This is a genomic window from Parabacteroides provencensis, assembly GCF_900232875.1.
GTDB classification, from domain to species: Bacteria; Bacteroidota; Bacteroidia; order Bacteroidales; family Tannerellaceae; genus Parabacteroides; species Parabacteroides chinchillae.
The window spans coordinates 230,687-288,357 of record NZ_LT960492.1 but is presented as its reverse complement, the minus strand read 5'-3'; the positions used below and the strand labels follow the sequence as shown (position 1 = coordinate 288,357).

Below are 57,671 nucleotides of genomic sequence, written 5' to 3'. Positions count from 1 at the left end.
ACCTTATCTTCGCTAGAGACAGGTATATTAGGACTAGGAGCGGCAGTTGCAGTACTCTGTGGAGCAGGTGTTGCTTTCGATGTTACCGGTTCTACCGATTTTGCCGGTGCATTTTCTTTTCCGTTCTTTTTCCGTTCAACATACTCTTTGATATCTTTTTTGCTTAATCGTCCCAAATATCCACTACCGGGAACTTGGTCGAGTTCCTCTTTGGACAGATGAGCTTCTTTTGCAATTTGCAGAACAACGGGAGAGTACCAACGGTCATCTTCGTTCGTTATTTTTCCTGATGAAATGGTCACGTTTGTTGCTGTTGCCGGTTTATTTTGTCCGGATTCCGTTGAGTTAGTTTCTGTATTGTTTGCTTTCGGAGCTTCTTTTTCCTGAATAGGAGAACCCGAGTTGCTTTCTTCTCCTTCACCTTCCAGTTGAATTTTAGCAACAACAATGCCTACAGCAACAGTGTCGCCCTCATTAAAAAGGATTTCAGCCACTTTTCCTGCTACAGGCGAAGGAATTTCAGCACTTACTTTTGCTGTACTTACTTCAAAAAGGACATCGTCTTCCTGGACATTGTCGCCTACTTTAACAGACCAAGCTATGATGGTGCCTTCTGTTATGCTTTCACCCAGTTTGGGCATTTTTATTTCAAATAGAGCCATACGTTTACATGATTTATATAGTTGTTGGGTAGGATTCCGTATATTTTGCCTGAATCATCTTCCCGTATTTTAAAACAAACGAAAGAGGCAGAATGTTATGTTTTACATAGCTTAAGGGTTTATATTCCAGCTTGTTTTAGCATATTTTTCATCTCTTAAACGTTCAATATTTATCAGATCGTTTTTATTAAACGAATAGATAGTGCCAGTTTTACTATTTCCACCGAAATAGTTAATTGCCTTTTGTTTAAATTCTTTGATTGACCAATAAGAAGGAAGGAGGGTGGATAGGTTAGTGACTTCGCTTTTTACGGATGAAACGGAATATTTGTGTTGTTTACCGGTGTTGATCTGTTTTTCCGGAACATCCAATATCTTGTTCAATACATCCAGGTCGGATGAAAAGAGCAAAGTTGCGTGATGTATAATCCGTCCTTTTCTTATATATTGTGCACTACCTGATATTTTCAGGTTATTTACAGTTAAACCTTGTCTTACATCCGGAACTGCATTGATTCCGAATGTAGACAAAAAATCTATGATTTGACCGGTAAAAACCGTAAAATCAGGGCATGTGTTATTTTGAATGAAAGTAAGATTCAGGTTCCCCAGATCGTGGTAGACTGCACCTCCGCCGGAGAACCGTCTTGCTATTTTAATTCGTTGTTCATTTGCCAGAGCCATATTGATCTCCGACCATACATCCTGATGCTTTCCGATTATGACTGACGGTTCGTTCTGCCAAAGCATGAAGATATCATCAGCAGACGTAGAGAAAAGATATTCCTCTGCAGCCAGATTGAAATAAGGGTCTGTAGATGTATTGTAAATGCACAACATTATATATATAAACTTTCGTGAATGACTTCTCCTACGGTTGGATGAGGAAAAATACTTTTTTCAAACTCTTCGGTCGTATAACCTTTTTCGACCGCAATACCGGCAGTTACGATGATCTCGGATGCAGGATTTCCTACCAGATGGCATCCTATAATCCGGTCGATATCGTCAGTCAATAATTTGCATAAGCCCGCACCTCCTTCATTTTCTGCCATATACCGTCCGGAATAGGTCATTGGAATTTTGCGAACCCGGTAATTTTGCCCGGAAGCAATTAATTCTTCTTCAGTTTTTCCTACGCTGGCAACTTCCGGATTGGTATAAACAACAGCCGGAATAGCATTATAGCTCATCCGGTCTTCGATACCAAGTATATGATGAATGGCTACTTCCGCTTCCCTGTAGGCTGTATGTGCCAGCATCGAAAATCCGGTAATGTCTCCTGATGCATATACGTTGGGATGGGAGGTCTGCATGTATTCGTTTACTTTGACCCCTTTGGGGTAAAGTTCTACATTCAGGGTTTCTAAACCTAAACCGTCCGTAACGGCTTTACGTCCGACGCTTACCAATATCTTTTCGGCATCAATATCCGAAATTTGCCCGTCTTTTTCCACTGTTATTTTATCGGGAGATACTTCTGTTACTTTTGTGTTTAGAAAGAATTCGATTCCCTTTTTATTATATTCGGACCGGAGCATGGCGGAAGCTTCTTTATCCATATTACCTAAAATTTCCGGTAGCATTTCGATAACTTTTACTTTTACTCCCATACTATTAAAAAACGAAGCAAACTCCATGCCTATAACTCCACCACCGATGATGGCAAGAGATTGGGGCAATTCTTTTATATCGAGTGCTTCGCGGGAAGTCCAGTAATCAATATCCGAAAGACCTTTGATCGGAGGGATAACGGTTTCCGAACCTGTACAAAGCAATAGATTCTTTACTTTGTAATTGTTTTCTCCGCAATGAATCAGGATATTGTTTGATTCTTCTCCTGAAATATGAGCTTCTCCTTGCACGATAGTTACTCCGTTTCCGGTAAGTCGTGATTTGACACCTAATACCAGTTTCTTTACGGTTTTGTTTTTACGTCCGATGATTTTACCTAAATCAAAACCCGGATTGTTGTCTGCCAGGATTCCGTATTTAGCCGAACCTTTTATATGATCTAAAAGCTTAGCCGAATAGAGTAATGTTTTTGTCGGTATACATCCTTCATTCAGACAGACACCGCCTACTTCTTTTTTTTCAAAAAGGATTGTCTTTAATCCATTTTCGGAAGCTCTTTCCGCGGCTGTATAGCCGGCCGGTCCGCCTCCGATAATTGCTATATCAAATTCCATGATTTATTCTTATTTATTTATCGTCTGCCAGGGCAACCGAAATTACATATAGTCATAACTATGATTTTTTTGATTCATAGTTATGGTTTTGGAAAATTATCGTTATGATTTCGAAAAGTCATAGTAGCGACTATATATAGACTATTTGTATACTATAACTCTTTTATCTAAAGGACTGAATTGTTTTTCCGCAGGAGTTTCCGCCGGAATGCCGAAAGGCATTTCCGCCATCAGTTTCCAATCGGGATTAATATTCCATTCTTTTGCTACCGCCTCGTCAATAAGCGGGTTGTAATGCTGTAAAGATGCGCCTAAACCATTGTCTTCAAGTAAAGTCCAGATTGCAAATTGGTGCATTCCTGAAGTTTGATAAGACCAGATAGGAAAATTATCCTTGTAGGTAGGAAATGATTTTTGTAAATGCTCTACTACGGACATATCTTCATAAAACAAGATTGTTCCGTATCCTGATTCAAATGAATTGTTAATTTTGGATTCTGTTGCTTTAAAAGCTTCTTCGGGTAATAGCTTTTTCAAAATATCTTTCGTTATTTGCCATAGCTTTTTATGGTTTTCACCAAGTAAGAGTACCGTTCTTGTAGATTGGGAATTGAAAGCAGATGGTGTATGAGTAACTACAAATTCGATAATTTCTTTGATTTCACCGTCTGTTATTGAGGAACTGTTTTTTAGTCCGTAGTAGCTTCTACGGTTCTTAATTGCTTCTTTAAAATTTCGTACCATGGTTATATGTATTATGTTGTTTTTATGTTATCTGTAATAAAAACAAAGACCTTGCTTTATTTGTTTCGAAAATAAATATTAGTTTTTTTAGCTGTTTTCTATTAGCAAATAGAATAAATTTATATCTTTGCACCCCGTAACGTATAAGCGGTTACATAATTAATCTCGCAGTCTGTTCGTGATGCTAGTTCGGAAATGGAGGTTTGTCGTGCATTTAAGGAGTGAAAATTTGCATAGATTGATATTTATGCTTTACTTTGCGCCCTGATTGCGAAAGGAGTATTTTTGAATCATTACATGTAATATAAAAAGAGATGTCTAAAATTTGTCAAATTACCGGAAAGAAAGCAATGGTTGGCAACAACGTTTCACACTCTAAAAGAAGAACGAAACGTAAATTTGATGTGAACCTGTTTACTAAGAAGTTCTATTGGGTAGAACAAGATTGTTGGGTTAGCCTGAATATTTCAGCTGCAGGCTTGCGTACTATTAACAAGGTTGGTTTGGATGCAGCAATTAAAATGGCGGCAGAAAAAGGTTATTTAAACGCTTAATTTGGAGGAGTTGAAAAATGGCAAAGAAAGCAAAAGGTAACAGAGTTCAAGTTATTATGGAATGTACCGAACATAAGGAAAGTGGTATGCCGGGTACTTCAAGATATATTACCACAAAGAACAGAAAAAATACAACTCAGAGATTGGAATTGATGAAATACAACCCGATCCTGAAGAAAATGACATTACACAAAGAAATTAAGTAATAGGAGATTTTAAACGATGGCAAAAAAAGCAGTTGCAACATTTAAAAAAGGTGACGGCCGTACCTTTTCAAAGGTGATTAAAATGGTTAAGTCTCCAAAAACAGGTGCTTACATTTTTCAGGAAGAAATGATTCCGAATGAAGCAGTAAAAGATTATTTCGCTAAGTAATATAGGCGTAAAGCAGATGAAAAGAGCTTCTTCTCCGTTTAAAGGGAAGAGGCTCTTTTTTTATACCGAAACTTTTAAAAGTATAGAGTAGCTATGAATGAAATATTTTTTTAATTTTGTTCGGCTATACATGGATGTTATTTTTCTGTATAGTGATCATTTGTATATTTTGTTTAGACAATAATAATAACAGATAAATTTAAAAGCTATGAGATTTGATGTATCCAGCACTGCGCTATTATCCCGTTTACAGTCTATAAGTAAGGTTATCGCATCTAAGAATTCTCTACCTATCCTGGATAGTTTTCTATTCAATTTGGAAGGGAGTAAACTTACAATGACGGCTTCTGATGCAGAGACTCGTCTGGTAACTTCTGTTGAAGTGATGAATGCACAGGGTAATGGTCTTTTTGCCGTATCTGCCAAGATTTTGCTAGATCCATTAAAAGAACTGCCGGAGCAACCGCTTACATTTGATATAAATGATGAAAACCTGGAAATTTTTATTCATTTCCAGAATGGTAAGTATAATTTTATTGGTCAGAAAGGCGATACTTATCCATTGCAGAAACCTTTGAATGAAAATGCAATTTCTGTTTCTATGGATGCTCAAACGCTTTTGAATGGTATTGGACGTTCTTTATTTGCAACAGCAGACGATGAACTTCGTCCGGTGATGAACGGTGTTTATTTCGATATCCATACAGATGGTTTGACATTTGTTGCTTCGGACGGTCATAAATTGGTTCGTCTTCGTAACTTGTCGGTGAAATCACCGGAAAGGGCATCTTTTATATTGCCTAAAAAACCTGCAAATTTATTGAAAGGTTTGCTGTCTAAGGAAACGGAGGCTGTGACTATTAAGTTTGACGATAATAATGCTTATGTGAACTGTTCTAATTTTGAAATGGTTTGCCGTTTGATAGAAGGTCGTTATCCAAACTATAACAGCGTTATCCCGCAGGAAAATCCATTTAAAGTTACGATAGACCGCGTATCATTCCTGAATGCATTAAAACGTGTTTCTGTATTTTCAAATCCGGCAAGTAGTTTAGTAAAGCTACAATTAAAAGGAGGAGAAATGATTGTATCTGCACAAGATATTGATTTTTCGACTTCTGCAGAGGAAAAGATTGCTTGCCAGTTTGATGGGACAGACTTGAACATCGGTTTCAAAGCTACCTACTTGATAGAAATATTAAGTAATATCAATTCGGCAGAAGTCATATTGGAATTGGCTGATCCTTCACGTGCAGGCTTGATTGTTCCTTCAGAAAATGAAGAAGATGAAGACCTGCTGATGTTGCTTATGCCAATGATGTTGAATGATTAATAAAGATAGAATGCAATTAAATTTAAGAAACCCGTTAGTCTTCTTTGATTTGGAGACAACGGGTGTAAATATAGTAAAAGATCGTATAGTTGAAATTTCTTTTGTAAAAGTCTTTCCGAATGGGAAAGAGGAATCAAAAACACGCCGGGTAAATCCGGGAATGCCGATACCTGCCGAATCTACCGCTATTCATGGAATTACAGATGAGGATGTAAAAGATTGTCCTACATTTAAAGAAATAGCCAAATCGCTGGCTGCACAGATTGAGGGGTGCGATTTAGCCGGATATAATTCTAATCGTTTTGATATTCCTTTGCTGGCAGAAGAATTTTTGCGTGCAGGAGTTGATATTGATTTGAATAAGCGTAAGTTTATAGATGTGCAGACAATTTTCCATAAGATGGAACAGCGTACTTTGTCTGCTGCATATAAGTTTTATTGTAATAAAGATTTGGAGAATGCCCATACGGCAGAAGCAGATACTATAGCTACTTACGAAGTGCTGAAAGCCCAGTTGGACAGATATTCCGAATTGAAAAATGATATTAACTTTTTATCGGAATTTTCGTCCTTCAATAATAATGTAGACTTTGCTGGTCGTATGATTTATAATGATAAGGGGGAAGAAATAATTAATTTCGGTAAATATAAAGGCCGTCTGGTAGAAGATGTTCTGAAGACGGATCCCGGTTATTATACCTGGATCATGAATGGCGATTTTCCGTTAAACACAAAGAAAATGTTTACAGAAATTAAGTTGAGAGGCTTTAATTCAAAATAGAAAATGAATAATTTTGAGTTTTGTAATCCGGTGAAAGTCGTATTTGGTAAAGGTTCGATTTCACGTTTATCTACTTTAGTACCAGTAGGTAGTAAGGTGTTGATGATATATGGCGGAGGAAGTATTAAGAAAAATGGTATTTACAATCAGGTTGTTGAGGCATTGAAAAGCTTCAATGTAATCGAGTTTTCAGGTGTTGAGGCTAATCCTCATTATGAAACTTGTATGAAAGCCGTTGAACTGGTACGGAAGGAACAGATAACCTATCTCCTGGCTGTTGGCGGTGGTTCTGTTATTGATGCCACTAAATTTATTGCAGCGGCTACCTGCTATGAAGGAGAGCCGTGGGATATATTGTCAAAAGGCGGATTTATTAAGCAGGCCTTACCGTTGGGGGTGGTGCTTACCTTGTCTGCTACAGGATCGGAAATGAATGAAAGAGCTGTTATTTCACGTGTTTCCACACATGAAAAACTGAATTTTGCCAGCCCTGCCGTATTCCCTAAATTTGCAATATTAGATCCGGAGGTTACTTATTCGTTGCCGGAACGTCAGGTTGCAAATGGGGTTGTCGACTCTTTTATCCATGTGATAGAACAATATCTGACTTATCCGGTAAATGCGAAAGTACAAGATTATTTTGCCGAAGGTTTGATGAAAACAATCGTTGAAGAAGGCCGTAAAGTTTTACAGAACCCTCATGATTATGATATACGCGCCAATCTGATGTGGGCGGCAACGAATGCTCTGAACTGCTGGATCGGGCAAGGTGTTCCTCAGGATTGGTCTTCTCACCGTATGGGATATGCGTTGACTGCTCAGTTTGGGCTGGATCATGCGCAGACATTGGCTGTTATCCTTCCGGGAGTGATGGCTTATATGCACAAGGAGAAACAGGCAAAAATTATTCGCATGGGTGAAGTCGTGTTTGGTATTACGGGAGAGACTACCGATGAATTGGTACAAAAGTCGATTCAAGCTACCGAAGACTTTTTCCGGTATATGGGATTGAAAACTCGTTTGAGTGAATATGGTATTAAAGAATTTGATTTGGACGCATTGGTTGAACCTATGAAACAAAGAGGCTGGAAATTGGGCGAACATGGTAATATAGACTATAAAGTTGCCCGTGAAATTCTCATGATGCGTTTGTAATAAAAATAATTCCATTCGGAAGAAATTTGAATTTCTCTCGGATGGAATTACTTTTTCTTCCGAATGGAACTAAAAAAGGTTATATGGAAAATATACTGAAAGGTAAACATATTATACTGGGAATAACCGGAAGCATAGCTGCCTATAAAGCTGCCTGCATTATTAGAGGATTAGTGAAAAAAGGGGCAGAGGTGCAGGTAGTCATTACACCGGCGGGGAAAGAATTTATAACGCCAATCACCTTGTCTGCTTTAAGCAGGAAACCTGTGATTTGTGATTTCTTTTTCAATCGGGGTGGTTCGTGGCATAGCCATGTGGATTTGGGCTTGTGGGCCGATGTCATGTTGGTGGCTCCGGCAACGGCTTCTACAATTGGCAAAATGGCAAATGGCATTGCCGATAATATGTTAATTACTACTTACCTTTCCTGTAAAGCCCCTGTATTTGTTGCCCCGGCAATGGACTTGGATATGTTTGCTCACCCTACAACACAACAAAACCTGGATAGGTTACGTTCTTTTGGTAATTATATTATAGAGCCGGCCGAAGGTGAGTTGGCTAGTCATTTGGTGGGAAAAGGACGTATGGAAGAACCTGACCGAATAATAGAGGTTTTGGAAAGCTTTTTTGCCTCAAAAAACGAATTAGAAAAAAAAAAGATATTAATAACGGCAGGACCGACATATGAAAAGATAGATCCTGTACGTTTTATAGGTAACTATTCTTCCGGTAAAATGGGATTTGCCTTAGCGGAGGCATGTGCCCGGAAAGGAGCGGAAGTTGTTTTGATTGCGGGTCCGGTCTCTTTAAAGGTTAATCATCCTAATATAAAACGGATTGATGTGGAATCTGCCGGAGAAATGTATCAGGCGGCTATGTCCGAATTTCCTACATCTGATGCAGCTGTTTTGTGTGCTGCAGTGGCCGACTATCGTCCGGAGAATCAAGAACCGGAGAAAATAAAGCGTGAAACAAAAGGAGATATGATGCTTCATTTAGTGCCTAATAAAGATATTGCAGCTTCTTTGGGTGCTATAAAAAAAGGGAATCAGATATTAGTTGGGTTTGCTCTGGAAACGAAGGATGAAATTTTTCATGCAGAAAGTAAATTGCAGCGTAAAAACTTTGATTTTATCGTTCTGAATTCGCTCAGAGATCAAGGTGCCGGCTTCCGTTGCGATACAAATAAAATTGCCATTATAGATAGGCAGGGAGAGAAGATTGAGTATCCTTTAAAAAGCAAACAGGAGGTGGCAGCCGATATCATAAACAAGCTGGCAACATTATTAAAATGAAAATGATTAAGAAACTGTTATTTTTCTTCTTTTTATCGATGTTTTCTTGGGCAATGCAGGCACAGGAACTGAATGCCCGTGTAACTATCAATAGCGATAAAATTCAGGGATCTAATAAAGATGTGTTTACTACTTTACAAAAAGCACTGACCGAATTTATTAATAATAAGAAATGGACAGATGCTACGTTTGCCGTAAATGAACGGATTGATTGTAGTTTTACCATTGTGATGTCGGAGGCTTCCGATAACAGTTTTAAAGGTGAAATTCAAGTTCAGGCACGTCGTCCTGTATATAACTCGACATATACGACTACGTTGCTTAATTTCCGTGATAAACAGCTCGATTTTGAGTATACTCAGTTTGAACCGTTGGAATATACGGAGAATGTTGTAAACAGTAATTTGATTGCAACTATCGTATTTTATATTTATACGATTTTAGGACTGGACTTTGACAGTTTTTCTCCACAGGGAGGAACTGTTTTTTATCAGCAGGCACAGCAAATTGTAACTTTGGCTCAGGCGCAAGGTACATGGACAGGCTGGAAAGCATTTGACAGCAATCAGAACAGACATGCTATTTCTACTGCATTAACAGATAATACTTCTGGTATATTCCGGGATATGTGGTATACATATCATAGAAAAGGCCTTGATGAAATGGCTGCAAATCCGGATCGCGGACGTACCACAATAATTTCTGCTTTACCAGCATTGGAGCAAGTTCGGAGCGCACGCCCTACTTCTGTTTTATTGCAAATCTTTTCCGATGCAAAGCTCGATGAAGTCGTAAGTATTTATTCAAAGGCTACCACACAGGAAAAGCAAGAAGGATTGAAAATCCTTTCCAATATTTATCCTACCGAGACAACACGTTTGGAACCTCTCAAAAAATAAAAAACTATGTTGAAATCGTTATTTATCCAGAATTTTGTTTTAATAGATAGTCTTGATATTCAGTTTGACGGAGGTTTTTCAGTAATTACGGGTGAAACGGGTGCCGGAAAATCAATTATTCTGGGAGCCTTATCATTGGTGTTAGGGCAACGTGCGGATGGGAAAAGTATAAAAAATGGTGCCGATAAGTGCATAATTGAGGCTGTATTCGATATTTCGAAATATCAGCTGGAATCTTTTTTTCAGGAAAATGATCTTGAATATGATCATGAAAGTTGTATTTTGCGTCGGGAACTTTTTGCCTCAGGCAAATCCCGAGCATTTATAAATGATTCTCCTGTGGCTTTACCTGTAATGAAAGAATTGGGAGGCCGTTTAATCGACATACATTCGCAACACCAGAATCTGTTATTGGGTGATAATCGCTTTCAATTAAAAGTTGTCGATGTAATGGCTGAAAATGAGATTCTTTTGATTCTTTACCGGAAAGAATATAATCGTTTTCAATCCTTGAAAAAAGAATTAAAAGAATTGAAAGATAAAGCTGCTCAAACAAAACAGGAAGAAGATTATATTCGTTTTCAGTTGGAGCAATTATCCGAAGCCCGTTTGATTGTCGGCGAACAGGAAGATTTGGAACAAGAACAAGAAACACTTTCACATGCTGAGGAAATAAAAAGCTCTCTTTATAAGATTTCAGAACTATTAAATGGTGATGAAATGGGAGGACTTCAATATATAAAAGAAGCTCTTTCAACTGCGGATTCTTTAGAACAGTATTTTTCGAAAGCTAAAGATATATCCGAACGTTTGCGTTCTGCATATATTGATTTGAATGATTTAGCATCTGAAACTGATACGATGAGAGAAGATGTTGAATTTAACCCCGAACGTTTGGAATGGGTGAATGAGCGTTTAAATACAATTTATTCTCTGCAACAGAAACACCACGTTTCCACCGTGGAAGAACTATTGGATATTCAATCGAAATATGAAGCCCAATTAAAAGAAATAGACTCCTTTGAAGAACAAATAGAATCATTAAGTAAACAATCGGAGGTTTCGTATAAGGAATTACTTCAACAGGCCTCAGTACTTAGTAATCAAAGAAAAATTGCAGCAAAAGGTATGGCTGGCCAATTGGTTGATATGATTATACCGTTGGGGATGCCAAATACGCGTTTTCGTGTTGATGTGATGGCAAAGGAGGAGCCGGATAATGATGGAATGGATGATATCCGGTTTATGTTTTCAGCAAATAAGAGTGGAGATTTGCAGCCTGTAGCTCAAACTGCATCTGGTGGCGAGATTTCCCGTTTGATGTTATGCTTAAAGGCCATGATTGCCGGTTTTACAGCTTTGCCTACCATTATTTTTGACGAAGTAGATACAGGAGTGTCTGGTGATATTGCCGATAAGATGGGAGATATTATGCAAGACTTGGGAACGAAAATGCAAGTATTTGCCATAACCCATTTACCTCAGATCGCAGCAAAAGGCAAAGAGCATTACTTTGTATATAAAGAAGATACTTCCGATAGAACAATAACCCGTATTAAGCAGCTTACTAACGAAGAACGCATACTAGAAGTGGCTCGTATGCTGAGCGGTGCTTCTTTGACCGAGGCATCAATGGCTAATGCCAGGGAACTGTTACATTTAAAGACAAACTAATTTGCGAGAAAGATGATGTAATGAGTGGTAAATCTGAATCTCTATAAAACAATTAAAGCTTGTCTCCCGACAAGCCCTAACCAACTTTGTTAACCTTAAATCTAATACTATTATGAAAAAACCACATTGCAAATGTATGGCTTTCTATGTATTTGTCAAGATTATAACTGCTAAATAATATTTTTTGAATTATAAGAAATGCTAATTCTGCTTTTTACGTCTGTTATTTCTGTCTTTTTGTTAGCAAACTCACTGTAACAATAGTGATACATGATAATGGAAGACCAAACAAAATAGGATCGATAGCATACCAAGGATAGACATTAACCAATACATCTTGTCCGAATAAAGCCTTGCATAGGCCAATTGGAGCAGCTTCCGCTTTATGCAGGAATAGCATGGCAAATAAACTTGCTAATGCGCCAACCCATAAGCTGGCTAATGCTCCCTGGCGGGTTACACCTTTCCAGTATAAAGCACAAAAGTAGGAAGGCAGGAAAGTTGCTGCGCAGATTCCCATGAATAATGCAGTACCTCGGGCTATGATTCCGTCGCTTAATACATAGCATATTATATAACTTAATAAGATAGAGCATAATACACCGATTCGTACACCCATTGTTGAATTCGGGTTCTTGCTGCGTCCTAATTTCGGAAAAGCATCTGCTCCGAAAGCGGCTCCCATCGTATGGAATTGTGCACTTAATGTAGACATGCTGGCAGATAGGATACAGAGCATAAATACAGCGCCGAACCAATCCGGCATGGCCTTGTTAATAAACAACGGGATAATTTTATCCATATCTTTGATTGCTTCCGAAGCAACAACGCCTTCGGTTTTTAGAAAGAATAAATTTGATAAAGCACCGACATGATATATTGCTCCAACAGTGACAATTAAAAATATACAACCTATTATTACACCCCGGTTGAGCTGTTTTGTACTTTCCACCATCATAAAACGAACAACTAATTGAGGTTGGGCTAAACAGCCAATACCTACACCCAGTATCAAAGAGGTAACTAATGTATACCATTGCGGAGAACCGGTAACAGGCATAGCTGTCCACCCTTGATGACCCAGATCTTTGAACCGTTCAGGTACCATTGGGGCAATTTCCGTCAGCTTCTGGTTGGCCTCGATAAAGCCCATATCCATGATTCTATAGAACCAGAATAGGAGGAAAAGCATACAAGAAAACATGATAACTGCTTGTAACGCATCTGTATATAAAACACCTTTAATACCACCTGTAATAACGTATGCTGCAACAATCAACGTAAAGATAAGTAAAGCCAGGTGTAAGTCTATATTAAACATTTGTTCAATAAACACAGCACCTCCTTTCATAACAACAGCTGCGTATAAAGGCATTCCTATGAATATGACTGTGGCTATAAATATCCGGATAGCTTTGGAATTGTAATGCAATCCTAATAACTGAGGAAATGTGCGTGCGTTATGTTCTTCTCCTAGCTTGCGTGTTTTTCTGCCGAATAAAATAAATGCGATAACAACTCCCATAAACATATTAAGCAAGCAGAGCCATTGGATTCCCATACCAAATGTTGCAGCAACTCCTCCGAAGCCTACAATGGCCGATGCCGATATAAAAGTGGCTCCATAAGACAATGCCATGATAAACGGATTTATTTTTCGTCCTCCTAATAAATAATCACTGGCGTTTTTCGTGCTTTTATAACCAAGATATCCCAACCATGCAAGGACAAACATGTAAATAATAACGACAATACCCAGAGTAAGTGTGCTCATTCCTTTTCTTTTTTAGAGTTAGTACTTTCTTTATCATCTTTATTCCACGTGGTTATTCCGAACCAGATAGAATATAAAAGGCAGGCAAATGCCAGCAGGTATGCCAACCAGATACCAGGGTCGTCTATTCCAAACATTTGTTATTTGTTTTAATGGTGAGTAGATAAAATTTACCCCGGAGAAAATACTTCTTCCCGGGGTAAGAGATGATTATAATTTTATTAAGTCGTTTTCGCAGATATATTCCAGATTCTGCCGGCGAATAACCTCCCGTGCAGCATCCCGGTTGTTTGTGCGAATAATCATGATCGATTTATCTCTAATAGAAAAACAGTACATGTATTCAATGCTTAAACCGGCTTTTGTGAAATGAGTCAATACTTTGGCAAAGCTACCTGCACACGAATCGGTGACAATCGCCAATACTTCAGTCAGGTTGGCACTTACATTATTGCTTTTAAGTATCTTGAATGCTTTTTGCGGATCACTGACAATAATACGTAAGATGCCATACTCGGAAGTGTCGGCAACAGTGGCAGCTATAATACGTATATTCTCTTCTGCAAGTAAAGCCAGTATTTCACTTAGCTTTCCATACTTGTTTTCCAGAAAAATAGAAATTTGATTTACTGTCATGGCTGTATATTTTTAATCTTGTTATACAATTACACAAATTTACGTAAGTCTTTTACGCGAATAGCTTTGCCTCCTTCCTGAGAAGGTAAAGACCCTTTTGCTACGAGTTTGAGGTGCGGTGTAAGCAATAACTCGTCTTTCAGTTGACGCGTAATATCTTTAGCCAGGCTTTGCAGTACGCTGTAATCATCAGTAAACAGGTCGCTTAATTCTACTTCAATAAGCATTTCGTCATTATTACCGAATGTCTCTATCGTTATAAGATAGTTGCTGCCTAATTCTTTGAATTGCATTAATATTTTTTCGATCTGGATAGGGAAAATATTAACACCTTTCAGAATAATCATATCATCACTACGGCCTTTGAAGCGGGCTAAACGTTTATGTGTACGTCCACATGGGCATTTGCCCGGAAGTATACAGGTTAAGTCGCGTGTGCGATAGCGTATTAACGGCATTGCTTCACGGTTTATGGTAGTAAGAACCAACTCTCCAACTTCTCCTTCCGGAACAGGTTTGAGAGTAACAGGGTCTACAATTTCTACAATTACATAGTCTTCCCAGATATGAAGTCCGTTTTGTTCGGTACATTCGAATGCAACTCCCGGGCCATTCATTTCCGACATACCGAAACAGTTATATGCTTTTACGCCTAATAATTGTTCAATTCGCCGACGTTGTTCTTCCGAATGAGGCTCGGCTCCAATACATACGGTGTGCAGTTTTGTATCTTTACGCGGATCGATACCTATTTCATACATTACTTCAGCTAAACGGGTTGCATAACTAGGGATAATGTGTAGACAAGTAGTTCCGAAATCCTGAATAAATTTAATCTGGCGTTTTGTGTTTCCTGCAGCTGCGGGAACTGTTAATGTACCTAACTTCTCGGCTCCATACTGAAATCCTAATCCCCCGGTGAACATACCGTAGCCAGATGTGTTTTGGAATACATCCGTATCGCGTATTCCTACCATATACATGCAACGTGCCACTTGATTTGCCCATTGTTCCAGGTCTTTTGATGAATGTAGTACAACTGTAGGATTTCCGGTTGTTCCGCTGGACGAATGAATACGCACACAGTCTTTGATCGGTATTGCAGCCATACCGAAAGGATAATTGTTGCGTAAATCGTCTTTTGTCGTGAATGGAATTTTTTGCAAGTCTTCTAAAGAAAGGATGCTATTTGGTGTAATTCCGTTTTCTTCAAATACTTTTTGATAAAAAGAAGAATGTCCGGCTAATTCAATTGTTTTTTTTAATCGTTCCAACTGTATTTTTTCCAGGTCTTCACGATTTAAGGTTTCTATGTCTTTCTGCCAATACATCATGATTTTTTGTATTATTAGTGTGTTTAATTCATATAAATAGACTGCAAATGTATTGTTTATTTTGAATTTGTGTAGCATTTGTAGTTGTTTTTTGTTCGATATAGTGGTAAGAAAGGGCTATAAATGAATACAGGCATGAATCCTTTAGAACTCATGCCTGTACAAATATTCTTTTTAAATTTATTTCTTAAAAGTATTTTCCATTCTGGCAATGTCTTTTAAGTAGTCTTGCAGGTCTTGTTCATGCTCTTCTTCTTCTGCAAGGATGTGTTTTGCGATGTCGCAAGTTGTGTAATCCAATCCGTTGGTAAACTGGGCAATTTGTTGGTACCTGAGTATGGCACATCTTTCCGAAGCTACGTTCTGCTTTAATAGACTGACTGTGTCGAATTCTTTCGGTGCGTCATATTTGCATCTTGCCAATTCAAACCATTTTTGAGGATCAAGTACTGGAATACCATCCAGTTCAATAATGCGATCTGCTAATAATTGAGCATGCTTGCGTTCTTCTTCAGCATGTTCTTCAAATTCATCCTGGACGTCTTTGCGCATTGCACCTTCTGCTACTAATGCACCTACCCAATATTGATAGTATGCCAGCCATTCTTCGGCTAAAGCTGCGTTTAATTGAGATAAAAGATTTTCTACGTCCAGTTTTCCTCGTAAAATTGCGACTGTTTCTTTTGCCATAATTATAAAATTTTAGAATGAAACGTTATTGTTTTATATACTTCTAACAAATTGACAAATTCATTGTTTATAAATTATCTAATCTTTATTGTACTTACCATTAATTAAGATTGGCATTATTAGTCTTTGTATTGTAATAACCAAATCGGAATAATATTTGTTTTGGTGAAAATATAGTATATTTGCCGCTCAATTTAATAGAGTGATTTTGCATGATAAAGCCAAATGATACCAATTGGTACGTACTATATACTGCTGCCCGAGCTGAAAAACAAGTAAAAGAACGAATAGATGCTTTAGGTGTAGAATGTTGGCTTCCGCTTCATCGTACGCCGCGTGTGTGGTCTGATCGTGTGAAAATGGTCGATATCCCTTTATTCAGTTCCTATATTTTTGTTAGATGTACAGATCCTGTGTTACGTGATTTGATCCGTGTTTATGGTGTTTCACGTATTGTATATTATAATGGCAAGCCGGCTGTTGTACGGCAGGCAGAGATTGATGCTATCAAAGAATTTTTGGAAATGGCTTCCGAACATCCTCTTATTGCCGGTGATGAAGTGGAGATTTTATGTGGGGCTATGAAATCTGTTTCCGGTAAAGTAAAAAAGATAAAAAAGAGCCATGCTCTGTTGTTTCTGGAACAGTTGGGTGCTACCGTATGCGTGCGTCTTGAAGACGTGGCAAGAGTCAATCGTCTGAAATGATAATTAACTCTGCATAGTTGGAATTTCTTAAGTCTTCCCGATCATTTTAGGAAAACATCCCGATGATTTTACAAAATCATCGGGATGTTTTATAATGTGGAATATATATACTCCAGATTTACATGGTTTCGTACCAGATTGGCTAGCTTATCATACTGTTCTTCTTTGAATGCCGCATAATCAAAAGGCTTGTTTGCTTCTTCCTTATCAAATCCTTCAGCCATATTATCGAGAACTACCGGGTTATCAAGAATACCATGCATATAACTTCCCCAACAATGGTTGTTCAGGTAATAACCATCTTGCCGACCATCTTCCAATAAGACGACCGGGCTGTCAGGGGCATTGTTTAACAAGGTAGTACGTCCCATGTGGATCTCATAACCCCGGCATTGTGTAACTTTGCCGGATTTTTGGGGTAAGAAACTGAATGTGCTTTGTTTGGTTATTTTTTCTTTTTCAATGATTGTACATTGTGGCAAGAGTCCAAGACCTGGCACTGCAGGTATTTCTCCCTCTATACCTTCCGGATCTTCCAGACGGATGCCCATCATTTGATAGCCTCCGCAAATACCAATAACTTTTTTTCCTGCTTTATGCGCCCGGATGATTGCTTCTGCTATTCCGTTGGCACGTAAGTGCTGTAAATCTGCCAATGTGTTTTTTGAGCCCGGCAATAAAATTATATCCGCTTTCTCTATTTCTTCTACATTATTTGTATAGTAGGGATTGAAACGGGGGTCCATATCCAAGACGTCGAAATCGGTAAAGTTGGACATGCGTTTAAGCAGGATAATGGCTACGTTGATTTTTCCGTCACGGAATGTGTTTGTTTTCATATCTAACGCAACGGAATCTTCTTCTTCTATTTTTATATCACGAAACCAGGGAATAACGCCAACAACAGGTACACCGGTCAATTTTTCTATTATCTTTTTCCCTTCTTCAAAAAGAGATGCATCTCCACGGAATTTATTGATAATAATACCTTTTATCAATGCCTTTTCTTCTGTTTTTAACAAAGCTATAGTTCCATATACAGAACCAAAAATACCGCCTTTGTCAATGTCTGCTATCAGGTATGTGGAGGCACCTGCCTTTAATGCCATACGCATATTGGTAATATCCCTGTCGCGAAGATTGAGTTCGGATATGCTGCCAGCACCTTCTAAAACGATTGGATTATATTTGCTTTCCAGTCTTTTGAATGCTTCGAAGGCTTCTTTAAAGAGTTCTTCTTTCTGGTTCTGTATTCCGAAATAATCTTTGGCAGACATATTGCCGACAGGTTTTCCGTTCAATACGACTTGGGAACTTTTATCGTTTGTCGGTTTTAGTAACACCGGGTTCATATCTGTGTGTGGGGCAATACCACATGCCTCGGCTTGTACTACCTGGGCACGTCCCATTTCTCCACCTTCAGAAGTAGAATAGGAGTTAAGAGACATATTTTGTGCCTTAAAAGGGGCCGGATTGTAACCGTCTTGTTTGAATATACGGCAGAAAGCTGCATTAATTACACTCTTGCCAGCGTCGGAGCAAGTCCCTACAAACATGATGGGTTTCAGATGTTGTTTCATTTGTTTTCAGTAAGTTGTGCAAAGGTAGTTTTTATGTGATAAATTAACAATAGATCAACCTTTGATTGTCTTATTTATAAATTAAGTTTTCATGCAGATGAATTTTAAATTTTCTGTTTATATTTGCGTCTGACTTTAAAATATAGATAGAAATGACAGTGCAGAAAAAACCACAACGTTTACAGTCATTAGATGCCCTCAGAGGTTTTGACATGTTTTTCATTATGGGCGGAGGCCCTCTTTTTATTGCTTTGGCAACATTGTTCCCAACCCCATTTTTTCAGGCTATAGCCCATCAGATGCAGCATGTTGAATGGCATGGGTTGTCTTTTGAAGATATGATATTCCCGCTATTCCTTTTTATTGCGGGCATTTCTTTTCCTTTCTCTCTGGAAAAGCAAAGAGCTTCGGGTATGACAGATTCGGCTATTTATAAAAAAATTATACGCCGCGGTATTACATTGGTGATATTGGGACTTGTATATGGCGGTATATTGTCTTTGGATTTTGAAAACCAACGTTATGCAAGCGTGTTGGGACGAATAGGTCTGGCTTGGATGTTTGCTGCAATCTTGTTTGTGAATACTCGTACTATTACGAGAGTCTGGATCACGGCGGGAATTTTGATTGGTTACTGGTTACTATTAGCATTTGTTCCGGCTCCGGACGGGAATGGTGCGGATGTGTTTAGTATGGAAGGATGTCTGGTTGGATATGTAGACAGAATCATGTTGCCTGGGCATCTTTACTTGAAAATACACGATCCGGAAGGAATCTTATCTACAGTTCCGGCTATAGCTACTGCTTTACTGGGGATGTTTACTGGCGAATTTATTAAATTACAAAAGAAAGAGTTTACAGAGACAAAGAAGGTGCTTTATTTACTGGTAGTTGGCCTTATTTTGGTGGTTTCCGGTGTAATATGGAATCTGTTTTTCCCGATTAATAAGAATCTTTGGACAAGTTCTTTTGTTTGTACGGTAGGAGGTATATCTATGATATTGTTTGCTTTGTTTTATTATATTATAGATGTAAAAGGATTTCGGGGCTGGACTTTATTCTTTACTGTTATCGGTATGAATTCCATAACGATTTATCTGGCACAACGTTTTATAAACTTTTCGTTTACTGCAAATTCTATATTCGGGGGAATAACGAAGTTGTTGCCGGAAACAGCTCAACCTTTAATGGGGGCTGTTACTTATATTGCTATTTGTTGGGGATTCCTTTATTTCTTATATCGTCAACGCATATTCTTAAAAGTGTAAGTTTTTTATCATTATTATATGGAAAAGGCGGTCTACAAACGGTTGGAGTCACTGGATGTTCTACGTGGCTTCGACCTTTTTTGTCTTGTTGTCCTGGAGGTGGTGTTATATCCTCTGGAAAGTGCGATTGACGCACCTTGGTTCAATTCATTGATGTGGGGCTTTTCGCATGTGGAGTGGGAGGGTTTTTCTTCCTGGGATTTGGTAATGCCTCTCTTTATGTTTATGGCCGGTGTATCTATACCGTTTGCTTTATCGCGTTATAAGGCAATGCCGGATAAAACGGCTGTGTATCGTCGTATAGGGAAACGCGTTTTGCTATTATGGGTATTTGGCATGATGTGCCAGGGGAATTTACTGGCATTGGATCTTGATAAAATTTATTTGTATTCGAATACTTTGCAATCTATAGCAATGGGATATTTGATTGCTGCCATGTTGTTTCTGCATATTCGTTTTGCTGCACAAATAGGTGTGGCGGCCGGTTTGTTACTGTTGTATTGGGGATTAATGCAATTTGTTACGGTAGACGGTTATGGAGGTGGTGTTTATACCCCTGACGGCAACCTGGCCGAATGGGTAGACCGTGTTGTATTAGGACGTTTCCGGGATGCTGCTACGATAGTTGATGGGCAGACTGTGTTTGCCAGTTGGTATAATTATACATGGATATTAAGTAGCCTGAACTTTGGTGTGACAGTGTTGACCGGATTGTTTGCCGGGCAGATATTGAAAAATGAATATACCCGGAAATATAAACTGCAGCTATTGTTTGGTATTGGTGTCGCTATGGTTGCTGCAGGTTGGTTGTGGGGATTGCAAATGCCGGTTATTAAGAAGTTGTGGACTAGCTCTATGGTGTTGGTGAGCAGTGGGTATTGTTTTCTGCTGATGGGCATTTTTTATTATTGGATAGATTGCAAAGGACATAACAAACATTTGAATTGGCTAAAGATATATGGAATGAATTCTATTGTAGCATACATGCTGACTATGGTAATTAATTTCAGGTGTATTGGCGAGTCTTTATTTTTTGGTTTGCAGCAATATATGGGAAATTATTATCAGGTACTTATTGCCGTATGCAACGTATTGGTTATTTATGTAATTTTGTGGTTGCTTTATAAGCGCAATATATTTCTAAAAGTATAAACACATTTAATTGGGAAACTTACACATGGAATCAATCAGACAAATATATCGTATAGGTCATGGCCCTTCTAGCAGCCATACAATGGGGCCGATGCGTGCTGCTCAAATGTTTTTAGATCGTAACAGAGGTGCAGTACGTTTTAATGTTACCTTGTATGGAAGTTTGGCGGCTACAGGGAAAGGACACATGACGGATGCTGCTATTCTGGAAGTATTATCGCCGGTAGCTAAAACAAACATAACATGGGAACCTAAAAACTTTCTTCCGTTTCATCCGAACGGAATGCTGTTTGAATCATTTGATGAAAGTGGCGAAGTGTTAGATAGTTGGACGGTTTATAGTATCGGAGGTGGTACGTTGGCAAACGAAAGTTTCAATGAACTGAAAACGGCACAGGTTTATGAAATGCAGACGATAAAGGATATTCAGGCATGGTGTGAGAAAAGCGGTCATTCCTATTGGGAATATGTAGAACAATGCGAAGGGCCTTCGATCTGGGATTATTTAGCCGAGGTATGGGAGGTTATGCAACAAGCTGTACGTAACGGTCTGGAAGCGGAGGGAGTTCTTCCCGGAGGATTAGGACTGCGTCGCAAAGCTTCCGATTATATGATCCGTGCAAAAGGATATGGCAGTAGCATTAGAAGCCGTGGAATGGTATATGCATATGCTTTGGCTGTTTCTGAAGAAAATGCAGGTGGAGGAAAGATTGTCACGGCACCGACTTGTGGCTCGTGCGGCGTTATGCCGGCTGTACTTTATCATTTAAAGGACTCTAGAGAGTTTCGCGATTCACGTATTTTGCGCGCTTTGGCTACGGCCGGTTTATTTGGCAATGTGGTCAGAACGAATGCTTCTGTGTCGGGTGCCGAAGTTGGTTGCCAGGGGGAAGTAGGTGTTGCCTGTGCTATGGCTGCTGCTGCTGCAAGCCAGTTGTTTGGTGGGACGCCAGCCCAGATAGAATATGCGGCCGAAATGGGATTGGAGCATCATTTAGGATTAACCTGTGATCCCGTGTGCGGATTGGTTCAGATTCCTTGTATTGAACGTAATGCATTTGCCGCTGCCCGTGCACTGGATGCAAATACATTTTCCAACTTCTCCGATGGGAAACACCGGGTAAGTTTTGATCAGGTGGTGGAAGTCATGCGCCAGACTGGAAACGATTTGCCAAGCCTTTACAAAGAAACCTCAGAAGGCGGATTAGCTAAAATGGAGCGGTAATATTTACTAATGTGTTTAATATACTCAAGATGAAAAAAGACCTTATTTATTCTTTGTTGACTGTAAGTTTATTTTTTGCGTGTGGTCAGTCAAAGCAACAGCAAACGGAAGAAGTTGCAAAAAGCGGTAATCCTGTATTTGAGGGTTGGTATGCCGACCCGGAAGGTATTATTTATGATGATACCTATTGGATTTATCCAACCACAAGTGATCTATACGAGAAACAGACATTTTTTGATTGCTATTCATCAAAAGATTTGGTGACGTGGACAAAGCATCCGTCTATCCTTGATACGACGGAAGTAAAGTGGGCAAACAGAGCAATGTGGGCTCCCTCTATTATCAGTAAGGATGGAAAGTATTATTTCTTCTTTAGTGCCAATGATGTACATGAAGGTGAAGTGGGCGGTATCGGTGTTGCCGTAAGTGACAAACCGGAAGGACCGTATAAAGATTTGTTGGGTAAACCTCTTATCAATGAAATTGTAAATGGTGCACAACCTATCGATCAGTTTGTTTTCCATGACGAAGACGGACGCTACTACATGTATTATGGAGGTTGGGGACATTGTAACATCGTTCTGTTGAATGATGATTTTACAGCTCTTGTTCCCTTTGAAGATGGTGAAACCTATAAAGAAATTACTCCTGAAAGTTATGTAGAGGGTCCGTTTATGTTTAAGAAGAATGGTAAGTATTATTTTATGTGGAGCGAAGGCGGCTGGGGAAATCCTGATTATTGCGTAGCTTATGCTATTGCTGATTCTCCTTTTGGTCCGTTTAAGCGCATAGGAAAAATTCTTCAGCAGGATCCGCAGGTTGCAACAAGTGCAGGACATCATTCCATAATGCATGTACCTGATTCTGAAGATTATTATATTGTTTATCATCGTCGCCCGCTGGGAGATACAGGACGTGACCATCGCGTAACCTGTGTAGATAAGATGACTTTTGATAAAGATGGTTTTATTAATCCGGTAAAGATTACATTCGAAGGGGTAGAAGCAAGGCCAATTAAGTAATTTCTATATTGCCGATTGTATATAGATATTCTTTTAGTAAAGATAAAAAACATTAAAAGAAGAACATAATTATAATGTTCTTCTTTTTTTGTTCTACTTTTGACACATGTGTCAGACATGTGAGACGAAATAGATAATAACAATATAACGTATGAATACAGAAGAAGTGCAGGATATGGAATTCCGTATCATAGAAGCAGCAAAACAAGTCTTTGTCAGAAAAGGGTATGAGGCTACCAAAATGGGAGATATTGCTGAGGAAGTGGGTATCAGCCGGACAGCCATGCATTATTATTTCCGAACCAAGGAAATGCTTTTTGAAGCTATATTCGGACAATTAATGGGCGTTTTGCTTCCAAATATTGATTCTATAATGAATGAGTCTACGACTTGCCTTGAGAAGATACCCAAGATTGTTAACGAGTATGTTGCTATAATGCAGTCAAATCCTTCATTTCCAATTTTTGTTATAAATGAATTTAACAGAGATCCGGAACATTTGTACAAAGTGGTGATGAGAGATCCATCCCGGGTGCAGCCTTTAATAAAGTTACAGAAACAGATGCTGGAAGAAATGGAAAAAGGTTTGATAAAAAAGATGCCGTTGGCTTATACGGCTTCAACTTTAATCGGGTTAGTTATTTTTCCTATGTTGGCACGCTCTCCGTTGACTACTGTTTTTTTTAATGGAGAGGAAGAACGTTTTGACGCATTTATAGAAGAACGAAAAACTTTTATTTCGGATATTATGATCCGTTTACTGACACCAGATAATAAGTAATCATTTATTTGTACAGAATAATTTATGAAATCAATTTGTATAATTCTATTATCGTTTGGAGTGAGTGCCTTTATTGTTCCTTTAAGGGCGCAAGAAGGTAAAGTTAGTATTATGCAGTGTTATGATTGGGCACATGATAATTATCCTCAAATCCGGCAATACGGGTTAATTAACCGTACCAGAGATTATAACTTGGCTAATGCAGGGAAGGGATGGTTGCCTCAAGTGGCATTGAATGCGAAGGTTACTTATCAGAGCGATGTCACTAAATTGCCGTTTGATGCAGATAAGCTTTCTGCTATTATACCAGGTATACAGATTCCTACACTGGGCAAAGATCAATATCAAGTTGTGGCGGAAGTAAATCAAACGATTTGGGACGGAGGTGTTATTCATGCAACCAAACAGATAACCAAAGCAGAGGCCGAAGCTAACCGTGAACAGTTGGAGAGTGATCTTTATGCTTTGAACCAACGCGTAAATCAACTTTATTTCGGTTGTTTGCTGCAAGACGAATTACTTCTTCAAAATGCTTTGCTTCAGAAAGAATTACAGATAAATATAGACCGTGTCGAGGCAATGATAGCTAATGGAGTAGCCAACCAATCTGATCTGGAAAGTATGCAGGTTGAACTTTTGAATGCCCGTCAGAAGGAGATAGAATTGAAGGCTTCGCGTATGGCTTATCGCCAGATGCTGGGAACATTGGTTGGAAAGCCTATTACAGAAGATGCCATTCTTGAAACTCCTTCAATGCCGGGAAGTTCGTTGCCGCAAATGATCAACCGTCCTGAACTTCGCGCATTGGATGCCCGGAACCAGTTGCTGGAGATGCAGGACAAGCAGATTACAGCCGGAATTATGCCTCGTGTAGGTGCTTTTTTACAAGGAGGATATGGCCGTCCGGGATTGAATATGCTGGAAGATAAATTCAGTAGTTTTTATATGGCAGGTGTTCGCCTTACTTGGAATTTAGGCAAGCTATACACTTTGAAAAATGACAGGCGGAAATTGGATGTTAACAGGCAAATGATAGAAGTACAGAAAGACGTTTTTCTTTTTAATACCAATTTGCAATTGATACAACAAAATACGGAGATTCGTAAAATAACAGACCTGATGCGTGCGGATAATGATATAATACGTCTGCGTACCAGTATAAAGAAAGCTGCTGAAGCCAAATTGGAAAACGGGGTTATCTCAGTAACGGATCTGATTCGTGAAATCAATGCCGAAGATATGGCACGCCAGACAGCTGCCATGCATAAGGTTCAGCAACTGCAGTCAATATATGATTATATATACACAACTAATTAGAAAAATAATACTTTATACAGATATGAAACACTTGATTTTATTCAGTCTGGTAGCATTACTTGCAGCATGCAATGGTAATAAGAAAGATTTTGATGCAACCGGTGCATTTGAATCTACCGAAGTGATGGTTTCTTCCGAAGCAACCGGTAAGATTATGGAGTTAAATATTGAAGAAGGAGATCGCCTGAATGCAGGTGATGTTGTAGGATATGTGGATAGCACACAATTATATTTTCGTAAAATGCAATTAATGGCCGGACTTAGGTCTGTGGATATCCGTAAACCGGACATACATAAACAGATTGCTACGTTGGAACAACAGATTGCTGTTGCACGTGGTGAACAACAACGCATGGAAAATCTGGTGAAGGCAAAAGCCGGCAATCAAAAACAAGTGGACGACCTAGTCAATAATATAAAGGTTCTTCAAAAGCAATTGGATGCTCAATATTCTACATTGGACAAAACCAAAGGCGGAGCCGATGCGGATGCCGAAAGCATACAATATCAGATTATGCAACTGGATGATCAGTTACAAAAGAGCCGTATAACGAATCCGGTTACCGGAACCGTTTTGGTGAAATATGCCGAAACAGGAGAAGTGACGACAGCTGGCAAACCTTTGTATAAAATTGCCGATATTGATTTGTTGTATCTCCGTGCTTATGTAACCGGCGATCAGCTTTCCCAATTGAAGTTGAATCAACCTGTACATGTTTTTGCAGACTTTGGAGATAAAGAACGTCGCGAATATCCTGGTGTCATCACATGGATTTCGGACAAATCGGAATTTACACCGAAAGGCATTCAGACAAAAGATGAGCGTGCCAATCTGGTTTATGCCATTAAAATAGCGGTGAAAAATGACGGTTATCTAAAGATAGGACAGTACGGAGAGACAGTATTTAATTGATGATAATGACTGACAGTTATGAATAATGTAAGTGTTCAACATATAAGTAAAAGCTACGACGATGTTTCGGCTTTACGGGATATATCGTTGGAGATAAAACCAGGTGAACTGTTTGGGTTGATTGGGCCGGATGGAGCGGGAAAGACTTCGCTATTTCGTATTCTTACAACTTTGTTGTTGGCAGATAGCGGATATGCTACGGTTTGCGGCCTGGATGTTGTACGGGATTATAAGGAAATTCGTCACTGTGTGGGATATATGCCGGGACGTTTTTCTCTCTATCAGGACCTGACAGTGGAAGAGAATCTTAATTTCTTTGCTACTGTATTTAATACGACTATAAAAGAAAACTATGATTTAATACGTGATATTTATGTGCAGATCGAACCTTTTAAAAATCGTCGTGCCGGCAAATTATCCGGAGGAATGAAGCAAAAACTGGCATTGAGTTGTGCTCTGATCCATCGCCCGGAAGTTCTTTTTCTGGATGAACCGACAACAGGTGTCGATCCTGTTTCGCGCGTGGAGTTTTGGAATATGCTGGATCGGCTGAAGAATGAAGGAATTACTATTCTTGTTTCCACACCGTATATGGATGAGGCTTCACGTTGTGATCGTATAGCACTTATGCGTTCCGGAGAGTGTTTGTCGGTTGATACTCCGGAAAGTATCCGTTCTACATATACTCGTCCGTTATATGCAGTACATGGTTCTTCTATGTATAAATTGCTGATAGATTTGCGCTCTTATCCTGATACATATTCATGCTACGCGTTTGGCGATTCTCACCATTTGACATTGAAAGATGGTAAGAATGATATAGTTGGTTTGGGAAAATATATCAGGGAAGAAGGATATACGGATGTAACGTTGGAGCTTATAAGGCCTTCGATAGAAGATTATTTTATGGCTTTGTAAAATGAGACAGAAATGAATGTAATAGATGTAACAAACCTGACAAAAAGCTTCGGATCTTTTACGGCTGTAGACCATATCAGTTTTAACGTGGGGGAAGGTGAATTATTTGGATTCCTGGGAGCTAACGGAGCAGGAAAGACTACAGCTATGCGTATGCTTTGCGGCTTATCCGCACCGACTTCGGGCGAGGCTCGTGTGGCAGGTTTTGATGTTTATAAAGAGACCGAGAAGATTAAACAACACATTGGGTATATGAGCCAGAAATTCTCATTATACGGCGATCTGAAAGTATGGGAAAATATCCGTTTATATGGCGGAATTTATGGATTGTCCGGAAAGAAACTGAAGGAAAAGACAGACGAACTTCTTCATGTGCTCGATCTGGAAGGAGAACGTAATACATTGGTGGATTCTCTGCCCTTGGGATGGAAGCAGAAACTTGCCTTTTCAGTCGCTATTATCCATGATCCTCGTATCGTTTTTCTGGATGAACCTACGGGAGGTGTCGATCCTGTAACGCGACGTCAGTTCTGGGAGTTGATTTATCAGGCGGCCGAACGTGGAATTACCGTGTTTGTTACCACTCATTATATGGACGAAGCTGAATATTGTAATCGTGTTTCTATCATGGTGGATGGTAAGATAGAAGCTTTGGATAGTCCTGCTGCCCTTAAAGCTTCTTTCAATACTGATAATATGAATAATGTATTCCATGCTTTGGCACGTAAAGCAAAAAGAGGAGAGTAAATCTATGAAGCAGTTTGTATCATTTGTCCGGAAAGAGTTTTATCATATTTTCCGCGATATGCGTACTATGATGATTTTGTTGGGCATTCCGGTTATACTTATTATTATATTTGGTTATGCCATTACTACAGAAATCAGAAGTGTACCCGTTGCTGTGTTAGATCAAAGCCGTACGGATATTAGCCGGAAACTGGTAGACCGTATTAGTGCCAGCGAGTATTTTAATTTATACAAAATGGTAGATAATATGGAAGAAGCCCAACAGCTTTTTCGCCGGAACAAGGTGCGTTTAGTTATTGTTTTTCCTGTAGATTTTGCAACTTCCAATGATGCTTCCATACAATTACTGGCCGATGCCACCGATCCGAATGAGGCGACGCAAATAACGGCATATATGAGTCAATTGATAATGGATAACGGAAACTTTAGCATTACAGATGGAACTTCCGGTTCTAGATTAATGCCTGTTGTTCATCTCCTTTATAATCCCCTGATGAAAGGTGCCTATAATTTTGTACCGGGTGTAATGGGATTGATTTTAATTCTGATTTGCTCAATGATGACTTCGGTTGGAATTGTAAAAGAGAAAGAAATGGGAACGATGGAAGTTCTACTAGTTTCGCCTATGAAGCCTGCATATATAGTTATCGCAAAAGCAATTCCTTATTTGTTGTTGAGTATGGTTAACATTGCTACCATACTTGTTATTGCGTATTTTTTGCTGGACGTGCCAATTGCGGGAAGTCTTACCTTGCTGGTCTTTATTTCTATATTGTATGCATTTGTGGCATTATGCCTCGGCTTGTTGGTTTCGACGATGGCAGACACGCAGAAGTCGGCGATGCTGGTTTGTGTTATGGTATTGATGCTTCCGGTAATATTATTGAGTGGAATGGTTTTTCCTATAGAAAATATGCCGGTTGTGTTACAATGGCTTTCCAACATTGTCCCGGCCAAATGGTATATTATAGCAGTGAAAGACGTGATGATAAAAGGATTGGGTATCGGATCTGTTCTGCCTGAAATTGCAATCCTTACAGTAATGGTAGTCTTTTTGATGTTGTTGAGTGTAAAACGTTTCAAAATCCGTTTATAGAAATAGGCTTATGAAGACATTACGATATTTATTGGAGAAAGAATTCAAGCAGATTCGGCGCGACCGTTTTTTGCCTCGAATTATATTTCTTGTGCCATTGATGCAATTAATTATTCTTCCTTTTGCTGCAAACTTTGAGATGAGGAATATTTACCTCAGTATTGTTGATAATGACCATTCTGTTATGTCCCAACAATTAACGGACAAGGTTCTTTCTTCGGATTATTTCCAGCTAACGGATGTTTCTCCTGAGTACAATCAGGCATTGACTTCTATCGAAAGTAACCGGGCGGATATTATTCTTGAAATACCGGCGGGTACGGAAAAGCAGTTGGGAAAGGAAGGGTATGCAGAAGTTCTGATTGCCGCCAATGCCGTAAATGGCACGAAGGGAGGAATGGGTAGTTCTTATCTTTCTTCCATCATTCAAGATTTTAACAGAGAAAAAGGGTTTGATTCCGGTATGTCTTTGTCGGGTATCTGCTCTACTAATCTTTTTAATCCGCATTTGGATTATAAGAATTTTATGGTTCCCGGTATCCTTGCCTTTTTAATGACGATTATAGGTGGATTCCTTTCCTCTCTCAATGTAGTAGGCGAGAAGGAGAAAGGAACCATAGAACAGATCAATGTGACACCTGTTCCTAAATCGGTGTTCCTGCTTTCCAAATTAATTCCATTTTGGATAATAGGCCTGATATTGCTTACTGTGGGGACTTTTATAGCCTGGCTTGTATATGGCCTGGTTCCAATAGGTAATCTTGGAATTATATATCTTTTTGCTGCTGCTTATCTGATAGCGTTTACCGGATTCGGGCTTGCTATTTCGTCGGTGTCGTCTACTCAGCAACAAGCTATGTTTACGGCATTCTTTTTCTTTATTATTTTTATATTATTGAGCGGATTGTTTACGCCTATCAGCAGTATGCCGGAATGGGCGCAGAATCTGACATTGTTTAATCCTTTGCGTTATTTTGTAGAAGTAATGCGTATGGTTTATATGAAAGGCAGTACATTGGCCGACCTATCCGTACATTTTGGAGTAATTTGTTTCTTTGCCATAGCATTTAATATACTGGCAGTTGTTGGCTATCGAAAAAGCAACTGATTTAATTTCTTCCGGGAGGAATCTCCGGTACTCAGGATATAGCCACTCTTTTAGAAAACAAAAATAGGAAAGATTTGAAACTTTTCAGGTAGGCAACTAAATTGAATAGGGTAAGCTATCAAACATTAAGAGTAGACAACAAAAAAAGACTGGCTAACTTTTTGTTGTTAACCAGTCTCTTTGGTGTTGAAGTGGGCAGTGATGGATTCGAACCACCGAAGGCGAAAGCCAGCTGAGTTACAGTCAGCCCCATTTGGCCACTCTGGTAACTGCCCTTATTTCAGTAAACCGGATTGACTTTTGTCTATCCTTTGAGCCTCTTGTCGGATTCGAACCAACGACCCCGAGATTACAAATCACGTGCTCTGGCCAACTGAGCTAAAGAGGCGAATAGTTTGTTATTCGTTTGCGGGTGCAAAGGTAGTAATTGTTTTTATACATGCAATAGGTTTTGAAAATTAAATTATATTTTTCTCAAAAATAATAGAGAAATGTGAGATTTGATAAACCTCATAACATTTCTCTACCACTATTTTAGTATAATTATGTTTGCTTACTTCAAAAGTACCTCGTTTATGGCCTTTTTAAAATCGGTTTTGCCCATAGCTCCTTTTGCCATTTGAGGCTGTTCGTTCATAGGGCAGAAAAGTAAGGTAGGAATACTTCTGATGCCAAAAGCGGCAGCCAGTTCTTCTTCTTTTTCCGTATCTACTTTATAAATGTCTATTTTACCTTTGTATTCTTCAGCCAGCTCTTCCAAAATCGGTGCAATCATTTTACACGGACCACACCATGTTGCATAAAAATCCACGATGCAAGGTTTGTCTCCTTTATACTTCCATTCATTAGGGCTTGCTTCATAATCTGCAACTTTGTTTAGAAATTCAGCTTTTGTTAATTCTGTTACTTTCATAAATCAATCTCCTTTTTTAGTTTATATTGTTTTGTTTTTTATATAACAAAGATATGGCTATAAGTTTATTTTGTAAATGTCTATTTTTCCTTTATAATTGGCAAATTTCCTTCGGACATCATAAAATAAACAATTTCGCTGAAAGTAAATTAAAAACAGAGGTATAGTCAATATTATTTTTTACCCAAAAACAGGTTGCCTGATTAAGAATTATTCCTTTTTCTAAATGGTTGTATTTTAAGATAGGTAGCCGAACGCCAAAACCATTCTAAAGGGCCATATAGATAGTAGTTCAGCCAGTATCTACTGAATATGGCTTGTATAACATATACAACCAAACCTAAGCCAAATACTTCAGTGATTCCCCAATTGCCGAATATTGCACCCAAACCCCACATAGAAAATATAATTCCCCCTACAATACTTTGTGCTACATAGTTAGTCAATCCCATGCGTCCGTAAGGAATGATGGCGTTCAGGTATTTTCCAACACTATCTGTCTGGAACAGGAGTATAAAACCAAGTGCTAAAGCTCCGGAAAACAGTACCGTATGTATATCATTAAGCGCCATGGATAGCAGCATTTCGGGAGATAGTTTTACCCCTGACATGAGCATTCTGAAAGTAACTTCCTGCGATGGAATCAGGCTGATGAGAGAGCAAGCAAGAGTAAATCCTACAAAAAGCAGTATGTTCCTTTTTTTATGTGTTTCTATTCCTTCAAAAAAACGCAAACGCCCTACTACCAAGCCCAGAATAAAAAGAGCCATTGTTACATATCCGCGTCCGTTCAAACCAAATTGATAATTTAATTTCCCTACAAATCCGGTGGTTAAGTTTCTTTTTGCCGATTTGAAGAATGATGGTTTTTCCATTGTTTCCCCAGAAGAAGTCAGTCTGTTTTTGTTTGGTTCGTTAGATACTGGTCTTTGTGGCATATTTTCTACTTGTTCTGTTTTTACTAAACGATCATAGCTCGTTGAAATAATGCGGGGCGTACCTATCAACAGAAGCAGGGCAATAACAATCAGTATTCTGTTTTTTAGGGGAAACAGTAATACCATGATTACTCCGAAAGCGGCATATATAGGTAAAATATCGGCAGTGAAAAAGCTATTGCCAACGATGCCTATCACAAAAAGAATAACCATGCGCCAGATAAAACGTTTTCGGAAATCAATTCCTTTTTTAGCACCCCGATCCATTTGTATAAAGAAACTTAATCCGAAAAGAAATGCAAAAATATTAATAAACTTACCCATTATTACATATTGGGAGAGCCATTGAATAGCTGTATCCAGCATAGGAAATTGTGGTTCTGACGCGGGCATACCTGAAAAAACACCAAAATGTTGCAGCATGTGCATAAGTATGACACCGAGCAGTGCAAATCCTCTTAATGCATCCAAAACGTGAATCCGACTTTGGGGAGCTGAAATAGTTTTACTTTGTTCCATTTTTTTACTATTTGATAATTATTTGTAAAGCTGTAGTCATGTTGTTTTAACGATCCACCTGTAAATCGTTTCTGCAAAGATAGAGTGTGCACAAAGGCCCGTCCATAGATAAATTACAGTTTCAAAAACCAATATTCCTGATTTTGGGAATGCCTGAATTGGGGTTGGATGTGTTTTCCTATATTTGCAGAAAGTTATACCAAATAATAAAAGGAATATATGAGTGATATTATAAAATTAGATTCGGTTCAAGACTACAACGAGTTGTTAGGAGTGGAGACATATCATCCTTTGGTAAGTGTCGTTGATATGTCTCAGTTAGAGGTGATCCGTCATAGCCGTAAGAATTTCGGATTCTACTGTATTATCCTCAAGCAACTTGATTGCGGTCCACTTCTTTATGGTCGCAATCAGTATGATTACCGGGAGGGAACACTTGTTTTTGTCTCCCCCGGACAGGTTGCAGGCATAAATGATAACGGCGAAACTCGTAATCCGCGCGGATGGATTCTTATGTTTCATCCCGATCTATTGCGCGGTACATTACTGGATAGGCAGATGAAAAATTATTCATTCTTTTCATACGAGTCGAACGAAGCCTTACACATGTCTGAACGTGAGCGCCATATTATTATTAACTGTTTCAATGAAATACGTGAAGAGTTGGAACATGCTATTGATAAACATAGCAAACAAATTATTGCGGCCAACATAGAGGTGTTGCTAAATCACTGTGTACGTTTTTATGATCGCCAGTTTGTTACTCGTGAGATTGTAAATCGTGATCTGTTAAGTCGTTTCGAGAACCTCCTTGACGACTATTTCAATTCAAATAAGCCCCAGAAATTGGGTCTGCCTTCTGTTGCCTGGTGTTCAGGGGAGTTACACCTGTCTGCAAACTATTTCGGTGATCTGATTAAAAAAGAAACCGGAAAATCGGCACAAGAATATATCCAGTTGGTCACTATTGAGTGGGCAAAAAAGCTACTTTCGGAGGGTAATCGCTCGGTTAGCGAAATTGCCTATACCTTGGGATTTAAGTATCCTCATCATCTAAGTCGTCTTTTTAAAAAAGTAGCCGGTGTAACTCCGAATGAATATAAAAGTGTAAGTTAGAGTCTCGCGAATGAAATCTAAAATAAACACATAGTGGAAAAGTAAATTTGAGTAAAGCGTACCGACATATCAATATATAAGCCTATCACTTAAAAAAATGAGGCGAGGCATTTAATTTTTGAGCTATACAACAAAATTATTTCTTTTGAAAAGAGTTACCTTTGCAAAAGAAATAATAGTTATAATCAAATAAAGAAATGACAGACAGAATCAATACACTACGTTATTCGGACATCTTTTTTGCGATGTATTTTGACGGAGGTATGAGCTGCACACACCGAAACCATTCCCACGTGTTGGTTTATATTTATTCCGGTGAAATGGTAATTGAAGAAAAAGGAAAAACAACAAAGCTGCATAGAGGCGACTGCGCCTTTATCTGTAAGGATTTCAGTGTTCGCATGACAAAGCAAGCGTGGAATGGAGAGCAATTTAAGGCTATTTTTTTAATGTTTACGCCTAAATTCTTACGTAGCTTCTACAACAAGTTAAAACCAAACTCAATCCCAAAGGATGCCAAAAGGGGGAAAGTTAGTCTCTATAAGTTGCCGTCTAATCGTCCTGACATCATAAGCCTGTTTGAATCCATGACGCCTTATTTCGATTCGGATATCCAGCCGACAGAAGAGTTATTGCACTTGAAAATAGTCGAGGGTATGTATGTGCTGCTCAATACGAACAAGAATCTGTATGCATCGGTTTTCGATTTTACCGACCCATGGAAAATTGATATTTTGGATTTCTTGGAGAACAATTACATGAATGACATTTCGATGGAAGAAATAGCCAATTATACGGGGCGCAGCCTTTCCACATTCAAACGGGATTTCAAAAAATGCAGCACTCTTTCCCCACGCGAATGGCTGATATGCCGTCGCCTCGAAGCCGCCCACGAACTGATACAGAAAGGCGAACGCAAGGTGTCGGAGATTTGTTTTGAGGTCGGTTTTAAGAATCTCTCGCATTTTTCGAAGGTTTATAAAGAAAAATACGGTATTCCTCCTACAAGGAATCTGCAACATGAAATGAGTCTCGCATAGATTGCGGGACTTTTTTATTTATGGACTTCCCGGCAAAGCACTTTGAACCGCACAACAAAGCCGTAATGCCATAGACCTCTTACCTTTGCATCAGAAAATAATTAGAGCTTATAACAGATAACATCATATAATTATGACAGAAACAAAAACAATGAAAGAAAAAGTGGCTTTGGTGACAGGTGCAGGAATGGGAATCGGTCTTGCTTGTGCAGAAGCATTTGCCCGTGCAGGCTATATTACCGTTTTGTTAGATATTAACGAGCCGAAAGTACAGGCTGAAAGATTGGTTGCTGAAGGATACAAAGCGACTGCTTATCGCCTTGATGTGTCCGATACTCAAGCTGTAAAAGAAATGATTGATTGGATTATAGCTACTTACGGACGTTTGGATGCAGCTCTTAATAATGCCGGAATACAAACTCCGCAACGTCCTATGGCTGAGATTACCGATGACGAGTTTGACCGCACTGTGGCTGTAGACTTGAAAGGCGTATGGAATTGTATGCGCTATGAAATTCTCCAAATGCTGGAGCAAGGAAGCGGAGCCATCGTCAATACCGCATCGGCAGGAGGTGTGGTCGGCTTTCCGGGACAGGCTGCCTATATAGCTTGTAAACATGCCGTTCTCGGATTGACAAAAACTGCCGCAATTGATTATGCGGCAAAAGGGATTCGCATTAATGCCATATGTCCGGGAGTTATCCAAACCGCAATGGTAGATGAGTTGATAAGCCGCAATCCCCAGTTAGAAAGTGCCTTTACAAAGGATATTCCGAGCGGACGTTTGGGCAAGCCCGAAGAAATCGCCGATGCCGTATTGTGGCTATGCAGTCCGCAAGCAACTTATATGAACGGGCATGGCTTAATTGTAGACGGAGGTATCACTATTAAATAAGGAACAACATGAAAGATATTTTTGAAAAAGATTTGTCAGGCGAGATGGTTTCCCAAAACGAACCGGGTTACGAGGCGTTGATTACCGATATTTTCGAAACTATTAAGACTGCAACAGTAATGAATACAGGTTATCGTACTCCTGAAGAAGTCCATGACTATATGGGACGGATTCTTGGTAAACCACTCGAAGAGAGTACAACGGTGCTACCGCCGCTTTATATTGATTATGGCAAGCCGATTACCATCGGAAAGGGGTGTTTCATCCAGCAGTGCTGCACTTTCTTTGGTCGTGGAGGTATTACCATCGGCAATGATGTATTCATCGGTCCGAAAGTCAATCTGATAACCATCAACCATGACCCGAATCCGGAAAACCGCAGTGCAACCTATGGTCGTCCGATAGTCATAGAAGATAGGGCATGGATTGGCATCAATTCAACCATTCTTCCGGGAGTGCGCATCGGTTACGGTGCGATTGTCGGAGCTGGCAGTGTCGTTACCAAAGATGTGCCGCCTATGACGGTGGTAGCAGGAAACCCCGCTCGTTTTATTAAGAAAATTGAAGTCTAATAAATTAGAAAAACATTTGAAATATGAGAGAACAAAAACAATAGTAGTATGAAATTACAAATTATTGCCATAATGATATCTCTGTCACTTACGGATGTCATGGCATCGGAAACAATTAAGTATAAAAACTCATCAGACATGGATACTTTAGAATTAACTCAAGAATGGGACAAAACATTTCCCGAAAGCGAAAAAGTGACCCACTCTAAAATTACATTTCATAACCGCTACGGGATAACACTTGTAGCAGACCTTTACAAGCCGTTGGATGCAAGCGGACAGTTGGCGGCAGTAGCCGTATGCGGACCGTATGGCGCAGTAAAAGAGCAGGTATCGGGACGATATGCACAATCCCTTGCCGAGCGAGGTTTTCTGACTATTGCTTTCGACCCTTCGTTTTATGGCGAAAGCAGCGGTACTCCTCGCAATCTTACTTCGCCTGAAATAAGTACAGACGATTTCAGTGCGGCGGTCGATTATCTGCTGACCCGTGAGGATGTGGATTCCGGATCAATCGGTATCCTCGGTGTTTGCGGTTGGGGCGGATTTGCCTTGAACGCAGCGGCTAACGATCCCCGCATCAAAGCTACCGTTGCTTCTACGATGTATGATATGAGCCGTGTAAATGCCAATGGGTACTTTGATACAATGTCTGCCGATGACCGTTATCAGCTTCGCGTACAACTTAACAAGCAACGCACAAAAGATTACCAAAACGGAACTTACGATCGTGATGGAGGTGTCGTAAATCCTGTACCGGAAGAAGCACCGCTTTTTGTGCGCCAATATCATGATTATTATAAAACAGAACGTGGCTACCATCACCGCTCACCCAATTCCAATGATGGAATTAATAAAACCGCATCTCTGTCTTTCATCAATCTTCCAATTCTTGCATACATAGACGAAATCCGCAGTGCAGTATTATTGATACACGGTGAAAAGGCACATTCACGCTATTTCAGCGAAGATGCCTATAAGAGGTTGACTGGAGCGAATAAGGAACTACTTATTATCCCTGGAGCGAACCACACAGACTTATACGATAATTTGGCAGTGATTCCTTTTGATAAGATAGAGATATTTTTTAAAAAATCTTTTCAGGTAGAATAACTTTAAAACACACTTTAGTAGCCCATTTGTCTCTTCGACTTTTGGGCTGTTTTTTGCATAAAACGCCGAAAATCCACGGTTGCTAAATCGTTACCTCTATTTCTTGAATAATTCGCTAAAAGTTTATTTCTCTATCGGTTAAGTCTAACCGATAGAAATCTAAAATAAAAAAACCGCCGGTAACATTGAGGGCACTGAAAAATATACAATTTTTCAGCATTCCTCTTCCGATGAGGCAAAACAAAAGGTTCGCCAAGTTCATTCAATTGGATTTGGCGAATTTTATTTTTTTAGAAGGATGGTTCGCTATTGGCTTAGATTGTTTCCCCAAAAGACTTCAAATGGGCTAACTTAAAAAACATATTTTCCATTAATCATTAACTTAATTTGAGGATTCTCTTGATGTTGGCTACGAAAATAACCATAGCGCCTTGCATTCGCATGCAATCTATGCCATACGCCCAGGCCCGGTCATAACCTAATACGTTTTTTAATTCTGAGTTCTTGGCTTCTATCTTATACCGGATTTTAGCCTTCTCTCTGAATTCATCGGACTTCTCGAAGTCGGCTTGTCGCTTGTGTTGCTCGCATTGGATTTGTACGGCATATGTTTTTGTCCTGGCTCCGTCCTTGTAGCAGCCGTTTCTTCGTGAACATGGCTTACACTTCTCTACATCGAAGTAATATACCATAACCTGGTTTTTAGCCTGATTCTTTTTCCCTTGCCGGGCACGCCTTATCGCCATGTGTCCGGCCGGACATACAAACATTCCGGCATCCTTGTTAAATTCGAATTTATCTTCATCTTTACGTGCACCATTGCTTATCATCGGGTTTAGTCTTGCCACCAGCTTAAATCCATTCGCTTCATCATTGGATAAAATAATGTTGTCCTTACCCGAATATGCGGTATCTCCTACAACTGTCTCCACTTCCATACCGTTTGCACGGCTCTGCTCCACAAGTTCCTGAAGTTGTGGACCGTCTCCCTTTTCTCCAGAAGTGACAGTCGCAGCAGTGATGATGCGTTCGTCACTCATGGCAATATGAGTCTTGTAACCAAAGAAGGAATCATCCGTGCTTTTATGGCCCATCCGCGCATCCCCATCCTTGGAAGTCACATAATGATCCTCGATATCCGACAATACCTCCTTGAGCATGTTCAGCCGTTCTTTAATCTTAGGGACCTCGGCCAATGCGGGATTTGAACCCACCACGTCAATCAACGCCTTTGTATAGCCAAGCTCGTGTTCAATATCATCAACCGTGTTCTTTTCTGGAAGAGAACCCTTTATCCGATCGTCAGTGTTATAGATGCTTTTACGTAAATGCTTGGAGCGTAACCGCAATATCTCCAGGGAAGACCAAGGATTGCTCCGTGAGCCGGTGTGGGTGGCATCAACTATTATCGTGCGTGACTTGATAATATCTTTCTCTATGGCTATACTCACTGTTTTACCGATAAGCATATCGAGCAGATCCTTATCTTTAAGCCGCAACTTGCGAAATTTACACAGTGAACTCGGATTGATCAAATCTGTTTCCTCCGGATTCATATCAAGGAAGTATTTGAAAGACATGTCATATCTGGAACGTTCTACCACATCAACGTCTGAAATGTCATAGATCGTCTTCAACAAAAGATACTTGAACATCCGTACTGAGCTTTCTGCCATTCTGCCATTGTCCTGACAATACTTATCTACCAGCTCCTGGTGGATAAAAGAGAAGTCTATTAAATCATTGATTTGCCGCAACAGGTTATCCTTAGGGAGGATCAAATCATATAAATCAGCATAATCGCTGAACTGAATGGTTCGTTGTAGTGGTAACATATCTCTCTGATTATGTACCATAAAGTTACTAAAAAATCGGCACATACACAAGTTTATCACTTGAATATATGCCGATGAATTTTAGATTCCATCAATGGAGAGATACTTTTTCAGTGCCCTCGTAACATTCCGGCGGTTTCTTATTACATTTTAAACTTGAGCTAATTTCGGTTAGTACCGTTTACCAACCACGTCCCAGTCAATAATTTTCCATAAAGCATTCAAATGATCGGCACGACGATTCTGATAATCTAAATAATAAGAATGTTCCCAAACGTCGAAGCCTAAAAGAGGTTTTAATCCTTTAACAACAGGATTGCTGCCGTTTGCTTCTTTGGTTATTGAAAGTTTACCGTTGTTGTCTTCGGCTAACCAAACCCAACCGGAGCCAAATAAGCCTGTGCCTGCAGCAACAAATTCTTTTTGGAAATTCTCAAAAGAACCCCATTCCTTATTTATTGCTTCGGCAAGTTTGCCAGTTGGTACTCCTCCGCCTTTAGGTGAAAATTGAGTGAAATATAAATTATGATTTAAAACTTGCCCTGCGTTGTTGAATATAGCACCATCCGATTCTTTTACAATTGTTTCAAGAGGTGCGTTTTCAAACTTGGTACCTGGTACAAGATTGTTCAGATTATTTACATAAGTCTGTAAATGTTTCCCATGATGTAACTCAATGGTCTGTTTTGATATTACCGGTTCCAGAGCGTTTGCTGCATAGGGTAATTGAATTAATTCAAATTTCATGACTTCTTCTTTTTTATCTGTTATTTGACTATTTGTAATCAACAATAATAAACTAAGACATAATGTAAGCATGGCCTTATATGTTTTAATGTTGTTTGTATTATCATAACATGCCAGGCATTGAATTTGTTTAAAGGAACGAAAAAAGAATTTGAAAAATCATCCCGATCATTTTTATAAATCATCCCGATAATTTGCAAAAATGATCGGGATGATTTATTTCTACCCGGAAAAGGAGAAAAATCCCGAATAAGTTTTTATTTTTGCACGCTCAATACATTATTAATAAGTAAAACATATTTTGTAGATGGTAAAGAAAGTTGGGAATTTAATTCCAAACACCTTTTTTATTACAAAGGGTAGTGGTGAATCTGATTTGGAAAAACATGCGGGTTCTTATCACATGGCTCTTTATGATGCCGGTATATCAGACTTTAATATTATGACATATTCGTCTGTTATTCCAGCAACGGCACATCTGGCAACCATGGATGAAATAGATCTTCCTCCATTTGGTTCTGAAATGAAAACTATCATGGCGGTGTCTCATGGATACCAGGATGAGTTTGTATCTGCTGGTGTGGTTTACGCTTGGATGTACAAGGATGAAAACTTTGATGAGAAAGTGGGAGGACTTGTATGTGAGGTTAGTGGTCGTTATCGTATTGAAGAACTTGAGTCCCGTTTGATTCGTGTAATCAATGATCTTCACCAGAAGACGTACGATAAATATTATTTAGGTGAACTTAACTTTATAACGGAAGGGATTACCATCGAAAAAAGATATGGGACAGCTTTGGCTGCTTTATGCTTTTTGGATTTCTTGCAACCGGATATTGAAGAATAAGCATTCAGGGGAATTTTATATTACATTTTATAAGGCCGTCTTCCTTTCGGGGAAGGCGGTTTTTTGTTATATTTGCTGACCGGAATAGATAAACGTTGCCATTCCGGACGAATAACAATAAACATAAATTATTGTTGATATGAAAAAAATAATAAACCCGTGGGATGGTTTGGAAGGCTATATGTGCTTCGGTTGTGCTCCTGCAAATCCGCAGGGATTGCATATGGAATTTTATGAAGAGGATAATGATATTGTTGCTTTTTGGAAGCCTTGCGATTACTATCAAGGATGGTTGAATACTTTGCATGGTGGTATTCAGACTACATTAATGGATGAATTGGCAGGTTGGGTTATTATGCGCAAGTTACAAACGTCTGGCGTTACTTCACGTTTAGATGCTAAATTTATAAAAAGTATATCTACTCTTGATCCCCGGTTGACCATACGCGGACGCATTAAGGATCATAAAAGAAATGCCATTTTTATAGAAACAGAAATATATAATTCGGAAGATGAGCTTTGTTCGCGGGCTGATTTAGTATATTTTATAAGTTCTCCCGAGCGTGCAAAGGAAGAATTTCATTTTTGCGGGTGTAAGATTGAAGGTGAATAATATAAAATAAACAGAATATGAAATACATAGGAGCTCATGTGTCTGCATCGGGAGGTGTCGAAAATGCACCTTTGAATGCTCAGGCGATAGGAGCAAAGGCTTTTGCTCTTTTCACTCGTAATCAACGTCAATGGAAATCTGCTCCATTAGCAGAAAAAAGTATTTCTCTTTTTAAAGAACGTTGTGAGGAATTTGGCTATTTACCTAAGCATATTCTGCCTCATGACAGTTATCTTATTAATCTAGGGCATCCGGAAGAAGAAGGATTGCTGAAATCCCGTGCTGCTTTTTTAGATGAGATGCAGCGATGTGAACAACTGGGGCTTGACTTGTTGAATTTTCATCCCGGAAGTTCTTTAAATGAAATGACAGATGAAGAATGCTTAACTCGTATCGCAGAGTCTGTCAATTGGGCGTTAAGCAAAACGAACGGTGTTTGTGCCGTAATAGAAAATACGGCCGGACAAGGCACGAATCTTGGTTATACGTTTGAGCAGATTGCATATATTATAGATAAAGTAGAAGATAAATCCAGGGTGGGCGTATGTATTGATACTGCTCATACGCTAGCTGCAGGATATGATATAAAAACAGAGGATGGTTTTAAGGAAACTTTCCGGCATTTTGATGAAGTTATAGGTTTTTCTTATTTGAAAGGAATGCACCTGAATGATTCTAAAAAAGATATGGGGTCAAGAGTTGACCGCCATGACAGCATAGGAAAAGGAGTAATGGGAATTATTCCTTTTCAAATGATTATGCACGATTCCCGTTTTGATGATATACCGCTTATATTAGAGACGCCAGATGAGTCTATCTGGGCTGATGAAATAAAATATTTATATAGCTTATGATCGTTTTTATTCGGAAAACTAACTAAAATATTACATTTATGTTCATTTTGATGCCTGTAATTTTTGTCTTGGGAATATTGGCGATAGCCCTGGAAGACAAGATAAAGATTAACAAAGCGGCCATAGCTTTATTTATGGCCATTTCGCTGTGGATGATTTTGATGTTTGATGCATATAACATCTTTATTGAACGATCGAATCCTATATTCCTGGACTTTCTGACACAAAATCCGGATATGCTGAATCAGCCTGCCCATGTCCAATTTGTTAATTTCATAACAAACCGGTCTATTGTATTTCATTTGGGAAATGTATCGGAAACATTATTTTTTGTAATGTGTTCTATGCTGATTGTCGATATTGTGGATAAACATGGTGGTTTTCGTGCCGTAACGGGTTATATACGTACGGAGAATAAGCGAAAGTTGCTATGGTATATAAGTTTTGCAANATCGGAAACATTATTTTTTGTAATGTGTTCTATGCTGATTGTCGATATTGTGGATAAACATGGTGGTTTTCGTGCCGTAACGGGTTATATACGTACGGAGAATAAGCGAAAGTTGCTATGGTATATAAGTTTTGCAACATTCTTTTTTTCGGCGTTGCTGGATAATCTGGCTGCGGCGATAGTTATCATGGCTGTGCTTCGTAAATTGGTACCAGATCGGACAGACCGTTTGAAATATGCTTGTATGGTTATTATAGCAGCTAATGCCGGCGGTTCATGGTCTCCTATAGGTGATGTGACGACAATCTTATTATGGGTTGGAAAGAACATAACAGCTATGCATCAGATTTCTCATGTTTTTATTCCTGCATTAATAAATATGCTCGTTCCTCTTTCTATTGCCCATTTTTGGTTGTTTAAAAAAGGAACTACATTGCGGGTTATGAGTGAAGAAGAACAGGCGGATGAATATGTTCCGGAGATTCCAACACGTTCCCGAAAAATAATATTCATAATAGGTATCTTGTCTTTGGCATTGGTGCCTGTGTTTCAGATGTTGACAGATCTGCCTCCATTTTTAGGCGTATTGTTGGGATTAGTGATTTTGTGGGTGTACACGGATATTATGTATAGTAAGTTACATATGCATGAATCTCAAAAATTACGTATAGCACAATTATTACCTAATATAGATTTGTCTACGATTTTCTTTTTCTTAGGCATTTTGATGGCTGTAGGAGCATTGGAAACATCCGGCCAGTTAGGTATTATGTCTGCATTTTTAGATAAGCATGTGCACGAGCCTTATCTTATTAGTTTTGTCATAGGTGCTCTTTCTTCATGTGTGGACAATGTTGCACTGGTTGCTGCAACAATGGGTATGTATCCTGTTGTAGAACAGACTGTCGGTTTGTCTCATTATGCACAATTTTTTATGTCGGACGGCGGTTTCTGGACATTCCTGGCATATTGTGCTGTTACGGGTGGTAGTATTTTAATTATTGGTTCTGCTACAGGTGTTACAGTAATGGGAATAGAGAAGATTGATTTTATGTATTATACGAAACGATTTTCTATTCTGGCTTTGATAGGTTATTGTTGCGGGGCTGCCACTTATATGTTATTATTCGCTTAAACTTTATTTATATATGATGAAAAAATGGATACTGATAGCCGTTTGTGCGGTTATATTTGCCGGTCAGGAAGCAGAAGCTTGTACAGGTTTGTTAGTCGGTAAAAAAGCGTCGGTTGATGGTTCGGTAATGATAAGCTATGCTGCCGATTCACATACGTTGTATGGTGAATTATACCGTTGGCCTGCTGCAACATGGCCTAAAGGAACAATGCTTCAGGTGAATGAATGGGATACGGGTAAACCTCTCGGGGAAATATCCCAGGTAGAACAAACCTATTCTGTTGTAGGAAATATGAATGAATACCAGGTTGCTATAACAGAAAGTACCTTTGGTGGTCGTTCCGAATTGGAAGATTCAACGGGCATTATGGATTATGGAAGTCTTATTTATATAGCCTTGCAACGATCAAAGTCAGCACGTGAAGCTATTAAGGTAATGACCGATCTGGTTAAAGAATATGGTTATTACAGTAGCGGAGAGTCTTTTTCCATTGCCGATAAAAATGAAGCATGGATTATGGAAATGATAGGAAAAGGTGTAGGCAATAAAGGTGCGGTATGGGTTGCTATACGTATTCCTGACGATTGTATTGCCGCACATGCTAACCAGTCTCGTATTCAGCAAATACCATTTGACGACAAGGAAAATTGTATGTATTCTCCGGATGTGGTTTCTTTTGCTCGTGAAAAAGGGTATTTTAAGGGAAAAGATAAGGATTTTAGTTTTGCAAAGGCTTATTGTCCATATGAGTTCAGTGCTTTGCGTGGATGTGAAGCCCGTGTATGGTCTTTCTTCCGAAAATATGATAAGTCGATGGATAAATATGCCGATTTTATAAAAGGCGATACTTCAAAGGAGCCTATGCCTTTGTACATTAAACCGGATCGTTTGTTGTCTGTTCAAGATGTTCAGAATGCGATGCGTGACCATTTTGAAGGAACCGACTTGGATATGACGCAGGATGCTGGGGCCGGCTCTTATAAAGTTCCTTATCGGTGGCGTCCTATGACCTTTAATGTTGATGGGCAGGAATACACAAACGAACGTGCAATTGCTACACAACAAACAGGTTTTGTAATTGTTCCGCAAATGCGAAACTGGTTGCCGGATGCTGTTGGTGGCGTACTTTGGTTTGGGGTTGACGACGCGGACATGGCTGTATTTACTCCGGTTTATTGTTCGGTAACGGATGTACCGGAATGTTATCGTGTAGGAAATGGAGACATGATGAATTTTTCGTGGACATCGGCTTTCTGGATTCACAATTGGGTAGCCAATATGGCTTATGGAAAATATAGCTATATGATACAGGATATACGTCCTGTTCAACAAGAATTGGAAAATAGCTACAAAGAAGTATTGCCGGCTATAGATGCCGCCGCCGTTAAACTATATGAAAAAAATCCGGCTGAAGCCGTTCGTTTTTTGACTTGGTTTAGTACAACCAATGCTGATGCTGCAACTACCCGTTGGAAAAAACTGGGTGAATATCTTTTGGTTAAATATATGGATGGTAATGTGAAGAAGGAAGAAAACGGACATTTTAAACACAATGGTTATGGATTGTCTGCTTCACCTGATTTTCCGGGATATGACGAAGAATATTACCGTTGTATTGTAAAGAGTGCCGGAGAACGGTTGAAAGTAAAATAAATAGTTTATATTTGTGATGTAAATGTTGAACTAAAATAAAAGTGTATGAAAAAATTTGTCATTATGATTATGCTGGCCGTTATTAGTTTAGGCGCTTATTCACAAACGGAACAGGGAAGATCATCAGTTGGGTTTAATATCGGATACGGATTTGATGATATAGGCAATGCTACGTTAGGCTTGGATTACCGGTATTGTATTTTGGATGATTTCCGTATCGCTCCGTCTCTGACCTATCATGTCAAGAATAACACGTTAAGCGCATGGGCTATAGATGTCAATGCTCATTATGTAGTAAAGTTGAGTGAAATGTTTGGTTTTTATCCGTTGGCCGGTTTAGATATGTCTTTTTGGAAATCAAGTTTAGGCCAGGGACTCTCAGTTAATGCTACACGTTTTGGTGCGAATATTGGTTTGGGTGGTGAAGTATATGCTACAAACAACCTGAGTGTAGGGCTGGAAGTGAAATACTTGATTATTAAAGATCTGAGCAGACCTATGGTTGGTGTTCGTGTCGGATATAATTTCTAAAAAATAGTAATACAGCAAATTAAAAGTCCTGTCTTTTGTGTTTAAAAGACAGGACTTTTAAAATAGATATTTAACCGGTTTATATTCAACGATTACCAGCTCTGGTAATCAGCAAACGTAAAACCTTCGAAATTAGGTATAACTTTGTATACTTTATCTTTTATTGTTTCAGCCGGATTGCTGGTACTTAACCCTATAACACGCATGCCGGCAGAAGTACCGGATTGTATGCCGGCAAATGAATCTTCAAAAACCAGGCAGTTGCCCGGGGATTCCTGCAAATCCGATGCAGCTAATAAATAACACGCGGGATCCGGTTTTCCTCTGGTTATGCGGTCGGCTGTAACTATTGTGTCAAATATATTGTCCAGGTGAAGGAGATGGAAAGCCCGTTTTACTTTTATGTCGTCCGAACTGGTAACCAGTCCCATCTTTACCCCATGCTCTTTGAGGATATGCAAAAATTCGATGGAGCCGGGCATAGGAGGAAACGGCATTTCCTTTTCGAATGCATTCGATTCATCTATTACTCTTTGACGGAATTCTTCGGAATGGCTGGAGAAGTACTTTTCCAGTATATAGGGCAAAGTTGTTCCTTTTATAAGGGAAGCAAAGTCGTTTATACCCAACCCGTAGCGGTGAGCTGCTTCATTCCAGTAAATATCGTATATAGGTTCGGTGTCAACTATTACGCCGTCGAAATCAAAAAGGGCAGTCTTTATCTTTTTCATGTTCTATTGCTTGTTTCTTGTAAAGCTACATAATACCATATTCTGGCGCAATTCACTGATTGCATATTCTGTCGTTGTAAGTATTTTGAATATGTATTTTTCCTCGTAATTCTGTATGATCTTATTCAAACTGATGTCTGTAGCTAAAAGATAGCCGCTTTCCGGCTGTTCTGTTTCAAAATTATGGAACTTATTTCCCAGATAGAAATTTAAACCATACATGTTTGTATATTCTTTCAGGTTATTCATTACAAACATATTATTATCGTTTAATGGATATTCTTTACGAATCTTTTCGGCGAAAGGACGGGAAGAGTTACCATTTCGAATACTACGCATTATTACACCATCAATAAGTAAATTTACTGTGAAAGTAAGAGCTATTGTGGCGTATAGTATTTTAATATTTATCTTTTTGAACATCTGGTAATATACTGTTCCCAGAGATAATAATACAACCGTAACTATTGTTGTAGTTAATAAACTTTTGAATGTTAGTACATTTGTTACAAGTTGAACATTATATAATACGGATTGATTTGACGAATATTGAGAAACAATTGTGACCGGATTGATAATTCCGGACATGGTTAATAATATGGCGATTATAACCACAGCTACGGTAGATGCCAGAAATGCAGCAAATATACGTGTTACTTTCGTCCTGTATTCAGTGATATAAAGTGCATATTGTGCCAGAAATAGTGCGATGAAAGGATAAGCAGGCATTAAATATACACTACGTTTGCTTGAAGGAATGGAATAAAAAAAGATGATACAGACTAAAGCTACCAGGCTGAACAAACGAACTTTTTCCATGGAACGGATGCGTTGCCAAATATCTTTCAGTATCTCTTTGAATGAGATATTTGTTTTTTTGATTTTTAGTCCGAATAAAGAAAAGAAAAAGAAAATTGTCCAGGGAATAAAACCTGCTGCTAATGTTCCAAAGTTGTATAAAATGCCATTTTCGTGTCCTAAATTATAGTTGATGGCTGGTGTTGACAAATGAAAGAAACGTCCGAAGTTTTCTGCTAATACAACATTAAGAAAATCTTCGCCACCTTGTTTCCATGCTGATACATACCATAGCAAAGGCAAAAAGAGGGAAGAAACGCCGATATATAATAATGCTTTGAATATAGTAAGGGCGTTGTATTTATTCAACATCAATAAATAAACGAAGAAAACGAATAATGGCAATATGACCCCAACAGGGCCTTTTGTCAAAACAGCGCAACCAAGTAATATAGGAATGATTACGGGTAATCCTTTTAATTCCAGTTTATCCTCCCACCTGTAGAGCTGGAAAAGACCAATAACAATGAAGGTGGTCAATAACATGTCTACACGCGTTGTCATAGCGGCCCGGTGTAACTCCACGCAGGTTACCAGCAAGAGAGTAGCGATAAATGCTTCCTGGAATTTTACAATCCGCTTACCAAAAAACAAAAGTACAAAACCTATTAAAGTGATAAAAGCTAATGCAGACGGTAGACGGGAAGTAAATTCGGACACATGCCCTTGCGGGTATGAAAATATAGCCATTAACCAATGCGCCATCGGTGGCTTATAAGCAAATTCATTTGCATATGTTTGTGGAAGAATCCAGTTTCCACTTTCAAGCATAGAAGTAGCAACAGCCGCTTCGCGTGGTTCTCCTTTAGTTGAAAAATCTCCTAACCCAATCCATGGTAATACTGAAATAATACAAATAATTACCACCATTGTGATTGGCTTTTGCAGATAAAGGTATTGTAGAGTAGGTGTGCGCATATTTTTATTGTTTATAAAAAGACTTTCCTTCTGTATTAAAAATAAGATGCAAAAGAACAATTTTTTGCGGACTTATCCTTCCTTTTAGGATAACTTTTTATATTCCTAAAGATTCTTTAATGGCTGTACGGATGGCTTTTGCATCTTCTTTATTCTCTTTAAGAATTGAAAGGATGAGATTCAAATAACTTTCTTTATTGTTTATGCCACAAATGTTGCATAATTTACTTTGCGGCAACATCCCTTTTTGATTATAAACCCTGAGTATATTTTTATAATCTCTATTGATAATGTATTGAACAAATTCTTTTTTGATATTGTCGTATATTTCTTGTACATGGATGTTTAGCCGTATGTCTTCTACGTGTTCAGACAGTTGTTCGACTGTTGTTATTTTGCGGTCTACAGTTGTTTCTAATTTTTTTCTTACCCTATGTTTGGCATGAAGGATAACTTGCGATTCTAAATCTTTTTCAAATAGTTTAATGACATTTTCTTTTACTTGCATGAATACATCGTCCTGATCTTTCATTAAACGGTGTGCTACTGTTTTAATAACTTCTTCAATCATCAACAGGTTTTCTACTTCTGCTACATCCGGAACATATATATGTTGTTCGTGCAGATAGTTTATTTCTCCTTGTGTCCGACGATCACGGTCTACGATCCCTTTACTTTCCAGGGTATGGAAATCTTTCAATTGCCCGAAAGCTTTGGTCGTCTCTATGACTTTTTGGCATCCTCCCATTGGCTTAACCGTATAATCAGGAAAGATAAGAGGATATAATCTGCTATCAATACTGTTTGTGTCTGTCCCTTCTATAAAAAGGATAGGTTTGCGACTTCCTAATATTTCCATGTAAACTTCTTCAGGGAAACTCTCATTACTTTCAATTAGCTCGTAGTCCCATATTTGTGCATCGGCATTATAAGATCGTATCCATATTCGCTTACTGTCCCGGCGTGAGGTGGCAAAATCTATATCATGCGTAAGATATACATAGGTACAGTCTGGCCGCATTGCTTCAATCTCATCCCATAGAAGGTTTTTAATAGAGTTGTGCAATAAAGTTTCCGGTTCTTCAATAATTAATAATGAATTAGGGCGGGAGCATAGGATTGCACCAATCAGATAGAATACTAGTTTTTCGCCATCGCTCATCCTTCCTGCTGTATATGAATTGCTGTCTTTGCTGGTGGATGCTAATTCAATGAAGCCGGATTTGCGAACTAGTCGGTTATGTGGGAACATTTTCTCCCATATTTTCTGTATCTGATCTATTTTTGTGACAGGAAGAATGAGTTCCCGGTTTGTTTTACATTCTTCTTTATAATTAACTGCAGCTTCAAATTCTTCACTTTGCAGGCGCAAAATAAGTTTTTCATATTCCGAAAGACGAGGCATAAAAAGTCTTTCTGTAATCATTGATTGCAGATGAGAGAATTCGTTGCCCTCTTCTAAAATGGTATCACTTGTTCCGCTGATAAATAAAGCATGTAAACCGGAGATTTCTTTTGCTTGGTCTCCATATATGTTAAGTAGTTTTTTTCCGAAAGAACTTTTGCCGGCTCCATTGGTGCCTATTACAACTAGTACTTTTGTGTCAAATGAAATAGGTTCTTGTGTATTTAGTTTTTGAGGGAGTGTTAGTTCCATGATATCCCGGTATTATAAGATTATTTATTTCTCAAAAGTATATAATTTTTTTTGATATTCAATTGTGAAAACATTTTATAAACGTTATATTCGGGCTATGTATTAGTATCTGAGATAATATAAAAAAGACGTTTTATGAAGGTAGCTAGGCGTAATTTGAGTAACACATGAGTATATAAACCTCTACCTTTGATAATCGAAAGTATGTCAACCTTGAATTAATCATTGTATGCCTAAAAGAATAATAATATTTGCTCTTGTTAGTATATTGTATGCTACGTGTTCTGCGTTATATGCACAAAGCCTTGCTGAACAAGAACGTCGTGAGCAGTACTTAAAAGAGATACTTGCTATAAATGTTCCGGAAGATCATCGGGCAAACATAAGCCGGCGCATAACTATACAGGATAGTACATGGCTTGATTGGTTGCATCGTACCGGAGAATTGCCTCCTGATTTTCAAAATATGGTATCTGTTCCGTTTTTACCTGAACCTTTGGTGATGGATAAGAATGGTAAGCAGGTAAATATTACCTCAATAGATCAATGGCAGGTGAAAAGGAACGATATAAAAGATAAATACCAATATTGGGTATCAGGCCATCGTCCACCGGCTCCGTCGTCTTTTCAATCTGCAATTTTGTCTGAACATAAAGAGGGAGGCGTACTTATCCAGGTGATAGAGATGCGTTTTGGTCCTTCCAATAAGGCTAAAATGACAATAGAATTAATGATTCCGGATGGAGATCGTCCGCTTCCTGTTTATATGACACAATGGTCGCACCGTAATTGGGCGCAATTGGCGGTTGAACGCGGATACATAGCCTGTGTTTATGCTGCTGCCGATAAAAAAGATGATACGCAAGATTATCAGGAAATATATCCCGATTATGACTTTACCTGTCTGATGCGTAGAGCGTGGGGAGCTTCACGTGCGGTAGATTATTTGTATACCCGTCCGGAAGTAGACAAGGGAAAAATTGCTATTACCGGACATTCCCGTAATGGCAAACAATCATTATGGGCGGCAGCGTTTGATGATCGTATAACAGCCGTTATTACAAGTAGCTGTGGTACGGGAGGGATAACTCCATGGCGCTTTAGCGACCCACAGTATTGTAATCAAACGCTGGATGATATAACGGCCAATGCTGCGCATTGGTTCCATCCCCGGTTACGTTTTTTCTTTGGACGGGAAGATAAGTTGCCGGTAGACCAGAATCTAATGATTTCTTTGATAGCACCCCGTCCTTTATTATTTCAATATTCGATAGTAGAGGAACAATTGAACCCGTGGGCGAATGAACAATGCTACCAGTCAGTAAAGAAAGTGTATGATTTCTTGAAGGCTGATAATAAGATAGCCGTATATGCCCGGTTAGGAGAACATGCTGCTATGGCTCGCGATTTGGAAAGAGGTTTGGACTTTCTGGACATACAATTCGGCAGGAAGCAGTATCCTTGGGTAAACAATCTTTATTTCGATTTTACTTTTGATAAATGGGCAAAGACTCATCAGGCTGAAAAGCAAACGAAAAACCAGATACATCCGGTAATATTACAATCAGAATATAGGGACACTATCGCATTTTTATCAGACAAAAAGCTTATTCAGCATCATATTGATTGGTTATTAGGTACTAAACCTCCTCAGGTCAAACCTGTAGAGATTGTTCCCGTTCCAAGTTTTGAAACAGATTGGATAGGATGGATTACCAAACGTCCGGTTGTTCCTAATGCTGATATAATGCATATAGCACCTTATACGGCTATGGGAAACCATATGTGTGGAAACCTGTATGTCCCTAAAAACAGGAAAAAGGATGCTAAGCTGCCTGTTATAATATACCTGCATTCGTATTCGTATGCGCATGGATATGCGTATGGATATAACAAAGACCTGACTGGTAGGGGAAACAGCCATTTATTCCAGCATCTTATAGATAAAGGATTTGCTGTTTTGGCAATCGACATGTTTGGATTTGGTACTCGTATGCTGGAAGCACAATATTTTTATGACCGGTTCTCTCAATGGAGTAAAATGGGAAAGATGGTTGAAGATGTTAAATACTGTGTTGATGCTGTAGACGCATTTTCGTTTCTTGATAATAAAAACATATTTGTTTTAGGAAATACTATTGGTGGTACTGTTGGTATGATAGCCGCAGCACAGGATGTCCGTATTGCCGGGGTTGCTGCAGTAGCTTCAGTTACTCCATGGAGAACTAGCAATAAACAGTATGCAAGTATTCGTAGTTATGCCGATGCCCACGGATTTATTCCTCGTTTGGGATGGTTTGCAGATGAACCGGGAAAAGTTCCGGTAGATTATGCCGAAATTATGGCTTGCATAGCGCCACGTCCATTGATGATTGTTGCACCGGCGTTGGATAGATATGAAGATAAAAAGGCTGTACAATCCTGTATCGATGCCGTATCTAATTTATATGATATATATGGAAAAAAGGAATCACTTAATGTGCAAAAGCCTTTGGATATAAATAGAATATCCTGGGAAATGACAGATCAAATAGCAGACTTTTTTCAACAACAGATGAGATAGAAATAATAAACTAATATTTAATACCAAGAAAACATGACAACAAGGCGTAATTTTATTAAGAAGGCAGCTGTTGGAACAGCAATGCTATCATTTGGAGGCGTACTGGAAGGTTTTAGTGCCAAGAGTTATAATAATATTGTTGGAGCAAATGACAAGATAAGAGTCGGGGCTATCGGAGTTAATTCAAGAGGGCTTGCTCTGGCTTCTAACTTTGCTAAACAGGAAGGTTGTGAAGTTAACCATGTATGTGATGTTGACAGCCGGGCTATCCAGAAGTGTGCTTCAGCTATCCAGAAGATAGCAGGAAATAAAGTGAAGACAGACAAAGACCTTCGTAAGATGTTAGAATCTAAAGATATGGATGCAGTCATTATTGCAACTCCTGATCATTGGCATGCACCGGCTGCTTTGCTGGCTATGCAAGCCGGTAAAAATGTATACCTGGAAAAACCCTGTAGCCATTCTCCGGAAGAAGGGGAAATATTAGTTAGTGGAGCCCAGAAGTACAACAAATTATTACAAATGGGTAATCAACGTCGTTCGTGGCCGAATGTACAAGAAGGTATTCGGGAGTTGAAGAACGGGATTATCGGTAAAGTTTATTACGGAAAGAGCTGGTATACGAACAATCGTCCGTCTATTGGTATTGGTAAAGAGGTTGCAGTTCCTGACTGGTTGGATTGGGAATTATGGCAAGGCCCGGCTCCCCGTGTAGCCTATAAAGATAATGTTGTTCACTATAACTGGCACTGGTTCTGGCGTTGGGGTACAGGCGAAGCATTGAATAACGGAACTCACATGGTGGATATTCTTCGTTGGGGTATGGAATTGGATTACCCGACAAAAGTCACATCTGTTGGTGGACGCTATTGTTATAATGACGATTGGGAAACACCGGATACTCAGATAGTCAATATAGAATTTGGCAATAATAAATGCATGACCTGGGAAGGACGTAGCTGTAATGGTCGTGGAGTAGAAGGCAGTACGGTAGGAGCAATGTTCTACGGAGAAAAAGGTAGCTTACTGATTACTGGTGCCAATGCGTATACTGTATATGATTTGGATGATAAAGTTGTAAAACACGTAAAGAGTCAGATTGCTATTGATCCTCGTAATCTGATGAATCCGGCAGAACAGCTGGATGCTCTTCATATCCAGAATTTCTTCGACGGTATCCGTAAGGGTACTCCATTGAATGCAGATATTCTGTCTGGTCATAAAAGCACATTGTTAGTACAGCTGGGTAATATCGCTCAACGTTCTGGACATATGTTAAACACAGACCATCAGAATGGACGTATTCTGAACGACTGCGAAGCCAATAAATATTGGGGACGTACGTATGAAAAAGGATGGGAAATGAAGTTATAATCATAAATCGAATTAACCTTGAATAAAATTATGTCTGTAGAAAATACTGCACCGATCCACTCAAAGCGAACCATGTACATGGCGATTACTATTGTTGGAATGATGTTTTTTATCTTTGGATTTGTATCCTGGGTGAATGCAATTCTTATTCCGTACTTTAGGATTGCTTGTGAGTTAACTCATTTCCAGTCTTATCTGGTAACATTCTCTTTTTATATAGCCTATCTGGTAATGTCCGTACCGGCTTCATATGTTCTGAAACGAGCCGGCTTTAAGAAAGGAATTATGTATGGCTTCTTTTGTATGGCGGCAGGAGCGTTGTTGTTTGTGCCGGCAGCATTGATGCGTACGTATTTGATTTTTCTGATCGGACTTTTTTCCATAGGAACCGGATTGACTATATTACAAGCTGCGGCAAATCCCTATATTACCATTGTTGGGCCGATAGAAAGTGCGGCGAAGCGAATCAGTATAATGGGTATCTGCAACAAGTTTGCCGGTATTATCGCTCCGCTGATCTTTGCTGCCGTAATCCTGAAAGTCAGTGATGCTGCTGTTTTCGATCAACTGGATGCTGGCTTTTATACGGAAGAAGAGAAAAACCTGGTTCTTGACGATTTGATTTGCCGGGTAATATGGCCATATACTATTTTGAGTGTATTTTTGTTTGCCGTAGGTATATTTATCCGCTATTCGGTATTGCCGGAGATTAATCAGGAGGAAGAAAATAAGGAAGAGGCAAGCTCTGGAGGAACGCACACTTCCATATTCCAGTTTCCGTACCTGATTTTGGGAGCATTTGCTATGTTTCTGCATGTAGGGACACAGGTAATTGCTATCGATACTATTATCGGTTATGCCGGTTCGATGGGAATAAATCTGCTTGAGGCAAAAGTATTTCCTTCATACACACTGACTGCAACAATTTTCGGATATATGCTGGGAATCGTATTGATTCCCAAATATGTATCACAGACACGTGCCTTTCAGTTTTGCTGTATACTTGGATTGATATTCTCTCTTGGTGTGGCTCTATCCACTCATATAGATCTAACTTTGTTCGGCCATGAAGCCAATCTTTCTATCTGGTTCCTTGTCGGATTGGGATTCCCCAACTCACTGATATATGCCGGAATATGGCCTCTTTCTATCAAAGGATTAGGACGTTTCACCAAGATTGGTTCGTCTTTGTTGGTAATGGGATTATGCGGTAATGCTGTACTTCCGTTGGCATACGGTCATTTGGCAGATATGTTTTCCATACGGCATGCTTATTGGATATTGGCACCATGCTATCTTTATCTGATCTTTTTTGCCGTATATGGACATAAGATTAAATCATGGTCATTCAAAACTAGATGAGATGAATAAAATAACAATTATAAAGAATGGAAAAATACTTCTTCCTGACGGCACAATCAGTAGGGAGGACCTTGCTTATTCTGATTCTGATGGTAAAATTATAGAACTGAAGGATACCGTAAATAGCGTTTGTACTATAGACTATATAGATGCAAATGGTAATTATGTAGTACCGGGTTTTATTGATATGCATACGCATGGAGCCGGAGGATATGATTTTATGGATGCAACTCCCGAGGCTTATCTTGGTGCTGCCGAGATGCATGCTAAACATGGCACTACGGCTTTGTTACCAACAACGCTTACCAGTACAAATGAAGAATTGTTCCATACTTTTGAAATATACAATCACGTAAAACCACTAAATAAGAAGGGGGCAACCTTCCTGGGACTGCATCTGGAAGGCCCCTACTTCTCTTATAACCAACGAGGAGCACAGGACCCTAAATATTTACGGAATCCGTCTCCTGAAGAGTATATGAAGATTCTGGATGCAACGGACGACATTATTCGTTGGAGTCTGGCTCCTGAATTGGATGGAGCTATGGAATTTGGACGAATATTACGGTCCAGGAATATTTTGCCTTCTATAGCACATACAGATGCTATTTATGAAGAAACTTTACAGGCATTTGACGCGGGCTTTACTCATGTTACACATTTTTATTCATGTATGTCTTCTGTAACGCGTAGAAATGCATATAGATATGCAGGAGTTGTTGAGGCTGCTTATATGGTAGATGACATGACTGTTGAAATTATTGCAGACGGTGTGCATCTTCCTAAAAGCCTTCTTCAATTTGTTTGCAAGTTCAAAGGGCCGGACAAGATAGCATTGGTGACAGATTCAATGAGGGGAGCAGGCATGCCTGACGGACCATCTGTTTTAGGAAGTTTGCAAGGAGGACAACCTGTCATTATTGAAGATGGAGTTGCAAAACTACCAGACCGGACAGCATTCGCAGGAAGTGTTGCAACGGCAGACCGCTTGGTAAGAACAATGATACAAGTTGCAGAAATCCCGTTTGCCCAAGCAATTCAAATGATAACCTCTACGCCTGCGCGTATCTTGCGAATAGATGAACGGAAAGGTTCTTTAGCTATAGGTAAAGATGCCGATATTGTTATCTGTGATGAAAATATTAATATCAAGTCAACTATAATAGAAGGAAATGTCGTATATAATATTTTAAAACCATAAAAACTACAATGAATTTTACAAAAGATGAGTTGACGGTTGAGATTTATTCCACCCGCCGGGAAATGGGAGAATGTGCTGCTAAGGAAGTTTCATCCTGCATACATAAGTTATTACAGGAAAAGGATGAAATTAATATGATATTTGCTGCTGCCCCTTCCCAAAATGAATTTTTAGAGGCATTGACTGCCGATACCACTATTGAATGGACCAAAATTAACGCTTTCCATATGGATGAGTACATCGGGTTAAAACAAGATGCACCACAAGGCTTTGGCAATTTTTTAAAAGAGCGGTTGTTCGACCGTATACCTTTTAAGAGTGTGAGCTACATTGACGGGCAGACAGCTTTACCTCACGTTGAGTGTGCCCGTTATTCCAAGTTGTTGAAAGATTACCCTGTAGATATTGTCTGCCTCGGAATAGGAGAGAACGGGCATATCGCATTTAACGATCCACATGTGGCAGATTTTAATGACCCCCGTTTGGTGAAAGTCGTTTCACTTGATGAAAAATGTCGTATGCAGCAAGTTCACGACGGTTGTTTCAGCAACTTGTCCGAAGTGCCTACCCATGCTTTCACACTGACGATACCGGCACTCGTATCTGCCCGGTTTATGTATTGTATTGTACCGGCCAAGACAAAATCGCAGGCCGTTTATAATACAATCAACGGAGAAATTTCCGAAATTTGCCCAGCTTCCATCTTACGACGCAAGCAAGGAGCAACGTTGTATCTGGATGCTGATAGCGCATCTCTTTTAAAACAAGAAAAAGTTAAATTAAAAATAAATGCATTATGAAACGTAGAATTCTATCCATTATCATTATAGCATGTCTTGCTATAGGTGTGACTTATGCACAGAAGGTGATTAAAGTTGGTATTATAGGATTAGATACCTCACATTCACCAGCCTTTATAGGTATGCTGAATAGCAAGAATCCCAAACCGGAGTTTTCAGGTTTTAAAGTTGTGGCTGCTTATCCGTATGGTTCTCGTACCATAGAAAATAGTATGAAGCGTATTCCGGGATATATAGATAAAGCGAAAGAAAATGGTGTTGAGATAGTCAACTCCATTGCAGACCTGCTGAAGAAAGTGGATTGCGTTATGCTTGAAACAAACGATGGAAACTTGCATCTTGAACAAGCTCTTGAAGTCTTGAAAGCTGGCAAAATCTTGTATATAGACAAACCGGTTGCCGCAGACCTTACAGAAACTATTGCCATCTTTATGCTGGCTGATAAATACAAAGTTCCTGTATTCTCTTCTTCTGCTTTGCGCTATGTTCCGCAAAATCAGGATTT

General features: G+C 39.1%; 54 protein-coding genes, 2 tRNA genes and 2 pseudogenes (2 of these 58 running past the window's edge). 39 read left to right on the top strand and 19 right to left on the bottom strand.

Features of this window, described 5'->3' with window-relative positions; genetic code table 11:
* From CTY47_RS15995 to CTY47_RS15980, 4 genes are all read right to left on the bottom strand, one after another.
* A protein-coding gene (locus CTY47_RS15995) for a dihydrolipoamide acetyltransferase family protein (RefSeq protein ID WP_099465778.1) crosses the window boundary here: on the bottom strand, window positions 1-662 show its 5' portion. Its footprint begins 685 nt before the window's first position; 662 of the gene's 1,347 nt are visible here — the first part of the coding sequence; its start codon is at window positions 660-662; its stop codon lies beyond the left edge, outside the window.
* Window positions 663-773: 111 nt separating this feature from the next.
* Entirely contained in the window at window positions 774-1,502 is a 729-nt protein-coding gene (locus tag CTY47_RS15990) for a lipoate--protein ligase family protein (protein WP_099465777.1), read from the bottom strand.
* Complete coding sequence (gene lpdA / locus CTY47_RS15985) at window positions 1,502-2,851, bottom strand: dihydrolipoyl dehydrogenase (RefSeq protein WP_099465776.1); 1,350 nt, start codon at window positions 2,849-2,851, stop codon at window positions 1,502-1,504. Before lpdA ends, CTY47_RS15990 begins: the two co-directional genes overlap by 1 nt.
* Before the next feature lie 141 nt (window positions 2,852-2,992).
* Complete coding sequence (locus CTY47_RS15980) at window positions 2,993-3,595, bottom strand: nitroreductase family protein (protein ID WP_099465775.1); 603 nt, start codon at window positions 3,593-3,595, stop codon at window positions 2,993-2,995.
* A gap of 314 nt (window positions 3,596-3,909) precedes the next feature.
* Between CTY47_RS15980 and rpmB the strand changes: the two genes are divergently transcribed.
* From rpmB to recN, 9 genes are all read left to right on the top strand, one after another.
* Window positions 3,910-4,149 carry a 50S ribosomal protein L28 gene (rpmB, locus tag CTY47_RS15975; RefSeq protein WP_099465774.1) on the top strand — a complete coding sequence of 80 codons (240 nt, stop codon included), beginning with the start codon at window positions 3,910-3,912 and terminating at the stop codon, window positions 4,147-4,149.
* A 17-nt stretch (window positions 4,150-4,166) separates the two neighbouring features.
* Entirely contained in the window at window positions 4,167-4,355 is a 189-nt protein-coding gene (gene rpmG, locus CTY47_RS15970; RefSeq protein WP_007657199.1) for a 50S ribosomal protein L33, read from the top strand.
* A gap of 16 nt (window positions 4,356-4,371) precedes the next feature.
* Complete coding sequence (locus CTY47_RS15965; RefSeq protein WP_099465773.1) at window positions 4,372-4,524, top strand: DUF4295 domain-containing protein; 153 nt, start codon at window positions 4,372-4,374, stop codon at window positions 4,522-4,524.
* A 208-nt stretch (window positions 4,525-4,732) separates the two neighbouring features.
* The gene (dnaN, locus tag CTY47_RS15960; RefSeq protein WP_099465772.1) at window positions 4,733-5,857 is read left to right on the top strand and encodes a DNA polymerase III subunit beta; all 1,125 of its coding nucleotides are present in this window, start codon (window positions 4,733-4,735) and stop codon (window positions 5,855-5,857) included.
* A gap of 10 nt (window positions 5,858-5,867) precedes the next feature.
* Window positions 5,868-6,638 carry a 3'-5' exonuclease gene (locus CTY47_RS15955; protein WP_099465802.1) on the top strand — a complete coding sequence of 257 codons (771 nt, stop codon included), beginning with the start codon at window positions 5,868-5,870 and terminating at the stop codon, window positions 6,636-6,638.
* A gap of 3 nt (window positions 6,639-6,641) precedes the next feature.
* Entirely contained in the window at window positions 6,642-7,793 is a 1,152-nt protein-coding gene (locus tag CTY47_RS15950) for an iron-containing alcohol dehydrogenase (protein ID WP_099465771.1), read from the top strand.
* An 83-nt stretch (window positions 7,794-7,876) separates the two neighbouring features.
* A complete protein-coding gene (gene coaBC, locus CTY47_RS15945) occupies window positions 7,877-9,088 on the top strand; it encodes a bifunctional phosphopantothenoylcysteine decarboxylase/phosphopantothenate--cysteine ligase CoaBC (RefSeq protein WP_099465801.1) in 1,212 nt (403 codons plus the stop codon).
* On the top strand, window positions 9,085-9,987 hold the full coding sequence (porD, locus tag CTY47_RS15940) for a type IX secretion system protein PorD (RefSeq protein WP_099465770.1): 903 nt from the start codon (window positions 9,085-9,087) through the stop codon (window positions 9,985-9,987). Before coaBC ends, porD begins: the two co-directional genes overlap by 4 nt.
* 6 nt (window positions 9,988-9,993) lie before the next feature.
* A complete protein-coding gene (gene recN / locus CTY47_RS15935; protein WP_099465769.1) occupies window positions 9,994-11,661 on the top strand; it encodes a DNA repair protein RecN in 1,668 nt (555 codons plus the stop codon).
* A 223-nt stretch (window positions 11,662-11,884) separates the two neighbouring features.
* On the opposite strand, the gene CTY47_RS15930 is transcribed toward recN, so the two are convergent.
* The 5 genes from CTY47_RS15930 to CTY47_RS15915 all read right to left on the bottom strand — a co-directional run bounded on the left by CTY47_RS15930 (window position 11,885) and on the right by CTY47_RS15915 (window position 16,095).
* Complete coding sequence (locus CTY47_RS15930; RefSeq protein WP_099465768.1) at window positions 11,885-13,435, bottom strand: sodium:solute symporter family protein; 1,551 nt, start codon at window positions 13,433-13,435, stop codon at window positions 11,885-11,887.
* A complete protein-coding gene (locus CTY47_RS17155) occupies window positions 13,432-13,572 on the bottom strand; it encodes a symporter small accessory protein (RefSeq protein ID WP_199163443.1) in 141 nt (46 codons plus the stop codon). The genes CTY47_RS15930 and CTY47_RS17155 overlap by 4 nt, the downstream gene beginning before the upstream one ends.
* Window positions 13,573-13,645: 73 nt before the next feature.
* Entirely contained in the window at window positions 13,646-14,071 is a 426-nt protein-coding gene (locus CTY47_RS15925) for an acetolactate synthase (RefSeq protein ID WP_099465767.1), read from the bottom strand.
* Window positions 14,072-14,100: 29 nt separating this feature from the next.
* The gene (locus tag CTY47_RS15920; RefSeq protein ID WP_099465766.1) at window positions 14,101-15,405 is read right to left on the bottom strand and encodes a phenylacetate--CoA ligase family protein; all 1,305 of its coding nucleotides are present in this window, start codon (window positions 15,403-15,405) and stop codon (window positions 14,101-14,103) included.
* A 180-nt stretch (window positions 15,406-15,585) separates the two neighbouring features.
* A complete protein-coding gene (locus CTY47_RS15915; protein WP_099465765.1) occupies window positions 15,586-16,095 on the bottom strand; it encodes a ferritin-like domain-containing protein in 510 nt (169 codons plus the stop codon).
* 212 nt (window positions 16,096-16,307) lie between these two features.
* Here CTY47_RS15915 and CTY47_RS15910 point away from each other — a divergent pair, with 212 nt between their 5' ends.
* A complete protein-coding gene (locus CTY47_RS15910; protein WP_099465764.1) occupies window positions 16,308-16,802 on the top strand; it encodes a UpxY family transcription antiterminator in 495 nt (164 codons plus the stop codon).
* A gap of 89 nt (window positions 16,803-16,891) precedes the next feature.
* Here CTY47_RS15910 and CTY47_RS15905 read toward each other — a convergent pair whose 3' ends face one another.
* The gene (locus CTY47_RS15905) at window positions 16,892-18,382 is read right to left on the bottom strand and encodes a cobyric acid synthase (protein WP_099465763.1); all 1,491 of its coding nucleotides are present in this window, start codon (window positions 18,380-18,382) and stop codon (window positions 16,892-16,894) included.
* A 152-nt stretch (window positions 18,383-18,534) separates the two neighbouring features.
* Between CTY47_RS15905 and CTY47_RS15900 the strand changes: the two genes are divergently transcribed.
* From CTY47_RS15900 to CTY47_RS15850, 11 genes are all read left to right on the top strand, one after another.
* Window positions 18,535-19,650, top strand: a complete 1,116-nt coding sequence (locus tag CTY47_RS15900; RefSeq protein ID WP_099465762.1) for an acyltransferase family protein — start codon at window positions 18,535-18,537, stop codon at window positions 19,648-19,650.
* Between the two features lie 18 nt (window positions 19,651-19,668).
* Entirely contained in the window at window positions 19,669-20,802 is a 1,134-nt protein-coding gene (locus CTY47_RS15895) for an acyltransferase family protein (protein ID WP_099465761.1), read from the top strand.
* A 25-nt stretch (window positions 20,803-20,827) separates the two neighbouring features.
* Window positions 20,828-22,027: an L-serine ammonia-lyase gene (locus tag CTY47_RS15890; RefSeq protein ID WP_099465760.1), complete on the top strand. Its 1,200-nt coding sequence runs from the start codon at window positions 20,828-20,830 to the stop codon at window positions 22,025-22,027.
* 29 nt (window positions 22,028-22,056) lie between these two features.
* Window positions 22,057-23,049, top strand: a complete 993-nt coding sequence (locus CTY47_RS15885) for a glycoside hydrolase family 43 protein (RefSeq protein WP_099465759.1) — start codon at window positions 22,057-22,059, stop codon at window positions 23,047-23,049.
* Between the two features lie 151 nt (window positions 23,050-23,200).
* On the top strand, window positions 23,201-23,830 hold the full coding sequence (locus tag CTY47_RS15880; protein ID WP_099465758.1) for a TetR/AcrR family transcriptional regulator: 630 nt from the start codon (window positions 23,201-23,203) through the stop codon (window positions 23,828-23,830).
* Window positions 23,831-23,854: 24 nt separating this feature from the next.
* Window positions 23,855-25,147 (top strand): TolC family protein, encoded by a 1,293-nt coding sequence (locus CTY47_RS15875; RefSeq protein ID WP_099465757.1) that lies wholly within the window; start codon window positions 23,855-23,857, stop codon window positions 25,145-25,147.
* Window positions 25,148-25,169: 22 nt separating this feature from the next.
* A complete protein-coding gene (locus CTY47_RS15870) occupies window positions 25,170-26,060 on the top strand; it encodes an HlyD family secretion protein (protein ID WP_099465800.1) in 891 nt (296 codons plus the stop codon).
* Between the two features lie 18 nt (window positions 26,061-26,078).
* The gene (locus CTY47_RS15865; protein ID WP_099465756.1) at window positions 26,079-26,978 is read left to right on the top strand and encodes an ABC transporter ATP-binding protein; all 900 of its coding nucleotides are present in this window, start codon (window positions 26,079-26,081) and stop codon (window positions 26,976-26,978) included.
* Window positions 26,979-26,990: 12 nt separating this feature from the next.
* Complete coding sequence (locus tag CTY47_RS15860; protein WP_099465755.1) at window positions 26,991-27,725, top strand: ABC transporter ATP-binding protein; 735 nt, start codon at window positions 26,991-26,993, stop codon at window positions 27,723-27,725.
* 4 nt (window positions 27,726-27,729) lie between these two features.
* Complete coding sequence (locus CTY47_RS15855; RefSeq protein WP_099465754.1) at window positions 27,730-28,821, top strand: ABC transporter permease; 1,092 nt, start codon at window positions 27,730-27,732, stop codon at window positions 28,819-28,821.
* A gap of 10 nt (window positions 28,822-28,831) precedes the next feature.
* Entirely contained in the window at window positions 28,832-29,929 is a 1,098-nt protein-coding gene (locus CTY47_RS15850) for an ABC transporter permease (RefSeq protein ID WP_099465753.1), read from the top strand.
* A gap of 192 nt (window positions 29,930-30,121) precedes the next feature.
* On the opposite strand, the gene CTY47_RS15845 is transcribed toward CTY47_RS15850, so the two are convergent.
* The 4 genes from CTY47_RS15845 to CTY47_RS15830 form a co-directional block, all read right to left on the bottom strand.
* Window positions 30,122-30,204: transfer RNA gene (locus tag CTY47_RS15845), tRNA-Tyr, on the bottom strand.
* Between the two features lie 39 nt (window positions 30,205-30,243).
* Window positions 30,244-30,317: transfer RNA gene (locus tag CTY47_RS15840), tRNA-Thr, on the bottom strand.
* A gap of 165 nt (window positions 30,318-30,482) precedes the next feature.
* Window positions 30,483-30,842: a thioredoxin gene (gene trxA / locus CTY47_RS15835; RefSeq protein ID WP_099465752.1), complete on the bottom strand. Its 360-nt coding sequence runs from the start codon at window positions 30,840-30,842 to the stop codon at window positions 30,483-30,485.
* A 203-nt stretch (window positions 30,843-31,045) separates the two neighbouring features.
* The gene (locus CTY47_RS15830) at window positions 31,046-32,299 is read right to left on the bottom strand and encodes a DUF418 domain-containing protein (RefSeq protein WP_099465751.1); all 1,254 of its coding nucleotides are present in this window, start codon (window positions 32,297-32,299) and stop codon (window positions 31,046-31,048) included.
* A 219-nt stretch (window positions 32,300-32,518) separates the two neighbouring features.
* On the opposite strand from CTY47_RS15830, the gene CTY47_RS15825 reads away from it, so the two are divergent.
* From CTY47_RS15825 to CTY47_RS15805, 5 genes are all read left to right on the top strand, one after another.
* Window positions 32,519-33,415: a helix-turn-helix domain-containing protein gene (locus CTY47_RS15825; protein WP_099465750.1), complete on the top strand. Its 897-nt coding sequence runs from the start codon at window positions 32,519-32,521 to the stop codon at window positions 33,413-33,415.
* 197 nt (window positions 33,416-33,612) lie between these two features.
* A complete protein-coding gene (locus tag CTY47_RS15820; protein ID WP_099465749.1) occupies window positions 33,613-34,455 on the top strand; it encodes an AraC family transcriptional regulator in 843 nt (280 codons plus the stop codon).
* A 133-nt stretch (window positions 34,456-34,588) separates the two neighbouring features.
* Window positions 34,589-35,350, top strand: a complete 762-nt coding sequence (locus tag CTY47_RS15815) for an SDR family NAD(P)-dependent oxidoreductase (RefSeq protein ID WP_199163442.1) — start codon at window positions 34,589-34,591, stop codon at window positions 35,348-35,350.
* A gap of 8 nt (window positions 35,351-35,358) precedes the next feature.
* Entirely contained in the window at window positions 35,359-35,922 is a 564-nt protein-coding gene (locus CTY47_RS15810) for a DapH/DapD/GlmU-related protein (protein ID WP_099465748.1), read from the top strand.
* Between the two features lie 48 nt (window positions 35,923-35,970).
* A complete protein-coding gene (locus tag CTY47_RS15805; protein ID WP_099465747.1) occupies window positions 35,971-37,035 on the top strand; it encodes an alpha/beta hydrolase in 1,065 nt (354 codons plus the stop codon).
* Window positions 37,036-37,412: 377 nt separating this feature from the next.
* Here the strand turns inward: CTY47_RS15805 and CTY47_RS15800 are convergent, their stop codons facing one another.
* Complete coding sequence (locus tag CTY47_RS15800) at window positions 37,413-38,870, bottom strand: IS1182 family transposase (protein ID WP_099463647.1); 1,458 nt, start codon at window positions 38,868-38,870, stop codon at window positions 37,413-37,415.
* 171 nt (window positions 38,871-39,041) lie between these two features.
* A complete protein-coding gene (locus CTY47_RS15795) occupies window positions 39,042-39,689 on the bottom strand; it encodes a superoxide dismutase (RefSeq protein WP_099465746.1) in 648 nt (215 codons plus the stop codon).
* Window positions 39,690-39,924: 235 nt separating this feature from the next.
* On the opposite strand from CTY47_RS15795, the gene CTY47_RS15790 reads away from it, so the two are divergent.
* The 7 genes and pseudogenes from CTY47_RS15790 to CTY47_RS15765 all read left to right on the top strand — a co-directional run bounded on the left by CTY47_RS15790 (window position 39,925) and on the right by CTY47_RS15765 (window position 45,702).
* Window positions 39,925-40,464, top strand: coding sequence for a pyruvoyl-dependent arginine decarboxylase (locus CTY47_RS15790; protein WP_099465745.1), 540 nt, complete (start codon window positions 39,925-39,927; stop codon window positions 40,462-40,464).
* Window positions 40,465-40,603: 139 nt separating this feature from the next.
* The gene (locus CTY47_RS15785; RefSeq protein ID WP_099465744.1) at window positions 40,604-41,077 is read left to right on the top strand and encodes a PaaI family thioesterase; all 474 of its coding nucleotides are present in this window, start codon (window positions 40,604-40,606) and stop codon (window positions 41,075-41,077) included.
* 17 nt (window positions 41,078-41,094) lie between these two features.
* On the top strand, window positions 41,095-41,931 hold the full coding sequence (nfo, locus tag CTY47_RS15780) for a deoxyribonuclease IV (protein WP_099465743.1): 837 nt from the start codon (window positions 41,095-41,097) through the stop codon (window positions 41,929-41,931).
* A gap of 38 nt (window positions 41,932-41,969) precedes the next feature.
* Window positions 41,970-42,368 (top strand): annotated as a pseudogene (locus tag CTY47_RS17680) (sodium:proton antiporter NhaD); the annotation flags it as partial.
* Between the two features lie 15 nt (window positions 42,369-42,383).
* A pseudogene (nhaD, locus tag CTY47_RS15775) lies at window positions 42,384-43,517 on the top strand (sodium:proton antiporter NhaD); the annotation flags it as partial.
* Between the two features lie 13 nt (window positions 43,518-43,530).
* Window positions 43,531-45,171 carry a dipeptidase gene (locus CTY47_RS15770; protein WP_099465742.1) on the top strand — a complete coding sequence of 547 codons (1,641 nt, stop codon included), beginning with the start codon at window positions 43,531-43,533 and terminating at the stop codon, window positions 45,169-45,171.
* Between the two features lie 45 nt (window positions 45,172-45,216).
* Window positions 45,217-45,702: an outer membrane beta-barrel protein gene (locus CTY47_RS15765; RefSeq protein WP_099465741.1), complete on the top strand. Its 486-nt coding sequence runs from the start codon at window positions 45,217-45,219 to the stop codon at window positions 45,700-45,702.
* Between the two features lie 92 nt (window positions 45,703-45,794).
* On the opposite strand, the gene CTY47_RS15760 is transcribed toward CTY47_RS15765, so the two are convergent.
* The 3 genes from CTY47_RS15760 to CTY47_RS15750 all read right to left on the bottom strand — a co-directional run bounded on the left by CTY47_RS15760 (window position 45,795) and on the right by CTY47_RS15750 (window position 49,866).
* Entirely contained in the window at window positions 45,795-46,433 is a 639-nt protein-coding gene (locus tag CTY47_RS15760) for an HAD family hydrolase (RefSeq protein ID WP_099465740.1), read from the bottom strand.
* A 3-nt stretch (window positions 46,434-46,436) separates the two neighbouring features.
* Window positions 46,437-48,209: an ArnT family glycosyltransferase gene (locus CTY47_RS15755; protein WP_099465739.1), complete on the bottom strand. Its 1,773-nt coding sequence runs from the start codon at window positions 48,207-48,209 to the stop codon at window positions 46,437-46,439.
* A 97-nt stretch (window positions 48,210-48,306) separates the two neighbouring features.
* The gene (locus CTY47_RS15750) at window positions 48,307-49,866 is read right to left on the bottom strand and encodes a DUF4435 domain-containing protein (protein WP_099465738.1); all 1,560 of its coding nucleotides are present in this window, start codon (window positions 49,864-49,866) and stop codon (window positions 48,307-48,309) included.
* A gap of 229 nt (window positions 49,867-50,095) precedes the next feature.
* Here CTY47_RS15750 and CTY47_RS15745 point away from each other — a divergent pair, with 229 nt between their 5' ends.
* The 6 genes in view from CTY47_RS15745 to CTY47_RS15720 are tightly spaced (at most 33 nt apart) and all read left to right on the top strand, a layout consistent with a single transcriptional unit that may run on beyond the window.
* Window positions 50,096-52,429, top strand: coding sequence for a glucuronyl esterase domain-containing protein (locus CTY47_RS15745; RefSeq protein ID WP_099465737.1), 2,334 nt, complete (start codon window positions 50,096-50,098; stop codon window positions 52,427-52,429).
* Between the two features lie 33 nt (window positions 52,430-52,462).
* On the top strand, window positions 52,463-53,803 hold the full coding sequence (locus CTY47_RS15740; protein ID WP_099465736.1) for a Gfo/Idh/MocA family oxidoreductase: 1,341 nt from the start codon (window positions 52,463-52,465) through the stop codon (window positions 53,801-53,803).
* Window positions 53,804-53,833: 30 nt separating this feature from the next.
* Window positions 53,834-55,165, top strand: a complete 1,332-nt coding sequence (locus CTY47_RS15735) for a sugar MFS transporter (RefSeq protein ID WP_099465735.1) — start codon at window positions 53,834-53,836, stop codon at window positions 55,163-55,165.
* 1 nt (window position 55,166) lies between these two features.
* On the top strand, window positions 55,167-56,366 hold the full coding sequence (gene nagA, locus CTY47_RS15730) for an N-acetylglucosamine-6-phosphate deacetylase (RefSeq protein WP_099465798.1): 1,200 nt from the start codon (window positions 55,167-55,169) through the stop codon (window positions 56,364-56,366).
* A gap of 8 nt (window positions 56,367-56,374) precedes the next feature.
* Entirely contained in the window at window positions 56,375-57,166 is a 792-nt protein-coding gene (locus CTY47_RS15725) for a glucosamine-6-phosphate deaminase (RefSeq protein ID WP_099465734.1), read from the top strand.
* Window positions 57,163-57,671, top strand: partial view of a Gfo/Idh/MocA family protein gene (locus CTY47_RS15720; protein ID WP_099465733.1) — the 5' portion only. 496 nt of this gene lie beyond the right edge of the window; the window shows 509 of its 1,005 coding nt (coding positions 1-509); the start codon lies at window positions 57,163-57,165; its stop codon lies off the right edge, out of view. Before CTY47_RS15725 ends, CTY47_RS15720 begins: the two co-directional genes overlap by 4 nt.

Coding starts and splice junctions, on each gene's coding strand:
- CTY47_RS15895 (WP_099465761.1), top strand. CDS start 19,669: ATGGAAAAGGCGGTCTACAAACGGTTGGAGTCACTGGATGTTCTACGT.
- CTY47_RS15950 (WP_099465771.1), top strand. CDS start 6,642: ATGAATAATTTTGAGTTTTGTAATCCGGTGAAAGTCGTATTTGGTAAA.
- CTY47_RS15860 (WP_099465755.1), top strand. CDS start 26,991: ATGAATGTAATAGATGTAACAAACCTGACAAAAAGCTTCGGATCTTTT.
- CTY47_RS15875 (WP_099465757.1), top strand. CDS start 23,855: ATGAAATCAATTTGTATAATTCTATTATCGTTTGGAGTGAGTGCCTTT.
- CTY47_RS15755 (WP_099465739.1), bottom strand. CDS start 48,209: ATGCGCACACCTACTCTACAATACCTTTATCTGCAAAAGCCAATCACA.
- CTY47_RS15745 (WP_099465737.1), top strand. CDS start 50,096: ATGCCTAAAAGAATAATAATATTTGCTCTTGTTAGTATATTGTATGCT.
- CTY47_RS15770 (WP_099465742.1), top strand. CDS start 43,531: ATGATGAAAAAATGGATACTGATAGCCGTTTGTGCGGTTATATTTGCC.
- CTY47_RS15925 (WP_099465767.1), bottom strand. CDS start 14,071: ATGACAGTAAATCAAATTTCTATTTTTCTGGAAAACAAGTATGGAAAG.
- CTY47_RS15810 (WP_099465748.1), top strand. CDS start 35,359: ATGAAAGATATTTTTGAAAAAGATTTGTCAGGCGAGATGGTTTCCCAA.
- CTY47_RS15795 (WP_099465746.1), bottom strand. CDS start 39,689: ATGCTTACATTATGTCTTAGTTTATTATTGTTGATTACAAATAGTCAA.
- CTY47_RS15830 (WP_099465751.1), bottom strand. CDS start 32,299: ATGGAACAAAGTAAAACTATTTCAGCTCCCCAAAGTCGGATTCACGTT.
- CTY47_RS15765 (WP_099465741.1), top strand. CDS start 45,217: ATGAAAAAATTTGTCATTATGATTATGCTGGCCGTTATTAGTTTAGGC.
- CTY47_RS15900 (WP_099465762.1), top strand. CDS start 18,535: ATGACAGTGCAGAAAAAACCACAACGTTTACAGTCATTAGATGCCCTC.
- CTY47_RS15865 (WP_099465756.1), top strand. CDS start 26,079: ATGAATAATGTAAGTGTTCAACATATAAGTAAAAGCTACGACGATGTT.
- CTY47_RS15880 (WP_099465758.1), top strand. CDS start 23,201: ATGAATACAGAAGAAGTGCAGGATATGGAATTCCGTATCATAGAAGCA.
- recN (WP_099465769.1), top strand. CDS start 9,994: ATGTTGAAATCGTTATTTATCCAGAATTTTGTTTTAATAGATAGTCTT.
- CTY47_RS15735 (WP_099465735.1), top strand. CDS start 53,834: ATGTCTGTAGAAAATACTGCACCGATCCACTCAAAGCGAACCATGTAC.
- CTY47_RS15980 (WP_099465775.1), bottom strand. CDS start 3,595: ATGGTACGAAATTTTAAAGAAGCAATTAAGAACCGTAGAAGCTACTAC.
- CTY47_RS15965 (WP_099465773.1), top strand. CDS start 4,372: ATGGCAAAAAAAGCAGTTGCAACATTTAAAAAAGGTGACGGCCGTACC.
- trxA (WP_099465752.1), bottom strand. CDS start 30,842: ATGAAAGTAACAGAATTAACAAAAGCTGAATTTCTAAACAAAGTTGCA.
- CTY47_RS15910 (WP_099465764.1), top strand. CDS start 16,308: ATGATAAAGCCAAATGATACCAATTGGTACGTACTATATACTGCTGCC.
- nagA (WP_099465798.1), top strand. CDS start 55,167: ATGAATAAAATAACAATTATAAAGAATGGAAAAATACTTCTTCCTGAC.
- CTY47_RS15890 (WP_099465760.1), top strand. CDS start 20,828: ATGGAATCAATCAGACAAATATATCGTATAGGTCATGGCCCTTCTAGC.
- CTY47_RS15760 (WP_099465740.1), bottom strand. CDS start 46,433: ATGAAAAAGATAAAGACTGCCCTTTTTGATTTCGACGGCGTAATAGTT.
- CTY47_RS15920 (WP_099465766.1), bottom strand. CDS start 15,405: ATGATGTATTGGCAGAAAGACATAGAAACCTTAAATCGTGAAGACCTG.
- CTY47_RS17155 (WP_199163443.1), bottom strand. CDS start 13,572: ATGTTTGGAATAGACGACCCTGGTATCTGGTTGGCATACCTGCTGGCA.
- CTY47_RS15725 (WP_099465734.1), top strand. CDS start 56,375: ATGAATTTTACAAAAGATGAGTTGACGGTTGAGATTTATTCCACCCGC.
- nfo (WP_099465743.1), top strand. CDS start 41,095: ATGAAATACATAGGAGCTCATGTGTCTGCATCGGGAGGTGTCGAAAAT.
- CTY47_RS15815 (WP_199163442.1), top strand. CDS start 34,589: ATGACAGAAACAAAAACAATGAAAGAAAAAGTGGCTTTGGTGACAGGT.
- lpdA (WP_099465776.1), bottom strand. CDS start 2,851: ATGGAATTTGATATAGCAATTATCGGAGGCGGACCGGCCGGCTATACA.
- CTY47_RS15750 (WP_099465738.1), bottom strand. CDS start 49,866: ATGGAACTAACACTCCCTCAAAAACTAAATACACAAGAACCTATTTCA.
- CTY47_RS15855 (WP_099465754.1), top strand. CDS start 27,730: ATGAAGCAGTTTGTATCATTTGTCCGGAAAGAGTTTTATCATATTTTC.
- CTY47_RS15885 (WP_099465759.1), top strand. CDS start 22,057: ATGAAAAAAGACCTTATTTATTCTTTGTTGACTGTAAGTTTATTTTTT.
- rpmG (WP_007657199.1), top strand. CDS start 4,167: ATGGCAAAGAAAGCAAAAGGTAACAGAGTTCAAGTTATTATGGAATGT.
- CTY47_RS15800 (WP_099463647.1), bottom strand. CDS start 38,870: ATGTTACCACTACAACGAACCATTCAGTTCAGCGATTATGCTGATTTA.
- CTY47_RS15805 (WP_099465747.1), top strand. CDS start 35,971: ATGAAATTACAAATTATTGCCATAATGATATCTCTGTCACTTACGGAT.
- CTY47_RS15850 (WP_099465753.1), top strand. CDS start 28,832: ATGAAGACATTACGATATTTATTGGAGAAAGAATTCAAGCAGATTCGG.
- CTY47_RS15990 (WP_099465777.1), bottom strand. CDS start 1,502: ATGTTGTGCATTTACAATACATCTACAGACCCTTATTTCAATCTGGCT.
- porD (WP_099465770.1), top strand. CDS start 9,085: ATGAAAATGATTAAGAAACTGTTATTTTTCTTCTTTTTATCGATGTTT.
- CTY47_RS15790 (WP_099465745.1), top strand. CDS start 39,925: ATGGTAAAGAAAGTTGGGAATTTAATTCCAAACACCTTTTTTATTACA.
- CTY47_RS15785 (WP_099465744.1), top strand. CDS start 40,604: ATGAAAAAAATAATAAACCCGTGGGATGGTTTGGAAGGCTATATGTGC.
- CTY47_RS15870 (WP_099465800.1), top strand. CDS start 25,170: ATGAAACACTTGATTTTATTCAGTCTGGTAGCATTACTTGCAGCATGC.
- CTY47_RS15825 (WP_099465750.1), top strand. CDS start 32,519: ATGAGTGATATTATAAAATTAGATTCGGTTCAAGACTACAACGAGTTG.
- CTY47_RS15905 (WP_099465763.1), bottom strand. CDS start 18,382: ATGAAACAACATCTGAAACCCATCATGTTTGTAGGGACTTGCTCCGAC.
- dnaN (WP_099465772.1), top strand. CDS start 4,733: ATGAGATTTGATGTATCCAGCACTGCGCTATTATCCCGTTTACAGTCT.
- rpmB (WP_099465774.1), top strand. CDS start 3,910: ATGTCTAAAATTTGTCAAATTACCGGAAAGAAAGCAATGGTTGGCAAC.
- CTY47_RS15820 (WP_099465749.1), top strand. CDS start 33,613: ATGACAGACAGAATCAATACACTACGTTATTCGGACATCTTTTTTGCG.
- CTY47_RS15930 (WP_099465768.1), bottom strand. CDS start 13,435: ATGAGCACACTTACTCTGGGTATTGTCGTTATTATTTACATGTTTGTC.
- coaBC (WP_099465801.1), top strand. CDS start 7,877: ATGGAAAATATACTGAAAGGTAAACATATTATACTGGGAATAACCGGA.
- CTY47_RS15915 (WP_099465765.1), bottom strand. CDS start 16,095: ATGGCAAAAGAAACAGTCGCAATTTTACGAGGAAAACTGGACGTAGAA.
- CTY47_RS15740 (WP_099465736.1), top strand. CDS start 52,463: ATGACAACAAGGCGTAATTTTATTAAGAAGGCAGCTGTTGGAACAGCA.
- CTY47_RS15955 (WP_099465802.1), top strand. CDS start 5,868: ATGCAATTAAATTTAAGAAACCCGTTAGTCTTCTTTGATTTGGAGACA.